The organism is Nocardioides sp. Leaf374 (genome assembly GCF_916862475.1).
GTDB lineage: Bacteria > Actinomycetota > Actinomycetes > Propionibacteriales > Nocardioidaceae > Nocardioides > Nocardioides kribbensis.
This window is the reverse complement of the sequence record NZ_CAKASO010000027.1, coordinates 1-55,743: the sequence shown is the minus strand read 5'-3', so window position 1 is coordinate 55,743 and position 55,743 is coordinate 1. Positions and strand designations below refer to the sequence as shown.

Here is a 55,743-nt window from a genome sequence, read left to right as displayed (position 1 = left end):
CCCAGGAGACCGGCTTCCTGCGCTGCCCCGAGGCCGGCAAGGTGGAGCTGCTGCTCACGCACAACACCGGCTTCGTGGAGATCTGGTACGGCGAGGCCGCCGACGGCAAGCTCGAGCTCGCCACCGACGCGGTCGCGCGCACCGAGACCGCCAAGGAGGTCACCGCCGGCCACCGTCTCTACGGCAACGTCGAGGGCGACCTGCTCTACGCCTACGACATGGCCGCGGTCGGCCAGGCGCTCCAGCCGCACCTGTGGGCGCGCCTGCAGAGGGTCTGACCCGCCGATGGCCGACCACGAGCACGACCACGCGGCCGCCTCCGGCGGGGCCCGGCCCCCGGGCGACCTGCGCAGCCGGCTGCGCGGCAGCGGCTACCGGCTGACCCCGCAGCGCGAGCTCATCCTCGCAGCGGTCGAGCGGCTCGGCCACGCCACGCCCGACGAGGTGCTGGCCGAGGTGCGGCGCCACTCCACCGCGGTCAACGTCTCGACGGTCTACCGCACGCTCGAGGTGCTCGAGGAGCTCGGCCTGGTCCGTCACGCCCACCTGGCCGACAGGGCCCCGACGTACCACTCCGTGACCGACCACGAGCACTTCCACCTGGTCTGCCGGAATTGCGAGCGGGTGACCTCCGTTGATGCTGACGTGGCCGCCGATCTGGTCGGACGCCTGGCCGCCGAGCAGCAGTTCGTGGTCGACATCGGGCACCTGACGGTCTTCGGCCACTGCCAGGACTGCTCGGCCAACCGTGAGGACACCCCGTGAGCGACTCCCGCCCGACGCCCAGCCCGCTGCTCTCCCTGCCCGGCGCGGTCGCCGGTGACGGTGTGGACGCCCCGGTGGCGGCGCACTACGGCTCCTTCAACACCGAGCAGCGCGCGCTCGAGGCCGGCAACGGCTTCGTCGACCTCTCCCACCGCGACGTCGTGCGCCTGGAGGGCCCCGACCGGCTCACCTGGCTGCACAGCCTCACCAGCCAGTACTTCACCGGCCTCGCCCCCGGTGTCTGGACCTCCGCCCTGATCCTCAGCCCGCAGGGCCACGTCGAGCACGCCTTCACCGGCGTCGACGACGGTGAGGCCTTCGTCGCCCACACCGAGCCGGGCGCCGCCGGGGCGCTGCTGGGCTTCCTGGAGCGGATGAAGTTCATGACCCGCGTCGAGCTCACCGAGGTCACCGCCGACCTCGCGGTGACCTGGCGGGCCAGCACCCAGGGTTACGACCTCGTGCCCCGCGACCAGCTCCACGCGTACGCCGCCGCCGCCGGCCCGGCCGCGGGCCTGTGGGCCTTCGAGGCGCTGCGCATCGCCCGCGGCGAGCCGCGCCACGGTCTCGACACCGACGCGCGCACCATCCCCAACGAGGCCGGCTGGGTCGGCCCCGCGGTGCACCTCGACAAGGGCTGCTACCGCGGCCAGGAGACCGTCGCCCGCGTGCACACCCTGGGCCGTCCGCCGCGGCGTCTCACCCTGCTCCACCTCGACGGCACCGAGAACCGGCTGCCCACCCGCGGCGCCGAGCTGCGCCACGGCGAGAAGGTCGTCGGCTTCGTCGGCACCTCCGCACGCCACCACGAGCTCGGCCCCATCGCCCTGGCCATGGTCAAGCGCAACGTGCCCCTCGACGCGACCCTCGACGTCGAGGGCATGCCCGCCGCCCAGGAGGTCGTCGTCGACCCCGAGGTCGGCCTGCACGTGCGGCCGCTGCGCTGAGGCGGAGCCGAGGCGCTCCCGGGCTCGTCAGTCCCGGCGGTACTGCACGTGGGTGTCCGGCGCAGCGTGCCCGAACCCCAGCCGCGAGTACGTCGCGACCGCGGCCTCGTTGTCGGACTCGACGTAGAGCAGCACCTCGCCGACCCCGAGCCCGGCCAGGTGGTGCAGCCCCGCCAGCGTGACCACCCGGCCCAGGCCCTGGCCCTGGGCCACCGGGTCGACGCCGACGACGTAGACCTCACCGAGGTCGGGGGAGTGCTGCTTGGTCCAGTGGAAGCCGACCAGCGAGCCGTTGCGCTCCGCCACGACGAGGCCCGCGGGGTCGAACCACGCCTCCGCCATCCGCTCGGCCAGCTCGGCCCGGTCCATCGCCCCCTGCTCGGGGTGGTGGGCGAAGGCCGCGGCGTTGACGCGCACGACCTCGTCGGCGTCGGCGTCGACGTAGGAGCGCACCGTGACGCCGTCGGGCACGACGAGACCGGGCAGCGGCTCAGCCATGGCCCGCCGCATCACCCACAGGTCACGCACCCGCTCGAACCCGTGCGCCGCGGCCAGCGCCGCCGCCGCGGGGTGGTTGCCGTGCGACCACGCCAGCAGCTCGCCCTCGCCGGCCTCGGCCAGCTCCGCCGACACCAGCCCCGACGCGACGCCGGCGCCCCGCGCGGGCGGGTCCACCACGACGGTGAGCTCGCGCCCGACCACCAGCGCGAAGCCACCGTCGACCACCCGGTACCGGGCGCGCTCGGGGTGGCGCCGCAGCGTGCGCCAGGTGGCCTCGTCGAGCGGTGCCGCCCCGTCGTGCGCCTCGGCCGCCGCAGCGATCCGCTCGATCTCCTCCATCACGTCCACGCCGGCCACCCTAGGTGGCGTCGGGCGTCCACCCCGCAGGGTGGCGCGGGCCCGGGGCGCGGGCGAGGACGGTGGAGGGATGAGCCCCCATCCCGAGACGAGCGCCGAGCCCGCAGCCCTGACGCGTGCGCGCGAGCACCGCGACCCCGACGACGACGGCAAGCCCGACTCGCCGACCGACCTCACCAGGCGCTCCTGGCTCTACGTCGCGCGCAAGACGATGCGCGAGTTCTCCAAGGACCAGTGCACCGACGTCGCGGCGTCGCTGACCTACTACGCCGTCCTCGCCCTCTTCCCGGCGATGATCGCGCTGCTGTCGCTGGTCAGCCTGGTGGGGCGCGGCCCGGAGACGGTCGACACGCTGCTGCAGATCCTGCGCGACGTCGGCGCCGGGTCGGCCGCCGACACGGTCGAGCCCACGTTGCTGGAGCTGGCCGCGGCGCCCGGGGCCGGCCTCGCGCTGGTCATCGGTCTCGCCACCGCCCTGTGGTCCGCGAGCGGCTACGTCGGCTCCTTCGGTCGTGCGATGAACCGCATCCACGAGACCGGCGAGGGTCGCCCGTTCTACGTCTTGCGCCCCGTGATGCTGGCGCTGACCGCCGTGCTGGTGGTGCTCGTGGCCCTGGTGGCCGTGGGGCTCGTGGTCACGGGTCCCGCCGCGCAGGCCGTCGGCGACGCGATCGGTCTCGGTGACACCGCGGTGCTGGTGTGGAGCATCGCCAAGTGGCCGGTCATGCTCGCCGTGGTCGTGCTGATCGTGGCGCTGCTCTACTACGTGACGCCCAACATCAAGCAGCCGAAGTTCCGCTGGGTCTCGATGGGTGCCGTCCTGGCCATCCTCACCTGGGTGCTCGTCTCGGCGGCGTTCGGCTTCTACGTCGCCCACTTCTCCAGCTACAACAAGACCTACGGCTCGCTGGCCGGCGTCATCGTGTTCCTGCTGTGGCTGTGGCTGACCAACCTCGCGCTCCTCTTCGGCGCCGAGCTCGACTCCGAGCTCGAGCGGGGCCGCGAGCTGCAGGCGGGACTGCCCGCCGAGGAGGAGCTCCAGCTGCCTCCGCGCATGACCAAGGGCCTGGAGAAGGCCGAGGAGAAGCGCCGCGAGGACGTCGAGAGGGGCCGCCGGCTGCGCACGTCGCGGGGCGAGGACGGCTGACACGAGCGAGGGCCCGGGCGGACGCGCCCGGGCCCTCCTCCCACTCACCCCTGCGGGGTGCTCACGCCTCGAGCGCGGCGGTCTCCTGCGGAGCAGCGGAGCCGACCTCGATCTTGCGCGGCTTGGCCTTCTCGGCCACCGGCACGACCAGGCGCAGCACGCCGTCGTCGTAGGTCGCCTCGATGCGCTCGAGGTCGAGGTTGTCGCCCAGCACGAGCTGGCGGCTGAAGCTGCCGGTCGTGCGCTCCGAGGCGAGGCGCTCCCAGTCGCCGTTACGTCGCACGCGCTCGGCGCGCACGGTCAGGACGTTGCGCTCGACGTCGAGGTCGATGCTGTCGCGCGCCACGCCCGGCAGGTCGAACTCGATGACGAAGCGGTCACCCTCGCGCCAGGCGTCCATCGGCATGGCGGCCGGGCGGTTGGTGGTGCCCAGCAGCTGCTGGGTCAGGCGGTCGAAGTCGCGGAACGGGTCGGTAGTGCGCAGCAGCATGGCGTGTCCTCCTGGTCGTCTCTGGTGGTTGATCCGGTGGTGACGGTCTGCGTGAGCCCGTCATGTGTATCAGCGGTTATAGGTTTGTTGTACCGCAGAGATGACGTACGTTCAAGCACGGAGGTGGACCGTGTCGACACAGCAGCGCACCACGCAGCACAGCACGACCCAGGAGGGCGTCTTCGCCATCTCGGTGGCCGCCCGGATGGTGCGCATGGAGGTGCAGAACCTGCGCGTCTACGAGCGCCGCGGACTGCTGACGCCCGAGCGCACCGACGGCGGCAACCGCCTCTACTCCGAGGGCGACATCGCCACCCTGCACCGCATCCGAGAGCTGCTGGCCCAGGGGCTCAACCTCGCCGGCATCGCCCGGGTCCTCGCCCTCGAGCACGAGGTCGCCGCCCTGCGCCGCCGGCTCCGCACGGCGGAGGGCGGCTGACGGAGCGAGCGGCCCCGGTCAGGCGTCGACCGACCGCCCGGTGCGCGCGTCGGCGTCGACGGCGCCCTTCTCCTTGGTCGGCAGCACGAAGCGGTAGCCGACGTTGCGCACGGTGCCGATGAGGGTCTCGTTCTCGGGGCCGAGCTTGGCGCGCAGCCGTCGCACGTGCACGTCGACGGTGCGGGTGCCGCCGAAGTAGTCGTAGCCCCAGACCTCCTGCAGCAGCTGCTGGCGGCTGAAGACCCGGCCCGGGTGCTGGGCGAGGAACTTGAGCAGCTCGAACTCCTTGAACGTGAGGTCGAGCGACCGGCCGCCGATCTTGGCGGTGTAGGTGGCGTCGTCCACGACGACCTCGCCGGAGCGGATGACGTGGGCGTCGGGGTCGGCGGCCTCGCGACGGGCGTTGAGCCGGCCGATGGCCAGCTTGATCCGCGCCTCCAGTTCGGCGGGCCCACAGGTGTGCAGCACGACGTCGTCCATGCCCCAGTCGTGGTTGACCACGGCCAGGCCGCCCTCGGTCACCACGAGCAGCACGGGCACGTCGGTGCCGGTGGTGCGGATGAGCCGGCACAGGTCGCGGGCGTGGGCGAGGTCCTGTCGTCCGTCGACCAGGAGGAGGTCGGAGTCGGGGGCCTCGAGCAGTGCGCTCCCCTCGGAGGGCAGGATCTTGACCTGGTGTCCCAGCAGCGAGAGCCCGGGCAGCACCTCGGCGGACGGCTGCAGGGCACTGGTCAGCAGTAGAAGGGTGCTCACGGTGGTCTCCTCCCAGAGGATGGGGCAGGCGACCGAAACGCAACGCTGGGCTCCGGCGAGGTGCTACGCAGGTCACACTAGGAAACTCCGGGGACACATTGGAAGGTTCCAAAGTGAATGAGACCGAAATCATCCACGTTCGTTACTGGGCCGGCGCCAAGGCGGCGGCCGGCGTCGGCGGCGACCGGATCGACGTGAGCGGCCCGATCTCGCTCGCCGAGGTCGTACGCCGGGCGACCGCGCTCCACCCGGGCACCAACCTGCCCGCGGTGCTGGCGGTGTGCTCCACGCTGGTCGGCGAGCAGCCGGTCGGCAGTCGCGACCCCGACACCGTCCTCGTGGAGCCGGGCGGCTCGGTGGAGTTCCTGCCGCCCTTCGCGGGCGGCTAGGCGCGGCGACCGGGACGGCGGCCGGGACGGCGGCCGGGACAGCGACCGGGACAGTGACCGGAACAACGGCCGGCACCGTGCGGTTGACCACCCGTGTCTTCCGGAATCGTCATCGCCCTGGCCGCGGTCGTCGTCGCCCTCGCCCTCGGTCTCCACCGTCTGCGCACCGACGGTCGCTTCTCCTCGTCGCGCGCCGAGACGGCGGCCGCGCAGCCGTCCGCTGCCGACGCACCGCCGACGGACGGGCAGCGCGCGGCGGCGCAGGTCGCCGGCGCTCCGGCGACCTGGGAGGCGGTCCTCGAGGCCGTCCCCTCCGCCCGGCTCGGCCGGCAGGCGACCCTGCTGCAGTTCTCCAGCGCCTTCTGTGCGCCCTGCCGGGCCACGAAGCGCACCCTGAGCGAGGTCGCCGACGTCGTGCCCGGCGTGGTGCACCTCGAGGTCGACGCCGAGCACCACCTCGACCTGGTCCGGCGCCTTGAAGTCCTCCGCACCCCGACCACCCTCGTCCTCGACGCCGCCGGCGTGGAGATCGCCCGTGCCGCGGGCGCCCCACGCAAGGAGCAGGTGCTGCAGGCGCTCGGCCGGGCGTGAGCGTCCGAGCCGATGTCCGCCATGCGGACCGTCGTCTCACGAGGCGAGATGTCGTGTCGTCGGTGAGCGACGGGTCGCCGTACCCTGGACGCATGTCCTCGACCTGGCTGACGAAGCGGCGCGCAGTGGACCACTGCCGCGTGCGCTCCTCGCTGTGTCGCATGCCCTGACCGAGCTGCCGCGTCTCGACTCGTAAGTCGACTGATCCAGTGCAGTAATCTCGGTGCGGTCGTCCCTCGACCCGCCAGCGGGGCGCTCCAGCGCCGCCGCCCTCGTCCGAGCAGGAGAGACATGTCCACCACCAGCACCCGCCCGTCCGCCCCGACCGGCGCCGGCATCGACCCCCGCGGGCCGCAGTTCACCGCCGCGCTCACCGCGGTCGTCCTCCTGGTCGTGCTGGTGCTGCCGCCGACCCCGGCAGCCGTGCTCACGGCGGTGCAGGCCGCGCTCTTCGCCCTCGGAGCGGCGCTCGGCGTGCAGCACACGCCCCACGCCTGGCTGTTCCGCACCGTCGTGCGCCCGCGGCTCTCGCCGCCCGACGACCTCGAGGACCCGGCCCCGCCGCGCTTCGCGCAGACGGTGGGTCTCGCCTTCACCCTGGTCGCCCTGGTCGGCTACCTGACCGGCGTCGTGCTGCTCGCGCAGGTCGCGATCGGCCTCGCGCTCGTCGCCGCCCTGCTCAACGCCGTCTTCCGGTTCTGCCTGGGCTGCGAGATGTACCTCCTGATCAAGCGCGCCACCGCCTGAGCGCCGTCCCTCCGACGAAGCACACACCAGACCCCCGCGCCGCAGGGCGCAACAGAAAGGTAATGACATGAGCCGCGAGAACTCCCTCGTCTCGACCCAGTGGGTCGAGGACCACCTCGACGACCCGAAGGTCGTCGTCATCGAGGTCGACGAGGACACCACGTCCTACGACAAGGGCCACATCAAGGGCGCCATCAAGCTCGACTGGACCACCGACCTCCAGGACCAGGTGCGCCGCGACTTCGTCGCCAAGGACCAGTTCTCGGCGCTGCTCTCCGAGCGCGGCGTCTCCAACGACGACACGGTGATCCTCTACGGCGGCAACAACAACTGGTTCGCGGCCTACGCCTACTGGTACTTCAAGCTCTACGGCCACGACGACGTCAAGCTCATGGACGGCGGTCGCAAGAAGTGGGAGCTCGACTCCCGTGAGCTCACCGACGAGCTGCCCACCCGCGACAAGGCCAGCTACACCGCCTCGGAGCAGGACCGCTCCATCCGCGCCTTCCGCGACGACACCGTGGCCGCCATCGGCGCGCAGAACCTCGTCGACGTGCGCAGCCCCGACGAGTACGCCGGGCGCCTCCTCGCCCCGGCCCACCTCCCGCAGGAGCAGGCCCAGCGCGCCGGCCACGTGCCGACCTCGATCAACGTGCCGTGGAGCAAGAACTGCAACGACGACGGCACCTTCAAGTCCGACGAGGACCTCAAGGCCCTCTACGCCGAGGCCGGCATCGACGACTCCAAGGACACCATCGCCCTGTGCCGCATCGGTGAGCGCTCCTCGCTGACCTGGTTCGTGCTCAAGGAGCTCCTCGGCCACCAGAACGTCAAGAACTACGACGGCTCCTGGACCGAGTACGGCTCGCTCGTCGGCGTGCCCGTCGCCCTCGGCGACGAGCCCGGCCAGGCCGACGGGCAGGGCGCCTGATGTGCGGCGCGACCGAGGGCGGTCTGTCCCTCGACGGCGTCAACGTCGCCAAGGAGGCCATCGTGCAGGGCCAGGTCGTGCGTGACGGCGAGCCCGTCGGCAACGCCTACGTGCGCCTGCTCGACCGCACCGGCGAGTTCACCGCCGAGGTCCCGACCTCGGCCACCGGTCACTTCCGGTTCTTCGCCGGCGAGGGGGAGTGGACCCTGCGCACCCTCGCCCCCAAGGCCGAGCCCGTCGACAAGAGGGTGCACGCCGCCGTCGGCAGCGTCGCCGAGGTCGTCGTCGCGATCTGAGCACGACCCGCGGGCACGACCCGCCGGCACGCACGAAGGCCCCCGACCTCGTGGTCGGGGGCCTTCGTCGTGCCGGGCGTGGATCAGCCGGCGTTGTTGATCATGCCGGCGCCGACGGTGATGCCGGTGGCCTCGTCGATGAGGATGAACGAGCCGGTGGTGCGGTTCTTCGAGTACGGGTCGCACAGCAGCGGCACCGTGGTGCGCAGGGTGACGCGACCGATCTCGTTGACCCCGAGCTCCTTGGTCTCCTGGTCGCGGTGCAGCGAGTTGACGTCCAGGCGGTACTGGATGTCCTTGACCAGGGCACGGGCGTTGCGGGTGGTGTGCTTGATGGCCAGCTTCTGGCGCGGCTTGAGCGGCGCCGTGGTCATCCAGCAGACCATCGCGTCGATGTCCTGGCTGGGCTGCGGGGCGTTCTTGACCCGGGCGATCATGTCGCCGCGCGAGACGTCGACGTCGTCCTCGAGGCGCACGGTCACCGACATGGGCGGGAACGCCTCGGTGACCTCCTGGTCGAAGAGGTCGATGCCGGCGATCTTCGAGGTCATGCCGCTGGGCAGCACGACCACCTCGTCGCCCGGCTTGAGGACGCCGCCGGCGACCTGGCCGCCGTAGCCGCGGTAGTCGTGGTGCTCGTCTGACTTCGGACGCACGACGTACTGCACGGGGAAGCGCGCGTCGATGAGGTCGCGGTCGGAGGCGACGTGCACGTGCTCGAGGTGGTGCATGAGGGTCGGCCCGGAGTACCAGCCCATGTTCTCGGAGCGGTTGACGACGTTGTCCCCGGCCAGGGCCGAGATCGGGATGACCTCGAGGTCGGGGATGTTGAGCTTCGTCGCGAACTGGGTGAACTCGGCGTGGATCTTCTCGTAGACCTCCTGGGAGTAGTCGACGAGGTCCATCTTGTTCACGGCGAGCACGAGGTGGGGCACCCGCAGCAGCGACAGGATCACCGCGTGGCGGCGCGACTGCTCGGTGAGGCCCTGACGGGCGTCGACGAGCACCAGACCGAGGTCGGCGGTGGAGGCGCCGGTGACCATGTTGCGGGTGTACTGCACGTGGCCCGGGGTGTCGGCGATGATGAACTTGCGGTTGGGCGTCGCGAAGTAGCGGTAGGCCACGTCGATGGTGATGCCCTGCTCGCGCTCGGAGCGCAGACCGTCGGTCAGCAGGGCCAGGTCGGTGTAGTCGTAGCCCTTGGACTGGCTGGTGGCCTCGACGGCCTCCATCTGGTCCTCGAAGATCGACTTGGAGTCGAGCAGCAGGCGGCCGATGAGGGTCGACTTGCCGTCGTCGACCGATCCGGCGGTCGCGAACCGCAGGAGGTCCATGTTGGTGGTGATGGTCTCGGTGGTCTCGGTGTCGCTGGCGGCCATCAGAAGTAGCCCTCCTTCTTGCGGTCTTCCATGGCGGCCTCGGAGAAGCGGTCGTCGCCGCGGGTGGCGCCGCGCTCGGTGACCCGGGCGACCGCCACCTCCTCGATGATCTTCTCGATGGTGTCGGCGTCCGACTCCACGCAGCCGGTCTGGCTGAGGTCGCCCACGGTGCGGAAGCGGACGGTGCGCTCGGTGACGGTCTCGCCCGCGCGCAGCGGGTTGAGGTCGTTCTCGCTGAGCAGCATGCCGTCGCGCTCGAAGACGCGGCGCTGGTGGGAGTAGTAGATCGAGGGGATCTCGATGCCCTCGCGACCGATGTAGTCCCAGATGTCCAGCTCGGTCCAGTTGGAGATCGGGAAGATGCGCATGTGCTCGCCCTCGTGCAGGCGCCCGTTGTAGAGGCTCCACAGCTCGGGGCGCTGCATCTTCGGGTCCCACTGGCCGAACTCGTCGCGGTGGGAGTAGACGCGCTCCTTGGCGCGGGCCTTCTCCTCGTCGCGGCGACCGCCACCGAAGGCGGCCGTGAACTGGCCCTCCTCCAGCGCGTTCAGCAGCGTGCCGATCTGCAGGCGGTTGCGGCTGGTCTTGCCGTCGTCGACGACGATGCCGTCGGCGATGGCCTGGTCGACCGAGGCCACGATCAGGCGCAGGCCCAGGCGCTCGGCCCAGGAGTCGCGGGTGGCGAGCACCTCGGGGAAGTCGAGACCGGTGTCGACCTGCAGCACCGGGAAGGGGATCTTCGCGGGGTAGAAGGCCTTCTCGGCGAGGCGGAGCATCACGATGGAGTCCTTGCCGCCCGAGAACATCAGGACGGGCTTCTCGAACTCCGCAGCGACCTCACGGAAGATGTGGATCGACTCCGCTTCCAGCTGGTCGAGCTGGCTCAGCCGGTAGTCGGCGTGCGTTTCGGGCATGCGAAAGGGGACCTCTCCTCGGGACAGCAGCCCTCATCGTAGACCCGGCGCGGCCCGGGGCATGAAACGTCCACGTTGTCGCGCGTCATAGGGCACAAAGCGGGCCGGACGGACGGCCCGGTGCGCACCGGCGTGCCGGGCGGTCGCGGGGGCGGCGGGGGCGGTCGGCGGTCCGGGCCCCCGCTAGCGTTGCGTCACCATCGTCGGACGCAGGGGTTCCATGAAGCGCGCTCTCATCACCGGTATCACCGGACAGGACGGCTCGTACCTGGCCGAGCTGCTGCTCGGCAAGGGTTACGAGGTGCACGGCCTCCTCCGGCGGTCCTCGACCTTCAACACCTCGCGGATCGACCACCTCTACCAGGACGTCCACGACCCCGATGCGCGACTGCTGCTCCACCACGGCGACATCACCGACGCCGGACGGCTGATCCAGCTCGTCGAGCGCGTGCAGCCCGACGAGGTCTACAACCTGGCGGCGCAGTCGCACGTCAGGGTCAGCTTCGACGAGCCGGCCCACACCACCGACGTCACCGGTGTGGGGGCCGTGCGGCTGCTCGAGGCGGTGCGGGCCAGCGGCGTGCCGGCGCGGTTCTACCAGGCGTCGAGCTCGGAGATGTTCGGCGCGGTGAACCCGCCGCAGAGCGAGGACACCGCGCTGCACCCGCGCTCGCCCTACGGCGTCTCGAAGGTCTTCGCGCACTGGATGACCCGCAACTACCGCGACGGCTACGGGATGTTCGCGGTCAGCGGCATCCTCTTCAACCACGAGTCCCCCCGGCGCGGGGAGACCTTCCTGACCCGCAAGGTGACGCGCGCGGTGGCGGCGATCAAGACCGGCCGGGCCGACCACGTCTACCTCGGCAACCTCGACGCGGTCCGCGACTGGGGCTACGCCCCGGAGTACGTCGAGGGCATGTGGCGGATGATGCAGGCCGACGAGCCGCAGGACTACGTCCTCGCGACCGGCCGTGACTTCAGCGTGCGCGACTTCGTCGCGGCGGCCTTCGACCACGTCGGTCTGGACTGGGAGCGCCACGTCCGCTTCGACGAGCGCTACCTGCGGCCCACCGAGGTGGACGCGCTGCTGGGCGATCCTGGCAGGGCCGAGGCCGAGTTGGGCTGGAAGGCCACCGTGCACGTGCCGGAGCTGGCCCGGCTCATGGTCGACGCCGACCTCGAGGCCCTCGAGCACGAGGGCCCGACCTGGATCGACCGCCCGGTGCTATCCGACTGGCCGGTCGTCGGTCGGGCCTGACCCCTCCCCGACGCCCGCCCGTGCGGCCGCGCGGTCGGTGCGCGAGCCGCCGTAGGACCACGAGTCGAGCTCGGAGACGGTCGGGGCGCCGAACATCGGCAGCCCCTGGCCCTTGCGCAGGAAGCCCCAGACGACGGGCACCAGCACGGCCATGACCAGACCGATGACGCCGATGAGGATCGGGTGGGTCTCCTCGCGGCCCAGGGGCGCCCAGCCGGCCTTGTCGAGCAGCGCGACGCCCGACATGGTCAGCACGACGACGATGCCGCGGCGGATGAACGACTGCGGCACCTTGGGGGCGATCTTGCTGCCCAGGATGGTGCCGGGCACCGAGCCGATGATGAGCGGGATCGCGATGCCCCAGTCGAGGCCGTTGATGGCGATGTTGGAGATGGCTGCGGCGAGCACGAGCGGCACGGCCTGGACCAGGTCGGTGCCGACCAGCTTCACCGCGGACAGACCGGGGTAGAGCATGAGCAGCGCGATCATGATGACCGAGCCGGAGCCGACGCTGGTGATGCCGACCAGGATGCCGCCCAGGGCGCCCACGAGCAGCGTGGGGATCGGACGGACCTTGGGGTCGGGGTCGCCGGTGGGGCCGCCGGCGCGCACGCGGCGCAGGTTGACGTAGAGCCGCAGCGCGTAGGTGAAGGCCGCCAGCAGCAGCGCGAAGCCGATGCTGAGCTTCAGGACGCGGTCGAGCTGCTCCTCGTCGGTGGTGAAGAAGTGCACGAGGTAGGGCCCGGCGAAGGCCATCGGCACCGAGCCGAGGATCAGCCAGCCCGCCATCCTGAAGTTCGGAGAGCCCTCCTTGGCGTGCACGGCGGCACCGCCGGTCTTGTAGACGGCCGCCGCGGTGAGGTCGGCGGTCACGATCGTGGCCGCCTCACCGCCGCCGACACCGAGGAAGATCAGGGCCGGCGTCATCAAGGCGCCGCCGCCCATGCCGGTCAGCCCCACGACGATCCCGACGAGGAAGCCCGCCGCGAGGATCGAGAGCGCGGTCAGGGTGAGGATCTCGGTCATGCGGGGATCCTCCTGGATCCGACGAGGGCGGGGACGACGACGCGCAGGAGATCATCGATCCGGGTGGCGGGCGACGCGGGCGCGCTCACGGCGTGGGCTCCGTCGACAGGGTCGCGGGGGTCGCCGGGGTGGAGGAGTCGTCGCGTGCCGCGGGACGGTGGGCGCCCGACAGGAGGTCGAGGTAGCCGGCGTCGCGCAGGGCGACGAGCACGTCGTGCAGGGCGTCGTCGATGGAGCGGCCCGTGGTGTCGACGCGGACGTCGGCGTCTGCGGGCTCCTCGTAGGGCGAGGAGATGCCGGTGAACTCGGGGATCTCGCCGCGGCGGGCCTTGGCGTAGAGCCCCTTGCGGTCACGCCGCTCGCACTCCTCGAGCGGGGTGGCGACGTGGACCAGGAAGAAGGCGCCGCCGGCGGCGTCGACCATCTCGCGCACCTGCTGGCGGGTCTCGTCGAAGGGGGCGATCGGGCTGCACACGGCCAGGCCGCCGTGGCGGGACACCTCGGCGGCGACCCAGCCGATGCGGCGGATGTTGGTCTCGCGGTCGGCCTTGGAGAAGGTCAGGCCGGCCGAGAGGTTGCGGCGCACGACGTCGCCGTCGAGGGAGGTCAGGCTGCGCCGGCCCTGCTCGAGCACGCGGTCCATCAGCGCCTGGGCCAAGGTCGACTTGCCGCTGCCCGAGAGGCCGGTGAAGAAGAGCACCAGGCCCTGGTCCTCGGGGGCCGGGCGGTCGCGGTCGACGATGGCCGCGACGTCGTCAGGGAGGTCGGCGTCGTCGCCGGCGTCAGGGAGGGCCAGCACCGGGTCGCCGGCGGCGAAGGTCTCGACGACCTGCACGCCGAGGGCGTGGTCGGCCTCGGCGTCGTCGTGGGAGGCCAGCGGCACGGCCACGACGACGGCGTCGGGCAGCGAGGCGGCGGCGGCCAGCGTGGCCCGGACCAGGGCGACCGGCGACAGGTCCGCCGTGCCGGTGCCGACGAGGGCGAGCAGCGCGACGGGGCCGACCTCGCGCAGCCGGTCGAGCTGGTCGAGGCTCAGCGGGCCGGCGACGGGCACGAAGGTGCGGCCCGCGTGGCGGCGTCGGACGCTGCTGGGGGAGAGGTAGCGGTCGCGGAAGGGGCCGAACTGCGCGTGGGTCAGCGCCTCGACCGGTCCGGTCGGCCAGGGGGCGCGCGCCAGCGGCAGGCCCTCGGGGTCGACCAGCTCGACGGCACCGGCGGCCCGGGCCGCCTCGTCGACGTCGGTCGGGAGGGTCAGCGTCACGACGCTGCCGTCCTGGTTGAAGCCCGTCAGCGGCGCGAGGGCCCCGGTGGTGAGCAGCTCGAGGTCGTCGAGCTCTCGTGGGGTCGGGCAGTGCTGGGGCACGGAGGAGGCAGACACGGCCGCCATCCTAAGCGGAGTAATCGAGGGGACTTGAGCGGTCGACTCGGCGTCGGTCGGGAGGGGGCACGCGGCTAACCTCGCGGGCATGTCCTCAGCCCAGCCAGCAGCCGAGATGCCCGTCGTCGTCGCCGAGATCCAGCGCTCCGGATTCGTCGAGGGCCACCACTACGGATCGGTCGTGGCGCTGGGCGCCGACGGAGCCGTGGAGTGGTCGGTCGGCGCTGTCGAGACGCCGATCCTGCCGCGCTCGTGCAACAAGCCGGTGCAGGCCCTCGGCATGGTCGAGGCCGGCCTCGACCTGCCGCCCGACCTGCTCGCGCTGGCCTGCGCGTCGCACTCCGGGGAGCCCTTCCACATCGACGGCGTCCGGCGCATCCTCGCCAGCGCCGGGCTCGAGGAGAGCATGCTGCTGACGCCGGCCGACTACCCGCTCGACGACCAGGCCCGTGAGGACGTCATCCGCGCCGGCGGCGCCAAGGCGCCCGTGCTGATGAACTGCTCGGGCAAGCACGCCGCCATGCTCGTCACCTGCGCGGTCAACGGCTGGGACCTCGCCACCTACCGCGACGCCGACCACCCGCTCCAGGTCGCACTCCGTGCCACCTTCGAGCGGCTCACCGGCGAGGGCGTCGACACCGTGGCCGTCGACGGGTGCGGCGCGCCGCTGCTGTCGACCTCGCTGGTCGGTCTCGCGCGGGCCTTCCGCGCCCTCGCGGTGGCCGAGGACGGCCCCGAGCGCCGGATCGCCGAGGCGATCCGCGCCTTCCCGCAGAACGTGTCGGGCAGCCGACGCGACGAGCTCACCCTGCTCACCGCCCTGCCGGGTGCGATCGGGAAGGCGGGTGCGGAGTCCTGCTACGCCGTCGCCCTGCCCGACGGGCGGGCCTTCGCGCTGAAGACCGACGACGGCGCCCCGCGGGTGCGCCCGGTGCTGATGGCCGAGGCGCTGCGGCGCAGCGGGGTCGACGCCGAGGAGTGGGTGGACGGGGAGGCCGTGCGGCGCACGGGTGAGCTGGTGCTGCTGGGCGGGGGAGTGCCGGTCGGGCGGATCGTGGCCTGCTTCTGAGCTCATCCAGAAGGGTGTGCTAGCGGTGCTAGCGGGAATAGGCCCCGCCGTGTGAGGCGGTGCACAGTGCTAGCGCTTGCAAGCGCTAGCAATTGCTAGCACTATGGAACGCATGGCACAGGGAAAGGTCGGCAAGACCGTCGTCTCGCTCGGCGACTACCTCAAGGAGCAGCGCACCACCGCGCAGCTCTCCTTGCGGCAGCTCGCCCAGCAGGCCGGCGTCTCCAACCCCTACCTCAGCCAGATCGAGCGCGGGCTGCGCAAGCCCTCCGCCGAGGTGCTCCAGCAGATCGCCAAGGCGCTGCGCATCTCGGCCGAGCAGCTCTACATCCACGCGGGCATCGTCAGCCCCGACGACGGCGTCGGCGGCAGCGTGGAGATCGCCGTGCTCAACGACACGGCGCTCACCGAGCGGCAGAAGCAGTCCCTGCTCGACGTCTACCAGAGCTTCCTCGCGCTGAACGCCACCGGGCAGGGCAGCACCTCCCCGGCCGCGACCGGCGACGAGGCCTGAGCGACCACCACCCAGGTCCGGCACGGAGCCGGACCGACCCCACAGGAGGAAACAGACATGGCGAAGGCCAAGTTCGACATCAAGACCGAGGCGACCAAGGGCCTCTACGCGGGTGCCGGCGTGGCCGACCTCGCCGTCGAGGCGGTCCGCGACTACGTCGCCGACGTGCAGAAGAAGGTCTCCGACGTGCAGAAGGACGTGCACGCCAAGGTCAACGGCCTCAAGCCGGCCGCCCTGCGCGACAAGGCCACCACCGCGGTCAGCAACCGTGTCGAGACCATCACCGACGAGGCCAAGGCCCGCCGCGAGGCCATCGAGGCCCGCGTCGCCGAGCTCCAGGCGCTCCCCACGCGCGTGCAGTCGGCCGTCAACGAGAACGTCGACACCGCCACCTCGGCCTACGCCGACCTGGCCAAGCGCGGCGAGGTCCTCGTCGGGCGCATCCGCAAGCAGGAGGCGACCCAGGCCACCGTGAAGCAGGCCAAGTCGACCAAGGCCCGCGCCAAGACGACCGCGACCCAGGCCAAGAAGTCGGCCGAGGCCACCACGAAGCAGGCCGAGACCTCGGCCAAGAGCACGGCCGAGACCGCGAAGAAGGCCGCCGCCTCGACCCGCAGCACCGCCAAGACCGCAGCCAAGAAGACCACCTCCACGGCCAAGACCGCCGCGAAGAAGACCACCACCACGGCCAAGAAGACCTCGGCGCCCGCCCAGAGCAGCGCGAAGGCCACCACCACCACGGCCAAGAAGACGGCCTCCGCCGCCACCGAGGCCGTCACCGAGGCCGCCAAGAAGGTCGGCGACTGAAGAGACCCCGACGACGACCAGCTGATGCTGTTCTGACTCACGCACGACGACGAGACCCCCGGGCCCGCTGGCCCGGGGGTCTCGTCGTTCGGTGGGCAGGGCGCCGTCGGAGGGCGTCGCGCCCCCGAGCGGGGCGTCGTTGGCTAGGCTCGGGGCGTGCCCAACGTGACCGAGCTCGAGCTCAACTTCTACCTCGTCGTGGCCTTCGTGATCCTCGTGGTGAAGATCTTCACCTTCGTCAACGCGCTGATGTTCTCCGGCGAGGCCTACGAGGCGGCCGGCAAGCTGACCAAGCCGGCCTGGTGCCTGATCCTCGGCATCGGTGTGGCGGTCAACGTGCTCCTGCTGGGCTCGCCCATCTCGTTCCTCAACCTGATCTTCCTCATCGCGGCGCTGGTCTACCTCGCCGACGTGAGGCCCGCGCTGCTCTCGTTGACCAGGCGGTGAGACGCTCCGGCCTCTACGCTGTGTCGGTGCGGCGTCTTCTGGCGGTCGGGTTCTTCCTCGCCCTGACCGTCCTGGCGCTTCTGCTGCTCGCAGGTCACGGCCCGTGGGCGGGGGAGTCGTTCTGGGCGTTCGACGAGTCCCACGGGTTGAACACCGGTGACGTCCCCGTCCTGGCGATCTGGGGCTTGGGCGTGGTGGGGTGCGTCCTGCTGTGGACCCACGACAGCTGAACCGGCGCTCGCCCTAGTCACAAATGACTAGGGCGGTCGCGCCGATCGCATCGTGCACGTGGTCCGTGGATGCCGCGATGATCTCAGTGTGAACCTCGTCCTCTCCCTCTTCGTCGGATGGATGCTGCTGTCGGTGCCGCTCGGCCTCGCCGTGGCCGCCGTGCTCCGGGGCCCGAGACGACGCCTGCGGGTCGGCTCCCTCACGCCGGTGCCCGTAGTCGGAGACAACGCCCTCATGGACGTCGCCTGATCGGACGCTGCGACCGTCCGGGCTCCTGAGTCCGGCCCCGAACGACGGGCCGATGAAGTTTCGATGTCGGCGTCATTCCGAGCGCGCTGCTGCGCTTACCCTTTACTGTGAGCGGTCACCACGGCCGCCGCCGTCGGTGCTTGCTCCGACGGCAAGCACGGGGGGACGAGAGACATGGCATCTGAGTTCGAGCAGCGGCCCTGGGGCGCCTGGTACGTCCTGGACGAGGACGAGGGCTTCAAGGTCAAGCGGATCGACGTCAAGCCGCATTCGCGGCTGAGCTACCAGACGCACGAGCACCGCGCGGAGCACTGGTTCGTCGTGACCGGCAAGGCGACCTGCGTCATCGACGGGGAGACCATCATCGCCGGGCCGGGTCAGACCGTCGACGTGGAGATCGGTCAGGCCCACCGGATCATGAACGAGGAGGACACCCTCCTGCAGATCGTGGAGATCCAGATGGGCCGCTACACCGGCGAGGACGACATCGTGCGCCTCGAGGACGACTACGGGCGCCACGACGCGGTCTGAGGTCCCCGCGAGGATTCCGTGGCCGAGGGCCGTCACCTCGCGAAAGCATGAACGGTGGCCGGTGGGCCTAGTCATCATTGACTAGGCCCACCGCCACGTTCGTGCGAAGCGGCGTGCCTCGGCCGCAGTCGATGATGGGCGGGTGAACGCCGTCCTGATCCTGCTCGTGACCTGGATCCCGCTCTCGCTCCCGCTCGGCATGGTCGTCGCTGCGATCCTGCGGGGCGCGCTCTCGGCTGCGCCGCAGAGACGGGCCCACCAGCCGCTCAGCCTCGTGTCCCGGCCGTCAGACACCGAGGCCCCGCTGGCTGACGTCGCCTGACGAGGTCTGCCGCGGCGACCCCAGGCCGGTAGCCCAGGCGGGCCAGCCTGTTCGGGTGGAGGTGACGCAGAGGAGCAGCGGGTAAAGTAGGGAAGGTCCCGAGGCACCCCGTGGTCCCGCCGTCCAAGGCGAGCCCGCCCCGGGTCGCTCCGCCACCCTGGCGCTCCGGCGCCGGTCAGGTGCTCCACGTGATCCTCACCCACCTGCTGACGCAGCCCGGCCTCTGCTCGCTGCGATACGCCGGTGACCTCGACGCGTTCACCGCTGCGTCCATCCGACGAGCCGTCGGCGACGCCCTGGCGTCGGGTTGTCGTCAGGTCGTTCTCGATCTCACCGACGTGGCCTTCGTCGACGCCTCAGCCCTCGGAGTGCTCGCGCGCACCTGGGCCGATGTCACCAGGTCGGGCGCCGGCATCGTGATCGAGAGCGCGAGCGCCACGTTCGAGCGGACGTCGCGGCGCGCCGGCACCACCGCGGTCTTCGCGTCGGCCTGAGGGCCGGCCCGTCGCGCGCCGACCGGCCCTCGGCCAGGGGGCGTCAGCCGACGAGCTCGTCCACCGGGACCGCCACCGGCCGCCGGCCGGACCGCCGGCGCAGCACGACCAGGACGCCGGAGGCCCGCTGGGGGTAGACCACCCGGCTCATGAAGGCGTACCGCCCCGCGAAGGCCAGGACGATCAGGCCCGCCTGCGAAGCGAGCTCGCCTGCGCCGAGGACGCCGACGGCGAGCACGAGGAGGGGCAGGCGCACCAGCTGCTCCAGGTTGTTGAACAGCACTGCCTGCCACGCCCTGCGTCGACGAGATGAGAGCCCGCGTCGGTCGCCGAAGACGAACCGCTCCTGCAGGACGAAGTTGCTGACGATGGCGACCTCGGTCGCGAGCACGCTGGCCGGCAGGTAGTGCACGCCCACGACCAGCAGCAGCGCCATGCACGCCAGGTTGACCGCGAGACCGGTCAGCCCGACCAGGCCGAAACGCGCCATGCGACCGGCCCTGAGGTTGAGCAGCTGACGCACGAAGAGGATGCCCTGGCGCAGGTCGGCCTTCGACTCACCCGCGTGGCGCTCGCCGAACTCGAAGGGGACCTCGGTGACCCGCAGAGGGTGGCGCGCGAGGATCTCCAGCAGGATCTTGAAGCCCATGGGCTCGAGCCGGTCCACGTCCAGCGCGCTGCGCCGCACGGCGAAGAATCCCGTCATGGGGTCGGTGCAGTCGCGCAGTCGCCGGGGGAACAGCGCCTTGGCGGACCACGTCGACGCCCGGCTGACCGCGTGGCGCAGTCCGCCGGCGAGGCCGTCGGCTCCTCCGTCCTCGCAGTAGCGCGACGCGACGGCGACGTCGTGGCCCCGGAGGGCCGCCACGAGCAGCGGCACCGTGGCGGGTGGGTGCTGCAGGTCGCCGTCCATGACGACCACGGTCTCGGCGCTGCTGGCCCGGATACCCGCGATCACCGCGCCCCCGAGCCCGCCCTGGCGCTGGCCTGCCGCGCGGTGGACCAGCCTGACCGGCAGGTCGACCTCGCGGGCGACGGCCCGGACGACGTCGGGCGTGGCGTCGTCGGAGTCGTCCACGAAGACCACCTCGTGCCGGCCGTCGCGGCCGAGCACCTCCTGCAGGGCCAGCACGAGCGGCACGACGTTGTCCTGCTCGTTGTAGGTCGGCACGACCACGGAGGTCGTCGGACGGACCGCCGGACCCTGGTCGCGTCGGTGCGCGACGGACGCCGCAATGCTGGGGTCGTCCTTGAGGTCGATCGTGGTCACTGGGCCCTCCGCCACACGTCGTAGAGCTTGGTCTGAGCGGGTCCGTCGACGACCCTGCGGATCTGCACCAGGGTCGAGCGCTCGCCCCACTCCGCCACGGGCTCGCTGTGACGGATGGCTCGCGAGAGCTGGGGCTTGGACTCCAGCGTGAGTCGGGAGTCGAGGATGGTGCGGTCGAGCACCAGGTAGTCGACCGAGCGCCACCCGTCGGGCAGGTTGGCCCTGCGGGCGATGGGGTCACCGTCGAGCTTGTAGGCCCAGATGGGCCCGGACCAGCCGTCGGAGGACCACCCGAGGTTGACGAGAGTGCTCCAGTAGGAGTCGCTGGCGGCGATCCTGGTGTCGCGCTCGAGGTTGGCGTCCATCCACGCGACGGCCGAGTCGTACGGTTCGGTGCCCTCGTCGGTCAGGGCGAGCTCGATGCGGTCGGCGTGGGTCGGGCCGGTCCAGGCCACGACGGCGAGGAGTGCGGCCGCCAGGCCAGCGCGCCCGACCAGGCGCAGGCGCGGGCCCCGGGAGGACACCGCCGTGGTCGCGCGGTCGGCGACCCCGGCGATCGCGACGGCGGCGAACGGCAGCACACCGATGACGTACATGACGGGCATGTAGCCCCCCGGTCGCAGCGCCACGACCGCCATCGTGGTGACGAGGACGCCGACGCAGCGCAGCCGCGGGACGGCCAGGCACACCAGGCCGGCGACGACGCCGCCGATCGGGAGGAGCTCGTCGTAGAACAGCCAGCTGTCGAGGACGGTATAGGCGTCGCTCCCCACCTGCCAGAAGTTGCCGGAGCCACCGCGGTCGACGAGCTGGAACAGGACGGCGTCCTGGACCGACACGTGGTCGGGACCGGCGAACAGCTCGAGCTTGAGGAGGGCGTAGAGCGGGTAGAGGCCGACGACCAGACCGCTCGCCATCAGCGCGCCGACCACGCCGAAGGCTCGGGTGGGACGGTAGGCGTAGGCCCACAGGCCGGCCAGGAGCGCCGGTGCGGCGAGCACGGCCGTCTCCTTGGTGAGCACGGCGACGCCGAAGCAGACGCCGGCGCCGACGTACTGCCACAGGTTGCGACGCGGGCTGGTGACCAGGGCCATCGCCCCGACGACCCACGGGAGCGTCAGGTTGTCGAGCATGACCTGGCGTCCCTCGAACACCACGAGCGGCGAGAGGCCCCACAGCAGCATCGCGCCCAGGGAGAAGCCGCGCCGAAGGCCGAGGTTGCGGCTCAGACGGTAGACCAGCAGCGCGGTCACCGCGGTGTAGAGCACCATGACGTAGCGCGCCACGGTGATGCTGGGCTCCACACCGACGAGGGTCGGAAGGCCGAGGAACGAGGCCAGCTGCAGCCAGCCGGCCGGCGGGTGGTCGTACCAGTAGGTGTAATGGGCCAGGTCGCCCTGGTAGACGGCCCAGGCCTGGGCGACGTAGGTGCCCTCGTCGTCAAAGTAGGCCGGCCACCCGTTGAGGTTGGCCACGTGGACCAGGACGACGAGGGCGACGGCGAGACCGACCCAGACGGCCGGGCTGGGACGGCGACGGAGCCCGCCGCGACGGTGGGGTGAGCCCGGCGTCTCCGGCGCGTCGGACGGGCGGTCCACGGGGCCGGTGGGCACCGGGGCGAGGTGGCGGCCTTCCAGGAGACTCATGCCGCCACCTCCTCGAGGTGCGCACCCACGTGGCTGGTCTTCTCCCACGAGAAGTTGCCGCTCCAGTACTTGCCGACAGCGCGCAGCGAGGCCGCGGCCAGCAGCAGCTGGTAGAACGGCGTCGAGACCACGAGCCACACGTAGTCCAGGGCGCGGATGCGCACCTGGAGGTCGCGACCGAACTCGTGGAGCACGATGATCTCGAAGGCGATCGTCATCAGGGCCGGCGCGAGCGGGGCGAAGGCGATCAGCACGGCGAGGATCGGGAGGCCCCCGATGATGGCCGACGCCACCGCGAGGGGCAGCACCAGCCCGGCGAAGGCCACCGTGTACTGCTGACTCAGCAGCCAGAGCGCCCGGACGCGCTGCCGGCGCGTGGGGAGCTTGCGCCACTCGCCCTTGGCCATGACCTGCATGAAGCCGAGCGCCCACCGCGTGCGCTGCTTGACGAACGCGGCGACGGTGTCGGGGGTCTCCTCCTGGGTGACCAGGGCGGGCTCGTAGACGCAGACGGTCTTCTTGCCCAGAACGGAGAGCCTGACGCCGATCTCGCAGTCCTCGGCGAGGCAGTCACCGTCCCAGCCCCCGACCTCCTCGAGCAGCGCTCGACGGATGAAGACGGTGTTGCCGCCCAGAGGCACGAAGCCGTTGTCGGCGTGACCGTGCAGGCGCGAGCGGAACCAGATCCGGTACTCCAGGCAGTTGCGCAGGCTGAACCATCGGCTGCGCAGGTTCATGAGGTGCACCGCGCCCTGCACGACATCGGCGCCTTCGCGCCGGAAGGTGTGGTCGACGTGGCGCAAGAGGCCGGGAGCGGTGAGCGACTCCGCGTCGATGATGCCGACGACGTCTCCGGAGCACTCCTGCAGGGTGCTGTTGAGCTGGCGCGGCTTGTTCTTGTGCTCGTCGTGGTTGATCGCGATGTGCACGCGAGGGTCACGGGCCGCGATGCGCCGAGCCGCCTCGATCGTCGCCTCGTCGTCGTGGCCGAGACTGATGAAGACCTCGAAGTCAGGGTGGTCCTGCGCCAGGAGGCGACGGACCGTCTCGGCCATCACGCGCTCGCTCTCGTCGCGGCACGGCATGATCAGGCTGAACGACAGTCCCGGTCGGTCGGTGCGCGGAGCGTTGATCGACTCGTAGGCCTCAGGCGAGCCCCAGGCGTGCATCATCCACCACAAGGTGGCCGCCGAGATCGTCGTGAGCGCGACAGCCACGACCACGACCAGGACGACGAGCGCCGTCACGGGTGTCGCTCGCGGCGTGTGGTGGACGTGCCGTGCGTGGGCACAGCAGTAGTGAGTGACATCGTCTTTCCCCCCGGTTGCGACGATCAGTGGACCGGGGGGCGGCGACGGTGCCGCACCAGAACCCCAGGTCGGGATGGACTGTACAAATGTCCGATCGACTATGGCAATCGTCGGTTAAATCACGTAGTGGGCTTTTGGGTTAACGCCAGGTTTCCCGCGCCCGCCTGTCACGCCCCGTTCACCGGCGCGTCGAGCGGGTCGACGTGGCGGTGAACGGGGGTGAGTGAGGCCGCGCCGCACTCGGTGCGCCGGCCCCCGTCCGACCTCCGTCGCAGGTCAGAGACCTGAGACGGGTGCCGAACGCCCCGGTCGACGCCACCCGTGAGCGGGGTCGGAGCACCCGAGGGCTGCGACACGTCGTGCGTTCGATCATGCATCTCACGTGTCGGACTAGAAAATTCTCGACCGATCGGAGGATGCGCGGAGGGCTCGGTCCGGACTGGCTTTGCTTTGCGAGTCGTGTTCTCCTGTGGACGGATCCGAGGCGGCCGGGCAGCGACCGGGCATCACCGCGCGGGTCCTTCAGATCGATCTGGGGGGATCACATGAGCATCACCGCTGGGCGAGTGCGCCCTGACGAGGGGCGGTCCGGGCGCGGTCCGGGACTGCGCTCCTCCTCCGTGGCCGACCTCGAGGTCGTCATCCCGGTGCTCAACGAGGAGCTGCGCCTGGGCGCCACCCTCGACGAGATCGCCGTGGCTCTGGCCGACGCGCCCTTCTCCGTGTCCGTGGTCGTCGTCGACAACGGATGCACCGACGGGACCGCCGACGTGCTGGAGCGCTTCCGCGACCGGCTCGACCTCCGTCTGGTCAGCTGCTCGGAGCGGGGCAAGGGCGCGGCTGTCAGGCGCGGTGTGCTGGAGACCCGGGCCGCCGTCGTCGCCTACTGCGACGCCGACCTGTCGACGCCGCCGAGTGCATTGCTGGACGGGATGCAGATGGTGCGCGGTGGTCACGACGCGGTCATCGGGAGCCGGCGGGCCATCGGCGCGAGCATCGAGGTGCCCCAGAGCCTGTTGCGCCAGGTCGGTAGCCGGGCCTTCAACCGCGTGGCCACGACCATCGTCGGCCCGATGCCCGACACCCAGTGCGGGTTCAAGATGCTCGACGGCGCGTTGGCCCGGCGGGTCTTCGGCACCATGCGCCTGCAGGGCTACGCCTTCGACGTCGAGCTGATCGCCCGCATCCAGCGGACCGATGCCGTGGTGGCCGAGCTGCCGGTGAGCTGGTCGAACGACGCTGGTAGCCGGTTCAACGTCGTCAGCGACGGCTGGCGCTCCTTCCGCGACCTGATGACCGTGCGCCGGGTGCTCAACGAGACCGAGGCGGTGGCCCGTGCGTGACGACACGAGCGGATACGTCGTCGTGGCCAACTGGCGCGACCTCGACCACCCGCAGGCGGGTGGGGCGGAGTTGGTGTGCGACGAGGTCGCTGCGGACCTCGCCCGGAGGGGACACCGCGTGGTGCTGCTGACTTCCTCCGTGGCAGGCCGGCCGCGCGAGGAGGAGGTCCACGGCTACACCGTGCGTCGGCGGGGTGGTCGCTTCACCGTCTACGCCTGGGCGCTGCTGTGGCTCCTCCTGCACCGTCGCAGCGTGCGGGCCGTGATCGACTCCCAGAACGGCATCCCGTTCTTCAGCCCGCTCGCGGTGCGGCGCTCGACCCCGTGCCTCCTCCTGCTGCACCACGTGCACCAGGACCAGTTCGCCCTCTACTTCCCGCGGCCGGTGGCCGCGGTCGGACGCTTCCTGGAGTCCACGGTCTCGCGCGCCGTCTACGGCACCAGGACGGTCATCGCCGTGTCCCCGTCCACCCGCCAGGGCGCGCGGGAGATCCTCCAGCTGCGCGGCGAGGTGAAGATCGTCCCGCCAGGCTGGCGGGTGAGTCTCGACCTCGCGACCTCCTCGCCGGTCAAGACGGACCATCCCTCCGTCGTGAGCGTCGGTCGCCTCGTGCCGCACAAGCGCACGGGCATGACCATCGAGGCGGTGGCCGCGCTTCGGGCGACGGTCCCCGACATCACCCTCGACGTGGTGGGAGGGGGCACCGAGTTGGAGGGTCTGAAGCGCCTGGCCGCAGACCTCGGCGTCGACGACATCGTCACCTTCCGGCCCCACTGCAGCAACGAGGAGCGCGACCAGGTGGTGGCAGCGTCGTGGCTGTGCGTCAACGCCTCCGAGGGGGAGGGGTGGGGCATCTCCGTCATCGAGGCCAACGCACTCGGCACCCCGGTGGTGGCCTACGCCCGCCCGGGACTGCGTGACTCCATCCAGCACGGCACCAACGGTTGGCTGATCGACGACGCCCAGCCGCTGGCGGAAGCGGCAGCGCCGCTGCTCGCCGAGCTCGCCGCCCCCGCACACCGGGCGGCCCTGGCCGCGGCCTGCCACGGCTGGGCTCTGAACTTCACCTGGAGCGCGATGACCGGGCGCATCTGGTCGGCCGTCGAGCAGGAGACCCGTCGCCTGTCGCTGCCCCACCCCGAGCGTCGTACGGGGTCAGACGTCTCGACGGTCGTGCGGGTGCCCGCCGAGCTGGTGCCGGTCGACTGGCAGCCCCGTCTGCGACACGGCGACGTGGTCAGCACCGGCCCGGGATGGGTCGAGGTCTTCCTCGCCAACGCCGACACCAGCGCGAGCGCCGCCGTGATGCGGCGCGTCGGCATCGTCGACGACGGGCGCATCGAGTACCGCGTCGCTCGCCGGCGGGACCACCTGGCTCCCCTGGCCGGCTGATCCGTGACCCAGACCGAGGACCGGGCCACGTCCGCGCGCCCTGAGCAGCCGGTCCACCGGGCCGACTCGCCGGTGAGGACGCACGCCTGGTCGACGCGCGCTGCTGCGACGCTGAGGAGGAGGCCGACGCTGCGACTCGTCGACCTGCTGCTCCCCGCGGGGCTGCTGGTGCTCGCGCTCGCGCTGCGGTGGTTCCGTGTGGAGAGTGCCTACGACGTCTTCATCGACGAGGTCACCTACCGCGAGCTCGCGCACAACGTGGCCACCGGTGCAGGGGTCGTGCTGTACGGCGAGCCCTTCACCCTGCACCCGCCGGTCTCCTTCCTCGTCCTCGGTGGTGCGCTCCGACTCCTCGGTCCCGACCTCGCCCCCCTCGACTCGATCCTGGCGCTGCGGCACGTGAGCGCGGCCGCCGGAGCCCTGGTCGTCGTCGCGGTCTGGGCCCTGGCCCGCCGTGTGGGTCTGGGCCGAGTCCCGGCCCTCGTCGCGGGTGGCCTGGTCGCCGTCGACCCCTTCCAGATCTCCTTCGACAGCAGAGTGCTGATCGAGCCCTTCGCCCAGCTGTTCCTCCTCGGGTGCCTGCTGCTCCTGGTCACCGCTGCTCGCACCACCGAGCGGACCCGCGAGCGGTGGGCCACCGCCGGCGCGGCCGTCCTCGGCGGGCTGACGCTCTCGACCAAGGAGACCTTCGGCATGGTGCTGGTCGGAGCCCTCGCCGTGTTGGCCCTGTGGTTCGGTGCGGCGGTGCGCCGGCGGACCACGGTGATCGTGCTGGTCGGCAGCATCGCCGGCTACGCGTTGTGCAGCCTGGCCGTGGCCTCGTCGTACGGCTTCTCCACGTGGTGGGACTCGCGGACCGAGGGGCTCGCGCGTCTCGTCGGCACCGAGCAGCCGACCGGCTTCAACTCCCCGACGACCCAGGTGACGCTCACCTCCCGCATCGCCGCCAACGCCCAGGACTTCGCGGTGACCTACGGCCTCCTCCTGCTCGGCGGCATCGCCACGCTCGTGCTGCTGCGGCGGCTCGTCGCCGCCAGCGAGCGTGCCGCTCTGAGGCCGGACCCGATCGCCGTGGTGCTGCCGGCCTGGAGCCTGGCTGCCTGCGGCTACCTCGTCTACGCCACGTTCATCGGCTCGATCGAGGAGCAGATGTACTACATCACCCTGGCGCCCTGCGTCCTGACCCTCGTCCTGTGGGCCCGGTCGTGGGCCGCCGGCATCGGTCACCGACTCGCCCCCGTCGTGGTCGCCGTCCTCGTGGTCGTGCCGGTGCTCTTCGACGTGTCGGTGTGGCACCGCACCCACACGACCGACGTCGATGCCTACGCGGCCTTCGTGCACTGGGAGGCCGACGCCATCACCGCCGGCAGCCGCATGGCGGTCACCGAGGGCACCGCGCAGTTCCTGGTCGAGAACGCCGAGCTGGGCGAGTGGTCGACCGTGCGCGAGTTCCGTCGCGAGGACGTCGACTACGTCCTCGTGCAGACCAAGCTCGTGCGTGAGGGGTACGGGCTCGCCAGGCCGGCCGTCCTGGCGCGTCTGGAGAAGCAGGCGGACGTCGTCTTCGAGGCGCCGGCGGGCGACGGAGACCGGCTCGTGCTCTTCGACGTGCGCCCCTTGACGGGCGGGTCGTCATGACCGGCTCGACCGTCGAGGACACCGCCGGACCCTCCTCGCCCTCCGCGTCGAGCGGCTGGGCCCGCGGGGCTCTCTGGCTCTCCCTGGCCGTCGTGGCCATCAGCGGCGGCAACTACCTCTTCAGCCTCTCCATGGCGAGGCTGCTGCCGCAGGCCGCATTCGTCGAGTTCGTCGGTGTGCAGTCGGTGCTCCTGGTGATCGGGACCGGGGTCATGGCGGCGGTGCCGTGGGTCGTGGCCCGCGAGGTGGCCCACGCCTCGACCCTGGGCGAGGGGGCGGGGCACGCCCGACGACAGGCACTCCACTTCGGGGTGGTCGCAGCCTCCGTCCAGGGTGTCGTGCTGGCGGCGCTGACGTTCGTGATCTGCCTGGGCATCGGAGGTCCCGGCCTCGCCCTCGTCGCAGCCGGCGCAGCACTGGCCACCTCGTTGCTCGCAGCCCCGGTCGGGTTCCTCCAGGGTCAGCAACGCATGTCGACCATCGCGCTGCTGCGCATCGGCGAGGCCGTGGGCCGGATCGTCATCGGCCTGGTCGCGGTGGTCGCGCTCGGCGGATCGGCGATCGGCGCGGTAGCCGGGATGCCCATAGCCAGCGCACTGCTGCTGGGGGCGGCTGTCGTCCTGTGCCGCGCCGGACTGCCGCTGCGGCGACCCCGTCGGGGCGTCACCCGCGAGCTGTTGTCGACGGCCCTGGTGCTCGGCGTGGTGCAGGTGCTGCTGACGATGCTGTCGAGCGTCGACACCGTGGTGGCGGCAGCCGCTGGCTGGTCGGACCTGGACGGGTACGCCTACCAGGCCGCCGCGCTGCTCGGGCGCGCGCCGCTCTTCCTCAGCATCGCCCTCGGCCAAGCCATCTATCCCGCCCTCGTCGCCGCTCGGTCCGACGAGGCTCATGCCGAGCAGCTGCGGCTCGGGGTAGCCCTCTTCGCCCGACTGGGAGTCCTCGCGCTCCTCGCCTTCCTCACCGTGCCGACCGACCTGGTCGCGGTGGTGGGCGGTGAAGCCGCCGCCGAGGTGTCCGCGCTGGTGCGCATCACCGGGGTCACGGGAGTGGCTGCCGGTGTGGTCAACCTCCTCGTGGTGGGCCTCCTCGCCCGCGCGCGCTCCCGCACTGCGCTCCTGGTCCTGCTCGCGGCCGCCGTGCTGCAGACCGTCGCCCTCCTGCTGGCGTCCACGCGCGGTGCATACGCCGTGGCGCTCACCGCGGCCGTCGTCATGGTGGGACTGCTGTGCCACCTCGCGGTGCGCACCCGGTCGTGGCGCCCCTGGGCAGGTGTCGGGCGGTCGGATCTCGCGGGCGCCCTGCTCGCCACGGCGTTCCTCGCAGGCGCCGACGCCTCCGGCTCCACCTGGGTCTGGCTCCTGGCCGTGCCGCTGGCCACCGCGGCGCTCCTCGGCACCTCCCTGCACACCATCCTCGTAACGAGAGGCGACTCATGACGGACCAGCGCGTCAGCCATCACCGCCCTGGGATGCAGCGACCTGAGAAGACCCGAATGGTCGCATCTGCGACGATTCCACGCTGCCACGGCATCACCATGGGCGTCCAACACCCCCCGGACTGGGGTCACGAATGCCCCGAGCGTTCTGCTCCTGCGACCACTTCTCACCTCGCGACTGTGCTGCGCGAGGCAGCCGCGAAGTACGGAGCCGAGTTCGTGGATCCCACCCCGGAGCTCGATGTCTGGGGCGACTACCTCGCCGACCACATGCACTGGAGTGCCTCGGGCCATGAACGCTTCGCCGGCGTCGTGACCGCACGGATCGACGTGAGCCCGTCGACGGTCGGGCGGCAGCAGTGAAGGCCGACAGCCCGCACCGCAGGCTCCGCATCCTCCACCTCGGGTTCGAGGACCACCGACGCCCCGGGAGCGGTGGCGGCTCGGCACGCAACCGGGCTGTCAACGCGCGGCTCGCCCGGCACCACGACATCACGATGGTCACCGCCCGGTACCCGGGCGCGGAGGACCGTGTCGAGGACGGCGTACGTCACGTCCACCTCGGCATCGGTCGTGGCTACATGGTCTCGCTTCTCAGCTACTTCGCCTGCCTGCCGTGGTTCCTCCTGCGCCACTCCCGGCACCACGACCTCGTCGTGGAGGAGTTCGCGGCGCCACTCGGGTCGGTCTCGGCGCCGCGGTGGACCCGACGTCCGACGCTCGCGGTGGTCCAGTGGCTGGACGCAGCGGGCAAGTCGCGGCAGTACCACCTGCCGTTCCTCGCCTTCGAGTCCCTGGGGCTGCGCTCGCACCGCCGAGCGGTGGCCGTCTCGCACGACCTCGCCGACCAGATCGGGTCCCGCGCACCTGCGCTACGCGTGGACGTCGTGCCGAACGGGGTCGAGCCGGAGGCCTTCGAGGTGAGCGAGCCCGACAGCGGCGACGTGGTCTACCTCGGCCGCCTCGAGATCGCGCAGAAGGGCCTGGACCTGCTGTGCGAGGCGTGGGCTCGCGCGGCCGACCGGATCGGAGGGCGCCTGCTCATCGCAGGCGACGGTCCCGACCGGGCCAGGCTGGAGCGGCTCTGCGAGCGTCTCGGCATCGCTGACAGCGTGGTGATGCTCGGCCGTGTGGAGGGGGAGGAGAAGCTGCGGCTGCTCGCTGGCGCGCGGGTCGTCGCGATGCCCTCGCGCTATGAGACCTTCGGCATGGTGGCGGTGGAGGCGCTGGCCTGCGGCAGCCCCGTGGTGGCCTACGCCATCCCCTGCCTGCGCGAGGTCGTGCCCGAGGGGAGCGGCGTCCTCGTGACGGACCTGCTCGACGCGGGGGCCTACGCCGAGGCGCTCGCGGCCGCGTGGCACGACCCCGGTCTCAAGGCCCGGGCCGCCGGGAGCGGGCGCGACTTCGCCCGTCGCTTCGAGTGGGACGCCATCGCGCGCGAGCAGGAGGCGGTCTACCTCGACGTGGCCCGAGCGGGCGCGGCGTCCAGGCCCGCTCCGGGGGAGCGCAGGTGAGCCCGGGCGTGCCAGCCCCGGAAGGGAGCCAGCACCGGCGCGACATCCAGGGTCTCCGCGCCCTCGCGGTCGTGGCTGTCGTCGGCGACCACCTCCTCGGCTGGCCCGCGGGCGGGTTCGTCGGGGTCGACGTCTTCTTCGTCCTCTCGGGCTTCCTCATCACCGACCTGCTGCTGCGGGAGCGGGCTGCCACCGGCCGCATCTCCCTGAGGGGCTTCTACGAGCGACGTGCTCGCAGGCTGCTGCCAGCGGCCTGGCTCGTGCTCGCCGTCACCCTCCTCGGGTCCTGGCTGATCTACTCCGGCCCCCGGCTCGCGGCCACCGTCGCCGACGCCGGGTGGGCTGTGGCCTTCGCCGCCAACTGGCGCTTCGGGCTCGAGGGCACCGACTACTTCCGGGCCGACGCGCCACCGTCGCCGCTGCAGCACTACTGGTCGTTGGCCGTCGAGGAGCAGTACTACGTCGTCTGGCCGGTGCTCCTGGTCGCCCTCGTGGCCCTGGCCTCGCGCGCAGGCGTCCGTGGCGCTCAGCGTGTGGTCGTGGGGGCGACGGCCGCCCTGGTCGCGCTCGCGTCGTTCGTGTGGGCGGTGCACGAGTCTGCCGTCGCCCCCACGGTGGCCTACTTCTCCACCTTCTCCCGGGCCTGGGAGCTGGCCGTCGGGGCGGGTCTCGCGGCCGGTGTGCCGGTGCTGCGCCGGATACGCCCCGTCCCGGCTCGGGTGCTGTCGTGGGTCGGGCTGACGGGCATCGTGGCCTCGATGCTGCTGGTCGGCTCCGACCTGGCGTTCCCCGGCCCCTGGGCGGCCGCCCCCGTCGCGGCCACCGCCCTGGTGGTGCTCGCCGGGGTGCCCGAGCACGCCGACGGTCCGTGGCTGCTGCGCAACCGCGTCGCCACCTGGCTGGGCGACCGCTCCTACTCCCTGTACCTGTGGCACTTCCCGGTCATCGTCCTCGGGTTCGCGGTCGTCGCGGAGACGACGGTGACCCGCGCCGGTGCGGCGCTCGCGATGCTGGTCGCCGCCTACTACTCCTACGAGCTGGTGGAGACCCCGCTGCGCCGCTCGCGACGGCGGACCTCCGGGCGACCGGCCACCTCGGGCGTGCTCACGCCCCGGTATCGGCTGCTGGTCGCCAGTCTCGGCGCCGTCGTGGTGACCGCCCTGCTCGCCGGCCTCGCCCTGCGGCCCACCGTCGCGAGCCCGGAGGTCGACCTGACCGGAGCGGCTCCTGCGGCGACGACGATCGTGCCGCCGACCGGGGCGGAGGCGCGCTGGCAGGAGAAGGTGCTGGCAGCGCTGGAGACGGCGGACTGGCCAGTGCTCGATCCGAGCATGGAGCAGGCGATCGGGAGCGCCCAGGCGCCGTCCGACGTGGTGGCGTGCGGGGTGAGCACGGAGACGGTCGACCTCGAGGCGTGCACGTGGGGGCCGCCGGACGCCCGCAGGACCGCCGTGGTCGTGGGCGACTCCGTCTCGCTGACCTACGTCGCCCCCCTGCGCGGGGTGCTCGAGGCCCGCGGGTCGTGGGACCTGGTCAGCCTGGGCACGTTCGGCTGTCCCTTCGTGCCCCTGCCGGTCGGCAGCAGCAGTGAGGCCGTCGACGACTGCGCGACGCGCCGGGCCGAGGCCCTCGCCACCATCGCCGACCTCGACCCCGACGTGGTGGTCGTGGCCAACTCGTCGGAGACACCCGACGTGCTCGGCACCGGCGACTCGGTGAGCGACACCGGGTGGGCGCGGGGTGTGGAGCAGCTGCTCGCGCCCGCGGTCGCCACGGGGGCCGCAGTGGTGATCCTCGCCCCGCCGCCCGGCGGGACCGACATCGAGGAGTGCTACACCCGGCTTTCCTCGCCTGTCGACTGTGTCGGGCAGGTGAGCGACTCGTGGGTCAGCCGGGCCCGCTCCGAGCAGACGATGGCCACCGAGCTCGGCGGCACGTGGATCAGCTCGGCGCCGTGGTTCTGCTTCCGGGACCAGTGCCCGAGCTTCGTGGACGGTGTGCCCGTGCGGTCGGACGCCGTCCACATGACGACGGCCTTCGCCGAGCGGGTGGAGCCCCTGCTGGCCTCCGCCCTGCGCTCCACCGCCGCGCTGACCGGCGGTGCGAGCGAGGCAGGCGGTCCGCTGGTCAGGGGGCCAGAAGGCGCCGGTAGTCGTCCAGGGTCGCCCACCGACCGTCCTGGAGTTGGGCTGCGTTCATCCACACCAGGCCGGTGAGGCCCAGCTCGTGCACCCGGTCGACCGAGCGCTGCATCTCCTCGGGGGAGTTGGTGCCGGTGTTCTCGCCGGCGACCGGCAGGCCCAGGGGCTGCGCGAGTCGCACCAGGTGCCGCACCGGGCTCTCGTAGACCGGGTCGGCGCCCTGGTCAGCAGCGTCGACCCAGGTGGTGTACGCCTCGTTGTGCCCGCGCACGGTGGCCGCGCGAGGCAGCAGACCGGCCCAGTCGAGGCCCTCGTTGAGGGCGCCGGTCAGCTCGCCACGGGTGGCGCCGCGCAGGCCGCCCGCCACGGCCTTGTCGACGTCGCCGGGACGCACCCCCCACCCCGGGAGCAGCAGCTGGAGGGTGGGCCTCCACCCGAAGGCCCTGCGGTAGTGCCGCAGCTGCCACATCCCGTAGTCGTTGATCTCCTCGAGGTACCACGCCAGGAAGGCGGCCGTCTCCTCGCTCGTGCCCTGCCCGGGTCGGTAGCCGGGCACGGGAGACTGGGCCTGGGCCGTGGGACTGAAGGCCCACAGGCTGTTGCGGTGGTCGCCGACGGTCGCAGGGGGGTAGTGGAGCTCGTTGTACCAGAGCCCGCCGACGCGGATCGCGGCGATGGGGCCGTCGTCGAGCACCGCCGACAGCCGGTGGAGGTAACGGTTCTGGGCCCGTCGCACCCTCGGGTTGAAGACGGCGTCGGGCACCCGAGCACCGACCTGGCCCTGCCAGACGTCGCCGTACTGGTTGACGAAGCGGGTGTCGCCGCCGACGTCGAACACCCAGGACGGCGGGTACTGCAGGCCGGCGTCGAGGATGACGTCGAGGCCTGCCGCGCGGATCTGCTCGGCGCGACCGGCGACCTGGGCGGCGTAGGTCGGGTCGATACGGCCCCGCTGCGGCTCCAGCCGGTCCCAGCCGACCTCGAGCGAGACCGCGGTCACTCCGGTCCCGGTCAGCGTGGTCAGGTCGAGTGCGTTGGCGCCCAGGATCCCGTAGTAGGTGTGCGCGGGGTCGGCTGCACCTTCGTGGGCGGCGGCCGGCGGCAGCGTGCCGGTGGACCCCACGGCCACGAGGCAGAGCGCCAGGACGGACGCCAGGCGGGCGCGCGTCGTCGGGTCGCTCGGGCGACGGCGGGGGCGGGGGGGCATGGCGCCAGCCTCGCAGAGGCGGGCGGCTCGCGCGGCGTCGTGAGAGGTAGCGCACCGGTCGGGCGACGAGATGGTCATTCATGACCATGCGGTTCGCGCCGACCGGTCGGTCAGTCGGTCGCCGTCCGGTGGGTGGGTGCGCCGGGTCGCTGGCTAGGCTCGCCTGGTGAGCGACGAGCCCGGCACCTCCCACTGGGCCGACTGGTCGCTCGACGACCTGCTGGCCGCCAAGGCCGCGAGCGGGCTGCGGGTCAGCCTCGTCGTGCCGGCCCGCAACGAGGCCGCCACCGTCGGCGACGTCGTCACCCGGGTGCGCGAGGCGCTCGTGGAGACCGTCGCGCTGCTGGACGAGATCGTCGTCATCGACTCCGACTCCACCGACGCGACCTACGAGGTCGCCACCGACGCCGGCGCCGTGGTGCACCGCTCCGCGGAGGTGCGCCCCGAGCTGGGCAGCCACCCCGGCAAGGGCGAGGCGATGTGGAAGTCGCTCTTCGTGACCACCGGCGACGTGTTGGTCTTCATGGACGCCGACCTCGTCGACTGGGACACCCACTTCGTGCCCGGTCTGCTCGGCCCGCTGCTGACCCGGCCCGAGGTCGGGCTGGTCAAGGGCTTCTACGAGCGGCCCGGCACCGGCGAGGGCCCCGAGGGGCTCGGCGCGCTCGACGGTGGTCGGGTCACCGAGCTCGTCGCCCGCCCGGTCATCGCCCTCGAGCACCCCGCGCTCGCCGGGCTCGTGCAGCCCCTGGCGGGGGAGTGGGCGATCCGTCGCGAGCTCTTCGCGTCGCTGTCGGTGCCGACTGGCTACGCCGTGGAGCTGGCCGCCCTCATCGACACCTGCCGGCTGCGGGGAGCCGGCGCGATCGCCCAGGTCGACCTCGGGCGGCGCGCGCACCGCCACCAGGCGCTGCTCGACCTCGGGGCCATGGCCGTGCAGATCCTCGCGGCCGTCGAGCGACGGCGCGGTGGTGTCGAGACGCTCGCTGGCGCTCGCTCCTCAACCACCGTGGGAGGTGCTGGCGCTGGCTCCTCACCCACCGGGGGAGGTGCTGGCGCTGGCTCCTCGACCGGCGGGGGAGGCGCCGCCGAGTCGGGCCGGAGGGGGGAGGGAGCGGTGCGGCTGCGGCAGTACCGTCCCGACGGCGGGCGCATCTGCCCCGTCGAGCGCGACGTACCGATCATCGAACGACCACCCGCGAAGGACCTCCTGTGACGCTCAAGCTCGGCCGTCGTGAGTTCGACGACGACGCCATGCTGATGATGGCCATCGTCAACCGCACCCCCGACTCCTTCTTCGACAAGGGCGCCACCTGGGCCGAGGACAAGGCGCTCGCGCGCGTGGCGCAGGTCGTGGCCGACGGCGCCGAGATCGTCGACATCGGCGGCATCAAGGCCGCCCCCGGCGTCGAGATCGACGCCGCCGAGGAGAAGGCGCGCGTCGTCGACTTCGTCGCGCAGGTGCGCGCCGAGCACCCCGACCTCGTCATCTCCGTCGACACCTGGCGCGCCGAGGTCGGCCGGGCGGTCTGCGAGGCCGGCGCCGACGTGCTCAACGACGCCTGGGGCGGGGCCGACCCCGAGCTCGTCGACGCCGCCGCCGAGGCCGGCGCCGCGGTGATCTGCACCCACACCGGCGGCGCGACGCCGCGCACCCGCCCCTTCCGGGTGGAGTACGACGACGTCGTCGCCTCCGCGATCGCCGACACCATGGCCTACGCCGACCGGGCCGTCGCCGCCGGCGTCGACCCCCGCAGCGTGGTCATCGACCCCGCCCACGATTTCGGCAAGAACACCTTCCACTCCCTCGAGGTCACCCGTCGCATCGGGGAGATGGTCGACACGGGTCGCCCGGTGCTGGTGTCGCTGTCGAACAAGGACTTCGTGGGGGAGTCGCTCGACCTGCCGGTCGGCGAGCGACTCGTCGGCACCCTGGCCGCCACCGCGCTGTGTGCCGCCGCCGGTGCGCGCATCTACCGCGTGCACCAGGTCGTGGAGACCCGCCAGACCGTCGACATGGTCAACACCGTCCTCGGGCGTCGCCGCCCGGCCCGAGCGATCAGGGGGCTGCAGTGAGTGCCGTGCGTGGTGCGAGGACCGTCGTGCTGGTGCCGGGGGTGCTCGCGCTGCTCCCCGAGTACGCCGGGATCGCCGACCCGGTCGCGGAGCTCCGCGCGGCGTGCGTCGCGGCGCTCGGGTCGCTCGCCGGCGCGGGGCCGGTCGCGCTCGTGGCCGACGCGCAGGGCGAGCGGGTCGCCCGCTCGCTGCTCGAGGCGGCGGGAGTCGCCGCCGACGTCGTCCCCGCGAGCACCGCGGCCGACCCCGCGAGCGAGCCTGCGGCCGACCCCGAAGGGTCGGCGTACGTGGTGGTGGCCAACGGGTCGGCGCGGCGCGGGGAGAAGGCGCCGGGCCACCTCGACGAGCGGGCCCCGAGCTTCGACGAGGCGTTGGGGAGGGCCCTCCGTCAGGTCGACGCGGAGCACCTGACACGCTTGGACCGCGAGCTCGCGGATCAGCTGCTGGTCGGCAACCCTGACGGGTTCGTGACGCTGGGCCGGCTCCTCGGGGGCGGACAGGGGGCCTGGCGGGCAGAGGTGGACTTCGCCGCCGACCCGTTCGGCGTGCAGTACTGGGTGATGAGGTGGACATGCGAGTCCTGATCGGTCCCGACACCGTCGGACCTGACGTGAGCGACGACGACCTGCGCGAGCTCTACTCGGCGCCGTCGACGCCGTGGCTGCGCGCCAACATGGTGAGCACGGTGGACGGCAGCGCCACCGGCGACACCGGGGTGAGCGGCTCGATCAACAACGCCGCCGACAAGCGGGTCTTCGACACGCTGCGCTCGCTGGCCGACGTGATCATCGTCGGCGCCGGCACGGCCAAGGCCGAGGGCTACCGCCCCACCGACACCCCGATCGTGCTGGTCAGCCGCAAGGCGCAGGTGCCGCCCTCGTTGGTGGGTGCGCCGGCCGGCTCGGTCTACCTCGCCACCTGCTCGCGCTCCGACGGCATCGAGAAGGCCCGGGCGACCCTCGGCGAGGAGCACGTGCTGACCCTCGGGTCCCACCGGGTCGACCTGCCGCTGCTCAAGGCCACCCTGGCCGAGCGCGGCTGGGGCAACCAGCTGTGCGAGGGCGGGCCGCACCTGCTGCGCGACATGGTCTTCCAGGGCTGTGTCGACGAGCTCACCGGCACCACCGTGCCGCGCCTGGTCGCCGGCAGCAACGGCCGGATCACCGAGGGCGCGCCGATCGACAAGCCGCTCGACCTGACCCTGCTGCTCGAGGACCACGGCACGCTGCTCGGACGCTGGCGCGTCGGCCAGTAGCTCTGCTGCGCCACCCGCGCGGGTGCGCGCCCGTCGCACGCGGGCGCCGGCGACCGGTCCCGCTGCGAGGCGGGTTCGGTGGAGGTCGTGCGCCACGCGGGGGAGACCCCACGTCTCGCACGACCTCCACCCGGGCGGGTGCCGCGCCCGTCTCGGGCGACCCCGGCCAGGTCGTCGGCCGCCCCGTCCCCCCGGAGCGGAGCGACTCGACGCGCACGTGGCGGGGGTCCCCCGTGGGTGCGGGCCGGGTGCCCGCACCGGTCGATCATGGCGGTCGGGGCGCCGCGGTCTGAATGGTCGGATCGGACCATTGTCTTTACTTTCCCAGGGCCTTACGTTGTAAGGCCCTGGGCGCCGGTGCTCGCCGTCAGTCGCCGGGAGCCGCGGGCCCGACGTACCGGACGGGGGCCTCGCTGGTGGCGGCCCAGTGGCCGCCGTAGGCGTCGGTGAAGACGAGGGTGAGCGGCAGGGAGAGCTCGGCGTGCTCGCCGACCTGGATCAGCACGCTGAACTCGCGGCTGCTGCGGCCGGGCATCTCCTTCGCGAGCATGCCGCAGACGAGGCCGTCCTCGCTCTCGTGGGTGACGGCGAGGTCGACGATCGGGGTGACGTCGTCGTTGCTCACCCGCAGCGTGCAGCGCACGGCGCCGACCCGGGTCAGCAGCGTCGTCTCGACGTCGGTCAGGCGGACGGCGGGCACGCCGGGGTCGCGACGGGGGGCGTCGTCGGATCGCTCGGGGGCGTTCACGGCTGTCCTCTTCCTGTCGCGGGCCGGTTGGTGCCAGACGGCCGACCGACCGTAGATGCTGCCCCAGCCTGCGCGCCAATCGTTTCACCTTGCGGGGTGGAGGCCGTGAAGAACGTGTGACGGCCGTGTGTCGAGGGCCACTCCCACGACTTCGTGAATGAATTCACAAACCCTCGGAGGCGGTCTCCCCCCGACGTAGCGTCGAGTGCGTGGAGCCCCTCCTCGCCCTCACGTCCCTAGTCACCGACGATCCCGCCGGGCTGCTCCCGGCGCGGCAGCAGATGGCGCTGTCGCTGGGCTGGCACATCGTGCTGGCCTGCTTCGGCGTCGCCTTCCCCACCATCATCTTCGCGATGCACTGGCGCGGCATCTACCGCGACGACCGCGACGCGCTGGTCCTGGCCAAGCGCTGGTCGAAGGTCTCCGCGGTGCTCTTCGCGATCGGCGCGGTCTCCGGCACGGTGCTGTCCTTCGAGTTCGGCCTGCTGTGGCCGGGTCTGATGAGCCGCTTCGGCGACGTGCTCGGACTGCCCTTCGCCTTCGAGGGCCTCGCCTTCTTCCTCGAGGCCATCTTCCTGGGCATCTACCTCTACGGCTGGGGACGCATCCCGCCCAAGCAGCACCTGCTGATGCTCGTGCCGATGGGCATCACCGGCGTCGTCGGCACCTTCTGCGTGCTCGCGGTCAACGGGTGGATGAACAACCCCACCGGCTTCCGCATCGAGGACGGCGAGGTCGTCGACGTCCAGCCCTGGGTGGCCTTCCTCAACGACGGCGTGTGGATGCAGTTCCTCCACATGTGGGTGGCGGCCTTCATGGTCGCGGGCTTCGCGATCAGCGCGGTCTACGCCGCCGGGATGCTCCGCGGTCGCCGCGACCGCCACCACCGGCTCGGCTTCACCGTGCCCTTCGTCTTCGCCACCGTGGCCGCGCTGCTCCAGCCGGTCATCGGCCACCTGCTCGGCTCCCGGCTCGCCTCGACGCAGCCGGCCAAGCTGGCCGCCTTCGAGCTGGCCCTGGAGACCGAGAGCCCCTCGCCGCTGCGCCTGGGCGGCCTGCTGGTCGACGGCGAGGTCCGCTACGCCCTCGACATCCCCTACCTCGGCTCGCTCATCGCGCGGAACTCCTTCACCGAGCCGGTGCAGGGCCTCGACACCATCCCCGTCGACGAGCAGCCGCCGGTCAACATCACCCACCTGGCCTTCCAGTCGATGGTCGGCATCGGCACCCTGCTGGCCCTCGCGGTCGTGGTCTTCTGGCTGGCCCGCTGGCGCGGGCACGACCTGCTCGGCAACCGCTGGTTCCTGCGCGGCGCCGTGCTCGCCGGACCCCTGGCCGTCGTCGCCCTCGAGGCCGGCTGGATCGCCACCGAGGTCGGCCGGCAGCCCTGGGTCGTCTACGGCGTCATGCGGACCACCGAGGCTGCCGGTGACAACCCCGGCCTGTGGTGGCTGCTCGGCATCTCCACCGTCGTCTACACCGCGATGACCGTCGGCGCCGTGGTCGTGCTCCGCTCGATGGCCCGGCGCTGGCGCGAGGGCGAGGAGGACCTGCCCAGCCCCTACGGCCCGGAGCGCGAGTCGCTCGAGGGGGCCGACGCGTGAGCCTCGAGCTGGCCGTCGCCGCGGCGCTGTTCACCGGTGTGATCGTCTACGCCCTCCTCGGCGGGGCCGACTTCGGGTCGGGCTTCTACGACCTCACCGCCGGCGGCAGCCGACGCGGCGCGGAGCTGCGCACCCAGGTCGACCACAGTCTCGGGCCGGTGTGGGAGGCCAACCACGTGTGGCTCATCTACGTGCTCGTGGTGTGGTGGACCGGGTTCCCGGCCTCCTTCGCCTCCACCATGAGCACGCTGATCTTCCCCATGCTCTTCGCGCTGCTGGGCATCGTGCTGCGCGGGGCCGCCTTCGCGTTCCGCAAGTACTCCGGCTCGCTGCGCCAGGCCCAGCTCTTCGGCGCGGTCTTCGCCGCCTCCTCACTGATCACGCCCTTCTTCCTCGGCGCGGCCGCCGGCGCGATCGCCTCGGGCCGGGTGCCGGCCGAGGGACGCGGCGACGTGTGGGGGTCGTGGCTGACCGCCACGTCGTTCTTCGGCGGGGCCATCGCCGTCGGAACCTGCGCCTTCCTCGCCGGGGTCTTCCTGGTCGCCGACGCCGCGCGGGCCGGCCGCACACACCTGGTCGCGCAGCTGCGCGCCCGGACCCTCGGCGTCGGCGCGGTCACCGGGCTGGTCGTCTTCGCCGCCCTGGTGCCGCTCCACGAGGACGCCCCGACCCTGTGGGCCGGCCTCAGCGGTCGCGCCCTGCCGCTGGTACTGCTCTCCGCCGCGGCCGGCGCCGCCACCCTGTGGCTGCTCTGGGTCGGACGCCACTCCGTGGCCCGGCTGACCGCCCTCGTCGCCGTGGCCGCCGTGGTGTCGGGCTGGGGGATCGGGCAGTACCCCTGGCTGCTCGTCGACGAGGTCACCCTCACCGACGCCGCCGGCGCTCCCGCCACGCTGGCCGCCCTCCTCGTCGCCGTGGGCATCGCCGGCGCCGTCGTCCTGCCCGCCCTGGCGTACCTCTTCTCGCTGACGCAGTCGGAGAAGTGGGCCGACGCGGGGCACTGAGGGCGTCGGGTGGTGTGAGGGGGGCGGCGGGCGTCCGCGGGTTTCGCCAGCCGGCTGGTGAAACCCGCACCTGTCGGCCCACGCGTCGGCCGACAGGTGCGGGTCCGGGCCGACCGGTGTGACGCGAGTGACGGGTGGAGCCGGGGGACGTCAGGCGACGGGGTCGGCCTCGACCGGCTCGACCAGGCTGAGCTCGGCCGGGGCGGGGAGCGCCACGCGGAAGGCGTTGGCGGCGGCGTCGTAGGAGACCCGTCCGCCGTGGGCCTCGACCAGCTCCCGCACCACCGACAGGCCCAAGCCCGACCCACGGCGGCCGGTGCCCTCGGCGCGGGTGTAGGGGTCGAAGAGCTGCGGCACGAAGTCGGCCGGCACCCCGGCCCCCGCGTCGGAGACGGCCAGCTCGACCGGGGCGGGACCCGGGGCGGCGGGCGGCCCGGGGAGCGGACGGGCGGCCAGGACGACCGGCTCGGCGCCGTAGGCCTGGGCGTTGCCGACCAGGTTGACCAGCACCTGCTGCAGGCGCAGCGGGTCGGCCTGCACCCGGAGCCCGGGCTCGCACTCCAGGCGCAGGTCGAGGTCGGGGAAGACCTCGGCGCAGGCCTGAAGCTCCGCGGCGAGCAGGAGCGGGGCCGGCTCCAGGGCGACCACGGCGCGGTCGGTGGTGGCCACCGCGAGCATGTCCTCGGTCATGAGCGTCAGCCGGCGGGTGAGCATGCGGCTGCGGTCGATCATGGTGGCCTGTCGCTCCTCGCCGAGGTCGCCCCCGGCCTCGGAGAGCAGCTCGAGGTAGCCCTGCAGCCCGGTCAGCGGGGTGCGCATGTCGTGGGTGACCACGGCGACCATGTGCTCGCGCAGGTTCTGGGCGTCGAGGAGCTGGCGGTTGGTGGTCTCCAGGCGCACCGAGTCGCGCAGCACCCGGCGGTGCAGCGCGGTGACCTCGCGCAGCATGGCGAGCAGCACGACGGTCGCGGCGGTGAGGGCCAGGGCGCGTGCGCCGTACCACCCCACGGTGAAGCGCGACTCGGAGAAGAGGGTGAGGGTGGCGTCGCCGGTGGTGGCGACGACGGCGACGATCGCCCACGCCTCGATGCCCTGGGCGTCGCGGCGCCCCAGGACGCCGACCAGGGCCGCGCCGAGCGAGAGCAGGCAGAGCGCCACGATCCACGGGCCGAAGCGCTCGGTGAGCACGGTGTAGTCGCCGTCGACGATGATCGTGGGGATCCGGTCGGCGCCCGCGGTCACCAGCGCCGTGGTCCCGACGGCCGCGGCCAGGACGGTGCCGTGGGTCAGCAGCAGCCGGCGGCCGCGGTGCTCGAGGCTGCCCAGGCGCGCCTCCAGCCCGGCCGGCCAGGGCGCCAGGGCCAGCCCGATCAGCACCGGCAGCCCCGTGTGCCAGGCCGCCCACAGCCACGGCGCGCTGCTGGGGGAGGAGCCGAGGAGCCCGGTGGGGGTGAAGAGCCCGCCGAAGACCAGGGCGTGGGGCACGACGATCGCGGCCGACCAGACGTACGCGGCGCTGAGCGCCAGCACGCGGGGCCCGCCGCCGGCGCGGTACTGCTCGACCAGCAGCACCGCCGTCAGCAGGTCGCAGGCCAGCACCAGGGTGAGGAAGGCCGGCAGGAAGGCGGGGTGAGGACCCAGCAGCAGGTCGGCGTTGAGGAACAGCAGCCCCACCACGGCCGGCACCACCGCCGCGACCACCAGGGGCGCACGACGGGACGCGGCGGGCAGTGCGGCGGGCAGTGCGGAGGGCGGCGCGGCGGGCGGCGAGGAAGGAGCCTCGACGGCGCTCCCCGAGGCCGTCAGGACGGTCACGCTCGCAGTCTGACGCATCGCACCCCCTCCCGCGGCGCTTCGCCGCGATCCGGGCCGAGCGCCCGACCCGGCCCGTGCAGGGCCTGGCTACCGTGGTCGGCGTGAGCCTGACGACCGCGCCCACCCGCCCCCGGCGCACCTGGCCCGCCGCCCTGGGGATCTCCCTCGGCTTCGTCGCGCTGCTGTGGGTGCTCGAGCTCGTCGACGCCCTCCCCGGGGTGCAGTGGGACGACGACGGGATCCGCCCGCGCACCGGCGACGGCCTCGTCGGGGTGCTGCTCGCCCCGCTGCTGCACGGCGGCTTCGACCACCTCGCCTCTAACTCCCTGCTGGCCGCGCTCCTGCTCTTCCTCGTGCTGCTCGGGGGCATCGGGCGCGGGCTGGCGGCCACGGCGGTCATCTGGCTGCTCGGTGGGCTCGGCACCTGGCTGGTCTCCCCGGCCGGCACGGTGCACCTCGGGGCCTCCGGTCTCGTCTTCGGCTGGCTGGTCTACCTGGTGCTGCGCGGCTTCGTGGCCCGCCGGGTCGGCCAGATGGTGCTCGGCGTCGTGCTGCTGGTCGTCTACGGCGGGCTGCTGTGGGGCGTGCTGCCCGGGCAGCCGGGCATCTCGTGGCAGGGCCACCTCTTCGGGGCGCTGGCCGGCGCGGTCGCGGCGTACGTCGTGGCCCGGCCGGGCGCGGACACCTCGCGGGGCTGAGGCCGCCGGACCGTAGGGTCGGGCGGCGTGAGCGAGACCAGCACCGGCGAGGGCCCGGGCGAGGACCTGATCGTGACCCGCGGCGACGGGGTGGTGGAGGTCGTCTTCAACCGGCCCCACCGCCGCAACGCCTTCACCCGGGCGATGTACGCCGCGCTGAAGGACCTCTGCGCCGAGCTGCGCGAGGACAGCAGCGTGCGGGTGCTGGTGCTGCGCGGCGCCGGCGGGCGGGCCTTCGCCGCGGGCAACGAGATCAGCGACTTCGTCGACGCCGACGCGGTCGCCTACGAGGACTGGATCCGCGACCTGCTCGAGCAGATCTTCGCGCTCCCGCAGGTCACCGTGGCGGCCGTCGACGGGGTCTGCGTCGGCGGGGGACTGGCCGTCGCCACCCACTGCGACCTGCGCCTGGCCACGGCCGGCTCGCGCTTCGGCTACCCCATCGCCCGCACGCTGGGCAACGCGCTGGCCGCCTCGATCGTCTACCGCTGCGCCACCGTCTTCGGCGAGCCGGTGACCCGCGAGATGCTGCTGGCCTCGCGGCTCGTCGACGCCGAGCGCGCCCACGCCGTCGGTGCGCTCATGGCCGTCTCGCCCGACGCCGAGGCCCTCGACGCCGAGCTCGCCGCCCTGCTCGACGGGCTGCGCGCCGCCTCCTCGGTCACCCTGCGCGCGACCAAGGGCCAGCTGCTCGACCGCGCCCGCCGGCTCGAGGCCTCGCCCGCCGGTGACCACGAGCTGCTGCGCGAGGTCTACACCGGGCCCGACTTCGCCGAGGGGGTCCGGGCGTTCCTGGGCAAGGAGAAGCCGGCCTTCGGGTGAGGCGGCGGGTTTCGCCAGCCGGCTGGCGAAACCCGCACCGGTCGGCCCACGCACGGGCCGACAGGTGCGGGTCCGGGCCGACAGGTCCCCCCTGCGGGCCCGGTGGAGGGCGCGCCGGCCGTGCTGGGCGGCCGGGCGCGGAATGCGCCCGGGTCGGTCGTTGTTGGCGACAACCATGCCCCTCGACGACTCGCGCCGTGTCTCCGTGCTCCTCGGGCTCCTCTTCGGCCTGGCCGGCATGGGGTCGGCCTCGGCGGCCATCGCGCTCCCGGCGATCGGCGCGGAGTTCGGCACCAGCGTGGGCGGCGCGACCTGGGTGATCAGCCTCTACGCGCTGATGCTCGCGGTCACCACCGCGGTCTACGGCCGCGTCTCCGACCTCGTCGGGGTCAAGCTGCCGCTCGTCATCGGCATCGGCCTGATGACCAGCGGCGCGCTGGTCGCGGCCTTCGCGCCCTCCTTCGGCGTGCTGCTGGCCGCCCGGCTCTTCCAAGGCGCGGGCGCGGCGGCGGTGCCGACCCTGGGCGTGGCCATCCTCAGCGCGCGGTACGACGGGGCCGTGCGCGGTCTGGCCCTGGGTCGCCTCGCCGGCGTGGCGGCGGCGGTCAGCTGTCTCGGGCCGCTCCTCGGGGGCCTCGTGGAGCACGCCTTCGGGTGGCGCGCGGTGATGGCGATCCCGATCCTGGGCGTCGCGGTGATCCCCTTCCTGTGGCGCGCCCTGGTGGGGGAGGGCACCGGCGCGAGCCTGGACGTCCTCGGCGCCGTGCTGGTCGCGGTGACCGCGGCCGGGCTGGTGCTGCTCGTGCAGTCGCCGTCGACCGGCGTGGTGGTGGCCCTGGTGGGCCTGCTGCTGCTCGTGCTCGGCGCTCCGCTGGCGACGCTGCGGGTGCGGCGGCGGCCCCACGGGTTCCTGCCGCTGGCCGTGGTGCGCAACCCCGCCGTGGTGCGCAGCGCGGTGGCCGCGGCCGCGGTGCCGGCGGCGTGGTTCGGCCAGCTCATCGCGGTGCCGGCCGTGCTGGTGGCCGAGGGCTGGGAGCCCTGGCAGGTCGGACTGCTCCTCGTGCCGAGCGCCGTGCTGGCGCTCGCCGTGCCGCGGGTGGCCGGCCCGCTCATCAGCGGCATCGGCCCGACCGCCTGCCTGGCCATCTCCGGGGCCGTCGCCTCGGTGGCGCTGCTCGTCGCGGGCGTCGGGGCGATCCTCGACGTGCCGGCCGTGCTGGGCGGGGCCGTGGTGCTGGTGACCTTCGCCTTCGGCCTCGGTCAGCCCTCGCTCAGCGCCGCGGTCGGTGACGCCGTCGACGCCGACGTGCGCGGCGTCGCCCTCGGTGTGGCCACCCTGGTCTTCATGACCGGCGGCTCGGTCGGCTCCGCCGTGGTCGGCGGGCTCGGCGACGTGATCGGCATCGGCGCCAGCCTCGCCGTGCTCGCGCTGCTGCCGCTGGCCGGCCTGCTGGTGCTCGCCCCCGCGCTGCGCGGCTCCCGGCCGGCCCGGTCGTCGCGGCGCGCGGAGCCGGCGTACGCCGAGGTGGAGTGAGGGCGGGGCCCCTCAGGCCGGCTCGACGAGAGCCTCGCTGAGCGCGCTCAGCTCGGAGCCGTCGAGTCCGTGGCCGAGCAGGTAGGCCCGCGCGCCGCCGTGGCGCTCCTCCAGCGTGGACAGGAAGGCCCACATGGTCTCGGGGGTCGACCCGAGCGCCTCCTGCGGCACCGCGGCGATCCGGTCGCCGTACGCCGGCAGCCGGGTCAGCTGCTCGCGCAGCCCCGCGATGGCCTGCGCCGTGCGGGCGTAGTCGGCCACCAGGTCGTCGGCGACCACACCGACCGCCCGCAGCAGGACGGCCACGGTCACCCCCGTGCGGTCCTTGCCCGCGGAGCAGTGCGCGAGCAGCGGACGGTTGGCCGGGTCGGCGAGCAGCCGGGCCACGGTGACGATGCGGTCGCCGGAGGCCTCGAGGTAGCGGGCGTAGTGGGCGGCGACCCAGTCGCTGCGGTGGGAGGCGGTGAAGTCCCAGGCCACGTCGGCGGCGTGGACCTCGACGTGCTCGGCGCGCCGCTCCCGCTCGCGCAGCGCGGCGCTGGTCTCCTCGGCCACCTCGCGCGGCCCGCGCAGGTCCACGCGGCAGCGCACGCCGAGGCCGTCGCTTCCGACGAGGACCTCGGCCTGGGCGGCGTCGAGGAAGGCCACCGTGCCGCTGCGGTAGAGCACGCCGTGGCGCGTGCGACCGCCGTCGTCGGTGCGCAGGCCGCCCACGTCACGCAAGTTGTGCAGGTCGGGGAGGTGGTGCAGGTCGGGGAGGTCGGCGGGCGGACCGGCGGGGGCGGCCAGGGGGTCGTGGGTCACGGAGCAAGCCTGCCTCGCCGCCGGGTGGTTCACGCGGCCGGCACCGCAGGGCAGGCACCCAGCGTGGTCGTGGCGAGCATCAGGGGACCGAGCGCGGCCCAGGCGTCGCCGTAGTACGTCGGTGCCGCCGCGGCGGCCGTGTCCGCGGCCGCCAGCGCCGCGCGCGCGGCGGCGGGGTCGCCCGACGCGGCGTCGGCCCCGGCACGGGCCACCAGCATCACCGGGCTGGTGAAGCGCGACAGCGGCTCGCCCGACAGCGCCAGCACGTCGACGTCCAGCTCGGGGCCCAGCCGGTCGGCGGCCCGTGCGGCGATGGCGCGGTCGTCCGGGTCGCACGACTCGGCGTGACGGGCCAGGACCCGCGCTGCGTCGTAGCCGAACTGCGGCCCTCCTCCGCTCGGGGAGCCGGTCGCCCGGACCGACCCGTCGGAGGACACCTCGGCCCAGTCCGGCGGCAGGCGACCACCGAACGTCAGGCCCTCCAGCGCCGCTCGCGAACCGGCGGTCAGCTCCTCCCACCGGGGGTCGTCGGAGGCCGCGTCGAGCAGACCGGTGGCGACGGGCGAGACGTAGCTGGGGTTGAAGACGTACGGCGAGCCCCGGGTGGCCCACGGTCCGGCGACCAGCACGAGGCCCGCCGGGGTGCGGACGGTCTCGTGGTCGAGCACCGCTGTGCCCAGCCTCAGCCCCGCCTCGGTGTAGTCGGCCTCGTCGAAGGTCCGGCCCGCGGTCACGAGGGCTCGTGCGGCGTCGAGGTCGGCGTCGGCGGCCGGGGACGCGTCGACCACCGCTCCGTCGGCCCACCGCCAGCTGAGCAGGCCCTCGGCGGTCATCAGCTCCTCGCGCGTCCAGTCCCACACCCGGTCGAACGTGTCGCGATCGCCGGTGGCGACCGCGAGCAGCATGGCGTAGGCCTGGCCCTCACTGACGGTGTCGCCGCCCTGGTCGGTGCGCGCGACCCGGCCGTCCGGCTCGACGTAGGTCTCCAGGAAGGCCCGGGCGTCGACGTCGGCGCGTGGTCCCTCCGGCCCCCTCTCGTTGCCGGTGGGGCGCAGGAGGAGGACGAGCGTCGTGGCGACGAGGGCGACGACGAGCGCCGTGGCGCAGCAGAGACCGAGCAGGCGCAGGGTCCGTCGCCGCCCGGTGCGCGGGGGCTCCGCTGGTGCGACCCCGCCGTCCATCAGGCGCGCTCGGTGGCGAAGACGATGAGGTTGTCCTGGTAGCCGCCCGCGTCGGCGACGTAGGCGCCGTCGCAGGTGATCAGCCGCAGCTGCGCGTCGGGGGTCTGGCCGTAGACGGCGCGGGTGGGGAAGGCGTCCTTGGGGGCGGTGGCGAGCCGGTCGACGGTGAAGCTGGTGGTGGTGCCGTCGTCGCCCAGCACCTCGACCAGGTCGCCGGGACGCAGCGCCTCGAGCCCGGTGAACACCGCGGGCCCGGTGGGGGAGTCGACGTGCCCCGCGATCACCGCGGGGCCGGTCTCGCCGGGTCTCGGGCCGGCGGCGTACCAGCCCGCCACCTGCCAGCGCGGCGGGCGCTCCAGGGTGCCGTCGGCGACCACGGCGAGGTCGTCGAGCCGCGAGACGATCCCCAGGCGCGGCACCCGCACCTCCACCGGTCGCGCCGCCGTGGCCCCCTGCACCGGGATCGTCGAGGCACCCGACGACGGCGCGGAGGATCCCGACGGGGTGGTCGGGGCGGCGGCAGCCGAGGGCACGGCCGCGGTCGGTGAGGACGCCGCCTGCGGGCCGTCCCCGGCCCGTACGGCGACCAGCGCCGCGACGCCCGCGACGACGAGCAGCGTCACCGCGGCGGCGCGGCGTGCGACGGGGCGGGTGCTCACAGGTCGGCCTCGGGGTCGGCGGTGCGGGGGGCGGGCGCCGGTCGGGGGACCGGCGGGGTCGGTCAGGCGGTGGCGCGTCCGCGGCGCAGCAGCACCAGGCCGCCCAGCGCGGCTAGGGCGGCCAGGACGCCCGCGGCGGGCGCGGTCAGGTCGGTCGGGGCGCCTGCGGTGGGGGCGAGGCCACCGGCGCCGGTGTCGACGCCGCCGGAGGGCATGGTGGCCGCGCTGCCGCTGTCCTGGAGGGCTTTGATCTCGACGCCGCCGTCGGCCCCGTCGACGACCAGGAGGGTGTAGACGCCGCCGGCCTTGACCGCGACCTTGCCGGTGGTGGGCATGTCGGAGCCGGAGGCGACGTCGACCTGCCAGGTCTGCGCCGCGACGTTGGCGTAGGGGGTGGAGCCGCCGGTGGCGACGTCCTCGGCGATGACCGGGCCGCCGACGACGGCCGCGGAGACCGGGCCGTTGTCGCCGACGCCGGAGACCAGCCTGACCTTGGCCTGCCCGGCGGGCGGCGGGGTGAGGTCGTCGTCGATGACCTCGGTGCGCAGCGACTCGCCGCGGCCGGTGGCGACGACGGTGGCCGCCGAGCCGGGGTCGACCTCGACGAGCCGGGCCACCATCGGCTTGGCCGAGAGCGGCTGGCCGGCCTCGCGGAAGGCGATGCGGTAGCGGCCGGCCGGCAGGCGCTGGAAGTCGGAGACCTCGCCGTAGGGGACGTCGGTGAGGTTGAGCCGGCTGCCGTCGTCGAGGGGCAGCACCCGCACGTCGGCGTCGCCGGTGCCGGGGCTGAGGTGGCCCAGGCGGAGCCAGCCGGTGGTGGCGGGGGCCTGGGCGGCGGGGCCGTTGCCCGCCGTCGAGGGTGCGGCGGTGGCGCTCGGCGCCAGCGTGGTGGCCGCGACCGCGCCGAGGGCCAGCGTGGCCAGGACGGTCCGCGCCGGTGCGGTGCGGGAGGTGCGGGCGGTGCGGGGACGGCGGTGCGGGCTCACGGGTGCTCCTCGAGCGTTGGCTGACGGTCGTGCGGCGTCGAGACGTCGAGGAGTCGGTGCAGCTGGTCCCCCCGGCCCGGCCTGGCGGAGACCGCGCGCACCCGGGTGAGGGGTCGCGGGGTGGTCGCCAGGCACCACGGTACGTGACATACCCCGTACTCGCGCTCTTCATGCCTGCCGGGACGGCCGAGGGCCCGCCCCGTCGTGAGACGGAGGCGGGCCCTCGGGGGTGGAGCGGGGGTGTGCGGGTGCTACTTGCTGGCCTTGCGGGCGCGGCTGGCGATCTTCGCGCGCTCGCCGGCGTCGAGGATCACCTTGCGGATGCGGACCATCTCGGGGGTCACCTCGACGCACTCGTCGTCGCGGCAGAACTCCAGGCTCTGCTCCAGTGACAGCTTCTTGGCCGGGATCAGCTTCTCGAAGTTGTCGGAGGTGGCGGAGCGGATGTTGGTCTGCTGCTTCTCCTTGGTGATGTTGACGTCCATGTCGTCGGCGCGGGAGTTCTCGCCGACGATCATGCCCTCGTAGACCTCGGTGGTCGGCTCGAGGAACATCACGCCGCGCTCCTGCAGCGAGGTCATGGCGTAGGCCGTCGCGGCGCCCTTGCGGTCGGCGACGAGCGAGCCGTTGTTGCGCGAGCGGATCTCGCCGGCCCACGGCTCGTAGCCCTCGGAGATGTGGTGGGCGATGCCGGTGCCGCGGGTGTCGGTGAGGAACTCGGTGCGGAAGCCGATCAGGCCGCGGGCCGGCACGAGGAACTCCATGCGGACCCAGCCGGTGCCGTGGTTGGTCATCTGCTCCATGCGGCCCTTGCGGGAGGCGAGCAGCTCGGTGATCGTGCCGAGGTACTCCTCCGGGGCGTCGATGGTCAGGCGCTCGACGGGCTCGTGGACCTTGCCGTCGACCTCCTTGGTGACCACCTGCGGCTTGCCGACGGTGAGCTCGAAGCCCTCGCGGCGCATCTGCTCGACCAGGATGGCCAGCGCCAGCTCGCCGCGGCCCTGCACCTCCCACGCGTCGGGGCGCTCGGTGGGCAGGACGCGCAGCGACACGTTGCCGATGAGCTCGGAGTCGAGGCGGTCCTTGACCAGGCGGGCGGTGACCTTGGCGCCCTTGACCCGCCCGACCAGCGGCGAGGTGTTGGTGCCGATGGTCATCGAGATGGCCGGCTCGTCGACGTGAATGAGCGGCAGCGCGACCGGGTTCTCGGGGTCGGCGAGGGTCTCGCCGATGGTGATGTCGGGGATGCCCGCGATGGCGACGATGTCGCCCGGCCCCGCGGACTCGCCCGGCTTGCGCTCGAGGCCCTCGGTGACCAGCAGCTCGGTGATGCGGACGTTCTTGGTCTCGCCGTCGCGCTTCATCCAGGCGACGGTCTGGCCCTTCTTCAGGGTGCCCTCGTGCACGCGCACCAGGGCCAGGCGGCCCAGGAACGGCGAGGAGTCGAGGTTGGTGACGTGGGCCTGGAGCGGCGCGCCCTCGGTGTAGGTCGGGGCGGGGATGGTCTCGAGGATCGTCTTGAAGAGCGGCTCGAGGTCGGGGGAGTCGGGCAGCTCGCCGTTGGCGGGCTGGTCGAGACCGGCGACGCCGGCGCGGCCCGAGGCGTAGACGACCGGGAAGTCGAGCGCGTCCTGGCTGTGGCTGTCGTCGAGGAGGTCCATGAAGAGCTCGTAGGTCTCGTCGACGACCTCGGCGATGCGGGCGTCGCCGCGGTCGGTCTTGTTGACGACCAGGATCACCGGCATGTCGGCGTTGAGCGCCTTGCGCAGCACGAAGCGGGTCTGCGGCAGCGGGCCCTCCGAGGCGTCGACCAGCAGCACGATGCCGTCGACCATGGACAGGCCGCGCTCGACCTCGCCGCCGAAGTCGGCGTGGCCCGGGGTGTCGATGATGTTGATCGTCATCGGCTTGCCGTCGGCCGCGGGGCCGGCGTAGTGGACCGCGGTGTTCTTCGCGAGGATCGTGATGCCCTTCTCGCGCTCCAGGTCACCGGAGTCCATGACGCGCTCGGCGACGCTCTCGGCCTGGTGGGCGGTGAAGGCGCCGGCCTGGCGCAGCATGGCGTCGACGAGGGTCGTCTTGCCGTGGTCGACGTGCGCGACGATGGCGACGTTGCGCAGGTCGTTGCGGGTGGTGTTTCCAGACATTCGGTGCGTCGTCACTTCCGGTGGGAGTCGAGGGGCCCCGATGGAGCCTCCTCGATTCTAGGGCCGCGAGGGGTCCCCGCCCCCATCGGCGGCGGGGGCTGTGAGGTGCGCGACGACGTCGGCGGGCTCCAGCCGGGCGTACGCCGCCGTCGCGGCGGCCATCGCCCCGTCGGCGGCGAAGCGGCCCTCGTGGCGCCCCGCGGCGTCGCTCCACGACCAGCCCCAGACCCCGCCGCCGCGGGCCACCTCGACCCGGGTGTCGCGCGTCGGCGCAGGCGGCGGGGCCGGCTCCAGGCCCTGCTGCTCGCGCCACGTCGTGCCCAGCAGGGCCGCGAGCGTCGCGGCCAGGGCACGTCGCGCGGTCGGCCCCCCGGCCCCGGCCCGGGTGTCCGAGCCGGTGCCCGCCCGGCTGCTCGGCCGGGTGGCGACCGCGGCGACCGGGCGCTCGAGGCCGTCGGCGTCGAGGCGGGAGACCGCACCGCCCTGGCGGTCGCAGCGCACGACGTACGACGACCCGGCGGCGTCCTCGACCCGCGCGTGGCCCGGGCCGTGGGCGAGCACCGTCGCCCCGACGGCGGCCAGGGCCCCGACGACGTCGTCGTCGAGCAGCCGGGCGGTGCCGCCGCCCGCACCGAGCGCCCGCTCCTCGGCCTCCCAGCGACGCCGCCACCCGTCGCCGGCGAGGTCGGCGAGGGCGGCACGGTCGGGCAGTCGGCCCAGGGCGAGCTCCTCCAGCAGCAGCGACGCGTCGACGCCGGGCCACGGCTCGAGGCGGACCCGCGGCGGGTCGAGCTCGGCCACGGTGCGCTCGGGGTCGCGGAGCACCCGCGTGCCCGTGGTCGCGCTGTGCATCCCCAGCCAGTCGCCGCCGTGGCGCAGCAGCAGGACCACGTCGGCGCCGCCCGCGGCGACCGGCGGCACGACCGCGGGCACGAGCTGGGGGAGCAGCGCCGCCAGCGTCGTCGCCGCCGGCACCTCCACGGTGTGCTCAGCAGCGGGCTCGCCCACTGCGGCGCCGTCCACCGGGTCGCCGACCACCGTCACCCGCACCGGGGCGCCCTCGCGACCCGCTGCGCCGCGACGTCCCCCGGTCCTGGGCCCGGTCCCGCCCGCCCTGCTCCTCGCTGCCACCGCCCCATCGTCGCCCACGACACCCACGATCCCCACCACACCCGTGACGCTCCCGGTCGCGTGATCGCCCCGCCTAGGCTGGCGCCATGCCGAACATCGCCACCACCGACCGGGTCGACCGCGAGCAGCTGCTCGACTTCGTGCGCACCCGCCACCACCTGACGCTGATGACGACCAAGTCCGACGGCCGGCCGCAGATCTCGCCGGTCACCGGGGGCGTCGACGCCGAGGGCCGCATCGTCATCTCGACCTACCCCTCGCGCGCCAAGGCCACCAACCTGCGCCGCAACCCCGCCGCGACGGTGCTGGTCCACTCCGACGACTGGGACGGGCCGTGGGTGCAGGTCGACGGCACCGCCGAGGTGCTCGACATGCCCAGCCAGGAGGCCGAGGACGGCCTGGTGGAGTACTTCCGCTGCATCGCCGGCGAGCACTCCGACTGGGAGGAGTACAGGGAGGCGATGCGCCGTCAGGGCAAGTCGCTGCTGCGCATCACCGTGACGGGCTGGGGACCGGTCGCCACGGGCGGCTTCCCGCCCGACCGCGTGCCCTCCTGACCCGCTCCGCGGAGCCGGCGCGGGCCCGCGCTCATGACGCCGGCGCGGGCTCGGGCCCGAAGTCCTGCTGCTCGCACTCCGCGACGCCACGGCACCAGCGCAGCGCGCGGTAGCGCCGCTCCAGCTCCTCACGCACCGCGGCGTACGCCGGGTCGCGCACCTGGCCGTCGGGCCCGACGAGGTTGCTCTCCTGGAAGGGGTCGAGCTCGCGGTCGTAGAGCTCCTCCGCGCCGTCCCACCACCGCACCCACGTGAAGCGGGGCGTGCGGACCCCGCGGAAGGACCAGCCGAAGGCCCGCAGCTCGCGGCGCCCGGAGGTGCCGGCCTGGATGAGGCTGGTGGCGCCCAGTGAGCCGCCCCGCAGCGCGGGCAGCAGCGACTCGCCGTCGGTGTGCCCGGCGGAGCGCACGTCGCCGAGCACCCCGGCCAGGTCGAGGAAGGTGGGGGCCAGGTCGATGACGGTGGCCGTCTCCGTGCTCGTCGTGCCGCCCGGCACGCCCGGACCGCGCAGCACGAAGGGGACCTGGAGGTCCTCCTCGTAGGGGTAGTTCTTGCCGTAGATGCGGTGCTGGCCGGTGAGGAAGCCGTTGTCGGAGACGTAGACGACCACGGTGTCGTCGAGCTCCCCGGCGCGGTCGAGGGCCTCGATGACGGCCGCGTTGGCCTCGTCGACGGCCTGCAGGCTGCGCAGCCGGTCGCGGTACCACTCGGTGCGCACCGGCACGCCGTCGCGGCCGCGGCGCACGGCGGGGGGCTTGTCGGAGGTGTCGGGCTCGTCGAAGGACGGGTCGTCGGCGCTGGGCAGCCCGACGTCGGAGAAGAGGCCGCGGTGGCGCTCGGCCGGCACGGGCGGGCCCCACGTGCCGTCGCTCTCGGTGGCGTCGTGGGGGCCCACGTGGGAGGCCCAGACGAAGAACGGCCGGTCGCCGGCCGACCAGCGCTCGACCAGGTCGACGGCCTGGTCGCGCACCACGTCGGCGACGTAGCCGTCGTAGGTGCGCGGGCGCCCGTCGTCGTAGAAGCGCGTGCCGTAGTAGCGGTAGGTGTCGGCGATCGTCGGGCTCCAGTAGTCCCAGCCGCGCATCCGGCGCGAGCCCGTGGTGTAGGAGTTCAGCGTCTTGCCGACGAACCCGGTGCGGTAGCCGGCGTCGTGCAGCCAGGCCGCGAGGTTCTGCTCGGTGTTGTGGCGGGCGAAGGCCTGGTAGCCGCCGTAGGCCCCGCGGTTGTGGCGCACGCCGTTGTTCTGGGCGTACTCCCCGGTGAGGATCTCCGCGCGCGCCGGGCAGCACAGCGGGTGGGGGCTGATCGCGTCGGTGAACTCCGTGCCCGCCTCGGCGAGCAGGCTCCGCGTCAGCGGCATGTGCTCCAGCTCGGTGTCGGTCTGGTCGTCGGAGCTGAGCAGGACGATGTTGGGGCGGGTGCCCCGGGCGTCGGCGACGTCGGTGACCGCGGTGCCCGTGGCCGGGTCGCCGTCGGCGCGCTCCGGGGCCGCACGGCACGACACCAGCCCGCCCACCACGAGCAGCCCGGCGAGCGCCCCGGCGAGCGGTCGGGCGAGCGCCTGGCGGCGGCTCGGGGCACCGGGAGGTGTGCTCATGTCGGACTCCGTGGGGGCGGGGGCGGGCAGGTGCGGGACGAAGGGACCAGCTGGCCGGCAAGTAAACCCGGACCCACCCCCGCTGCGGGAATCCTCCTGCCCGCGCTGGGCGACGGGTGCCTGCCGACGTGGGCCGGGTGACGTAGGCCTTGTCACTGTCGGTGGCCTGGGCTTCGCTGGGGCCATGACTCTCGGGACCTCCTCCGCCCCCCGGCCGCTCGCCGCTCGTCGCTGCGGCTTCGTGCCGCCCTACCTGCTGCGCCGGCTCGGCTGGGAGCAGACGTTGTCGCTCGATGCCGGCTTCCGCGCGGCGCGCCCGGGCCCGGCGTCGGCGCCGCCGCCGCTCGCCGCGCGCGCCACCGCGGCCTGGACCGTGCATGACGCCGGGGCCACGACCACGCTTCCGGGCCGTCCCGTGCGGCGCGCGGGCGAGGGCGCGACCGGCGACCCCGCGGTCGACGAGGCGGCCACGGGCATCGCGGCCTCGCTGGCGCTCTTCGCCGACGTCTACGACCGCGACTCCTACGACGACGCCGGCGCGCCGGTGAGCCTCACCGTCCACTACGGCCGCGACTACGCCAACGCCTTCTGGGACGGCACGCAGCTGGTCTTCGGCGACGGCGACGGCGAGGTCTTCGGTCGCTTCACCGCCGCGGTCGACGTGCTCGCCCACGAGCTGGCCCACGCGGTCACCGAGCGCAGCGCGGGGCTGGTCTACCAGGGCCAATCGGGCGCCCTCAACGAGTCGGTCTCCGACGTCTTCGCCGCCTGCCTCGCGCAGCGCCTGCTCGGTCAGTCGCCGCAGGAGGCCGACTGGCTGATCGGGGCCGACATCTTCCTGCCCGGGGTGGCCGCGCGCGGCCTGCGCGACATGCGCGCGCCCGGCACGGCCTACGACGACCCGCGCCTGGGCACCGACCCCCAACCCGGCCACCTCGACGACTACGTCGAGACCAGCGAGGACAACGGCGGGGTCCACCTCAACTCCGGCATCCCCAACCGCGCCTTCCAGCTCGCCGCGGTCGCGGTCGGCGGGTCGAGCGCCGAGGGCGCCGGCGCGATCTGGTACGCCGCGCTCACCGGCGGCCGGGTCGGTCCGCGCACCGACTTCGCCGGCTTCGCGGCCGCGACGGTCGCGGCGGCCGGGGTGCACGCCGACGCCGTCGGCGCGGCGTGGGAGGAGGTCGGGGTGACGCCGCGGGCCGGTGGCAGCCGCGCGGGGGAGGACGGCGCGGTCGGTCGCGGCGCCGACC

General features: G+C 73.2%; 58 protein-coding genes (1 of these 58 only partly in view). 38 read left to right on the top strand and 20 right to left on the bottom strand.

The window, feature by feature from the left end; translation table 11 throughout:
* The 3 genes in view from LPA27_RS12910 to LPA27_RS12900 are tightly spaced (at most 7 nt apart) and all read left to right on the top strand, a layout consistent with a single transcriptional unit that may run on beyond the window.
* Positions 1-278: the 3' portion of an FABP family protein gene (locus LPA27_RS12910; protein ID WP_228942694.1), read on the top strand. Its footprint begins 217 nt before the window's first position; 278 of the gene's 495 nt are visible here — the last part of the coding sequence; the start codon falls outside the window, past its left edge; it ends in the stop codon at positions 276-278.
* A gap of 7 nt (positions 279-285) precedes the next feature.
* Complete coding sequence (locus LPA27_RS12905) at positions 286-765, top strand: Fur family transcriptional regulator (RefSeq protein WP_228942693.1); 480 nt, start codon at positions 286-288, stop codon at positions 763-765.
* Positions 762-1,712 (top strand): YgfZ/GcvT domain-containing protein, encoded by a 951-nt coding sequence (locus LPA27_RS12900; RefSeq protein WP_228942692.1) that lies wholly within the window; start codon positions 762-764, stop codon positions 1,710-1,712. The genes LPA27_RS12905 and LPA27_RS12900 overlap by 4 nt, the downstream gene beginning before the upstream one ends.
* Positions 1,713-1,739: 27 nt before the next feature.
* On the opposite strand, the gene mshD is transcribed toward LPA27_RS12900, so the two are convergent.
* Entirely contained in the window at positions 1,740-2,552 is an 813-nt protein-coding gene (mshD, locus tag LPA27_RS12895) for a mycothiol synthase (RefSeq protein WP_228942699.1), read from the bottom strand.
* Between the two features lie 88 nt (positions 2,553-2,640).
* On the opposite strand from mshD, the gene LPA27_RS12890 reads away from it, so the two are divergent.
* Positions 2,641-3,717, top strand: a complete 1,077-nt coding sequence (locus tag LPA27_RS12890; RefSeq protein ID WP_228942691.1) for a YihY/virulence factor BrkB family protein — start codon at positions 2,641-2,643, stop codon at positions 3,715-3,717.
* 61 nt (positions 3,718-3,778) lie between these two features.
* On the opposite strand, the gene LPA27_RS12885 is transcribed toward LPA27_RS12890, so the two are convergent.
* Positions 3,779-4,207 carry an Hsp20/alpha crystallin family protein gene (locus LPA27_RS12885; protein ID WP_056863424.1) on the bottom strand — a complete coding sequence of 143 codons (429 nt, stop codon included), beginning with the start codon at positions 4,205-4,207 and terminating at the stop codon, positions 3,779-3,781.
* A gap of 130 nt (positions 4,208-4,337) precedes the next feature.
* Between LPA27_RS12885 and LPA27_RS12880 the strand changes: the two genes are divergently transcribed.
* Positions 4,338-4,646 carry a MerR family transcriptional regulator gene (locus LPA27_RS12880; protein ID WP_228942690.1) on the top strand — a complete coding sequence of 103 codons (309 nt, stop codon included), beginning with the start codon at positions 4,338-4,340 and terminating at the stop codon, positions 4,644-4,646.
* Between the two features lie 18 nt (positions 4,647-4,664).
* Here the strand turns inward: LPA27_RS12880 and LPA27_RS12875 are convergent, their stop codons facing one another.
* Complete coding sequence (locus tag LPA27_RS12875) at positions 4,665-5,399, bottom strand: response regulator transcription factor (protein WP_056863425.1); 735 nt, start codon at positions 5,397-5,399, stop codon at positions 4,665-4,667.
* A gap of 113 nt (positions 5,400-5,512) precedes the next feature.
* On the opposite strand from LPA27_RS12875, the gene LPA27_RS12870 reads away from it, so the two are divergent.
* The 5 genes from LPA27_RS12870 to LPA27_RS12850 all read left to right on the top strand — a co-directional run bounded on the left by LPA27_RS12870 (position 5,513) and on the right by LPA27_RS12850 (position 8,353).
* Positions 5,513-5,788: a MoaD/ThiS family protein gene (locus tag LPA27_RS12870; protein ID WP_193666281.1), complete on the top strand. Its 276-nt coding sequence runs from the start codon at positions 5,513-5,515 to the stop codon at positions 5,786-5,788.
* 93 nt (positions 5,789-5,881) lie between these two features.
* The gene (locus LPA27_RS12865) at positions 5,882-6,379 is read left to right on the top strand and encodes a thioredoxin family protein (RefSeq protein WP_228942689.1); all 498 of its coding nucleotides are present in this window, start codon (positions 5,882-5,884) and stop codon (positions 6,377-6,379) included.
* A 291-nt stretch (positions 6,380-6,670) separates the two neighbouring features.
* Positions 6,671-7,126, top strand: a complete 456-nt coding sequence (locus tag LPA27_RS12860; protein WP_228942688.1) for a DUF4395 domain-containing protein — start codon at positions 6,671-6,673, stop codon at positions 7,124-7,126.
* 67 nt (positions 7,127-7,193) lie between these two features.
* Entirely contained in the window at positions 7,194-8,057 is an 864-nt protein-coding gene (locus LPA27_RS12855) for a sulfurtransferase (protein WP_193666278.1), read from the top strand.
* Complete coding sequence (locus LPA27_RS12850; RefSeq protein ID WP_056863429.1) at positions 8,057-8,353, top strand: DUF1416 domain-containing protein; 297 nt, start codon at positions 8,057-8,059, stop codon at positions 8,351-8,353. The genes LPA27_RS12855 and LPA27_RS12850 overlap by 1 nt, the downstream gene beginning before the upstream one ends.
* 83 nt (positions 8,354-8,436) lie before the next feature.
* Here the strand turns inward: LPA27_RS12850 and LPA27_RS12845 are convergent, their stop codons facing one another.
* Together LPA27_RS12845 and cysD are read right to left on the bottom strand one after the other, a co-directional pair.
* Positions 8,437-9,732 carry a sulfate adenylyltransferase subunit 1 gene (locus LPA27_RS12845; RefSeq protein WP_056863430.1) on the bottom strand — a complete coding sequence of 432 codons (1,296 nt, stop codon included), beginning with the start codon at positions 9,730-9,732 and terminating at the stop codon, positions 8,437-8,439.
* The gene (gene cysD / locus LPA27_RS12840) at positions 9,732-10,646 is read right to left on the bottom strand and encodes a sulfate adenylyltransferase subunit CysD (RefSeq protein WP_056863431.1); all 915 of its coding nucleotides are present in this window, start codon (positions 10,644-10,646) and stop codon (positions 9,732-9,734) included. Before cysD ends, LPA27_RS12845 begins: the two co-directional genes overlap by 1 nt.
* A 220-nt stretch (positions 10,647-10,866) precedes the next feature.
* On the opposite strand from cysD, the gene gmd reads away from it, so the two are divergent.
* Positions 10,867-11,904 carry a GDP-mannose 4,6-dehydratase gene (gmd, locus tag LPA27_RS12835; RefSeq protein WP_056903385.1) on the top strand — a complete coding sequence of 346 codons (1,038 nt, stop codon included), beginning with the start codon at positions 10,867-10,869 and terminating at the stop codon, positions 11,902-11,904.
* Here gmd and LPA27_RS12830 read toward each other — a convergent pair.
* Together LPA27_RS12830 and cysC are read right to left on the bottom strand one after the other, a co-directional pair.
* Positions 11,872-12,930 carry a sulfite exporter TauE/SafE family protein gene (locus LPA27_RS12830; RefSeq protein ID WP_082500106.1) on the bottom strand — a complete coding sequence of 353 codons (1,059 nt, stop codon included), beginning with the start codon at positions 12,928-12,930 and terminating at the stop codon, positions 11,872-11,874. The genes gmd and LPA27_RS12830 overlap by 33 nt on opposite strands.
* Before the next feature lie 85 nt (positions 12,931-13,015).
* The gene (cysC, locus tag LPA27_RS19275; RefSeq protein ID WP_267477213.1) at positions 13,016-14,308 is read right to left on the bottom strand and encodes an adenylyl-sulfate kinase; all 1,293 of its coding nucleotides are present in this window, start codon (positions 14,306-14,308) and stop codon (positions 13,016-13,018) included.
* A gap of 88 nt (positions 14,309-14,396) precedes the next feature.
* Between cysC and LPA27_RS12820 the strand changes: the two genes are divergently transcribed.
* The 9 genes from LPA27_RS12820 (at position 14,397) to LPA27_RS12780 (ending at position 18,972) form a co-directional block, all read left to right on the top strand.
* Positions 14,397-15,377 (top strand): asparaginase, encoded by a 981-nt coding sequence (locus LPA27_RS12820; protein ID WP_228942687.1) that lies wholly within the window; start codon positions 14,397-14,399, stop codon positions 15,375-15,377.
* Positions 15,378-15,489: 112 nt separating this feature from the next.
* Positions 15,490-15,891, top strand: a complete 402-nt coding sequence (locus tag LPA27_RS12815; protein WP_056903387.1) for a helix-turn-helix domain-containing protein — start codon at positions 15,490-15,492, stop codon at positions 15,889-15,891.
* Between the two features lie 57 nt (positions 15,892-15,948).
* Positions 15,949-16,698 carry a hypothetical protein gene (locus LPA27_RS12810; protein WP_228942686.1) on the top strand — a complete coding sequence of 250 codons (750 nt, stop codon included), beginning with the start codon at positions 15,949-15,951 and terminating at the stop codon, positions 16,696-16,698.
* Between the two features lie 156 nt (positions 16,699-16,854).
* Positions 16,855-17,145, top strand: a complete 291-nt coding sequence (locus tag LPA27_RS12805; protein WP_056903389.1) for a DUF2516 family protein — start codon at positions 16,855-16,857, stop codon at positions 17,143-17,145.
* Between the two features lie 26 nt (positions 17,146-17,171).
* Positions 17,172-17,375 (top strand): hypothetical protein, encoded by a 204-nt coding sequence (locus LPA27_RS12800; protein ID WP_228942685.1) that lies wholly within the window; start codon positions 17,172-17,174, stop codon positions 17,373-17,375.
* Positions 17,376-17,463: 88 nt separating this feature from the next.
* Positions 17,464-17,625: a hypothetical protein gene (locus tag LPA27_RS12795; protein WP_228942684.1), complete on the top strand. Its 162-nt coding sequence runs from the start codon at positions 17,464-17,466 to the stop codon at positions 17,623-17,625.
* A gap of 174 nt (positions 17,626-17,799) precedes the next feature.
* Positions 17,800-18,156, top strand: coding sequence for a phosphomannose isomerase type II C-terminal cupin domain (locus LPA27_RS12790; protein WP_056863437.1), 357 nt, complete (start codon positions 17,800-17,802; stop codon positions 18,154-18,156).
* A gap of 142 nt (positions 18,157-18,298) precedes the next feature.
* Positions 18,299-18,478, top strand: a complete 180-nt coding sequence (locus LPA27_RS12785; protein ID WP_228942683.1) for a hypothetical protein — start codon at positions 18,299-18,301, stop codon at positions 18,476-18,478.
* Between the two features lie 188 nt (positions 18,479-18,666).
* On the top strand, positions 18,667-18,972 hold the full coding sequence (locus LPA27_RS12780; RefSeq protein ID WP_056863439.1) for an STAS domain-containing protein: 306 nt from the start codon (positions 18,667-18,669) through the stop codon (positions 18,970-18,972).
* Positions 18,973-19,015: 43 nt separating this feature from the next.
* Here LPA27_RS12780 and LPA27_RS12775 read toward each other — a convergent pair whose 3' ends face one another.
* Genes LPA27_RS12775 through LPA27_RS12765 form a run of 3 tightly spaced genes read right to left on the bottom strand, consistent with a single transcriptional unit; the run spans position 19,016 to position 23,135 of the window.
* Positions 19,016-20,242 carry a glycosyltransferase gene (locus LPA27_RS12775; RefSeq protein WP_228942682.1) on the bottom strand — a complete coding sequence of 409 codons (1,227 nt, stop codon included), beginning with the start codon at positions 20,240-20,242 and terminating at the stop codon, positions 19,016-19,018.
* Entirely contained in the window at positions 20,239-21,888 is a 1,650-nt protein-coding gene (locus tag LPA27_RS12770; RefSeq protein ID WP_228942681.1) for an ArnT family glycosyltransferase, read from the bottom strand. The genes LPA27_RS12775 and LPA27_RS12770 overlap by 4 nt, the downstream gene beginning before the upstream one ends.
* A complete protein-coding gene (locus tag LPA27_RS12765) occupies positions 21,885-23,135 on the bottom strand; it encodes a glycosyltransferase (protein WP_056863441.1) in 1,251 nt (416 codons plus the stop codon). The genes LPA27_RS12770 and LPA27_RS12765 overlap by 4 nt, the downstream gene beginning before the upstream one ends.
* A gap of 608 nt (positions 23,136-23,743) precedes the next feature.
* Between LPA27_RS12765 and LPA27_RS12760 the strand changes: the two genes are divergently transcribed.
* The 7 genes from LPA27_RS12760 (at position 23,744) to LPA27_RS12730 (ending at position 32,740) form a co-directional block, all read left to right on the top strand.
* A complete protein-coding gene (locus LPA27_RS12760; protein WP_193666267.1) occupies positions 23,744-24,541 on the top strand; it encodes a glycosyltransferase in 798 nt (265 codons plus the stop codon).
* Positions 24,534-25,934 (top strand): glycosyltransferase family 4 protein, encoded by a 1,401-nt coding sequence (locus LPA27_RS12755; protein WP_228942680.1) that lies wholly within the window; start codon positions 24,534-24,536, stop codon positions 25,932-25,934. Before LPA27_RS12760 ends, LPA27_RS12755 begins: the two co-directional genes overlap by 8 nt.
* 72 nt (positions 25,935-26,006) lie before the next feature.
* Positions 26,007-27,572: a glycosyltransferase family 39 protein gene (locus LPA27_RS12750; RefSeq protein ID WP_228942679.1), complete on the top strand. Its 1,566-nt coding sequence runs from the start codon at positions 26,007-26,009 to the stop codon at positions 27,570-27,572.
* Positions 27,569-29,011 carry an oligosaccharide flippase family protein gene (locus LPA27_RS12745; RefSeq protein ID WP_228942678.1) on the top strand — a complete coding sequence of 481 codons (1,443 nt, stop codon included), beginning with the start codon at positions 27,569-27,571 and terminating at the stop codon, positions 29,009-29,011. The genes LPA27_RS12750 and LPA27_RS12745 overlap by 4 nt, the downstream gene beginning before the upstream one ends.
* A gap of 179 nt (positions 29,012-29,190) precedes the next feature.
* Positions 29,191-29,373, top strand: a complete 183-nt coding sequence (locus tag LPA27_RS12740) for a hypothetical protein (RefSeq protein WP_228942677.1) — start codon at positions 29,191-29,193, stop codon at positions 29,371-29,373.
* Complete coding sequence (locus LPA27_RS12735) at positions 29,370-30,524, top strand: glycosyltransferase family 4 protein (protein WP_228942676.1); 1,155 nt, start codon at positions 29,370-29,372, stop codon at positions 30,522-30,524. Before LPA27_RS12740 ends, LPA27_RS12735 begins: the two co-directional genes overlap by 4 nt.
* Positions 30,525-30,532: 8 nt before the next feature.
* Positions 30,533-32,740 carry an acyltransferase family protein gene (locus tag LPA27_RS12730; protein WP_228942675.1) on the top strand — a complete coding sequence of 736 codons (2,208 nt, stop codon included), beginning with the start codon at positions 30,533-30,535 and terminating at the stop codon, positions 32,738-32,740.
* Here LPA27_RS12730 and LPA27_RS12725 read toward each other — a convergent pair.
* On the bottom strand, positions 32,652-33,872 hold the full coding sequence (locus tag LPA27_RS12725; RefSeq protein ID WP_228942674.1) for a beta-galactosidase: 1,221 nt from the start codon (positions 33,870-33,872) through the stop codon (positions 32,652-32,654). The two genes, LPA27_RS12730 and LPA27_RS12725, sit on opposite strands and share 89 nt — an antisense overlap.
* Before the next feature lie 166 nt (positions 33,873-34,038).
* Between LPA27_RS12725 and LPA27_RS12720 the strand changes: the two genes are divergently transcribed.
* From LPA27_RS12720 to LPA27_RS12705, 4 genes are read left to right on the top strand one after another with little or no spacing between them, the layout of a single operon-like run.
* Positions 34,039-35,088 (top strand): glucosyl-3-phosphoglycerate synthase, encoded by a 1,050-nt coding sequence (locus tag LPA27_RS12720; protein ID WP_228942673.1) that lies wholly within the window; start codon positions 34,039-34,041, stop codon positions 35,086-35,088.
* A complete protein-coding gene (gene folP / locus LPA27_RS12715) occupies positions 35,085-35,948 on the top strand; it encodes a dihydropteroate synthase (RefSeq protein WP_228942672.1) in 864 nt (287 codons plus the stop codon). The genes LPA27_RS12720 and folP overlap by 4 nt, the downstream gene beginning before the upstream one ends.
* A gap of 5 nt (positions 35,949-35,953) precedes the next feature.
* Complete coding sequence (locus tag LPA27_RS12710; protein WP_228942671.1) at positions 35,954-36,532, top strand: hypothetical protein; 579 nt, start codon at positions 35,954-35,956, stop codon at positions 36,530-36,532.
* Positions 36,520-37,203, top strand: a complete 684-nt coding sequence (locus tag LPA27_RS12705; RefSeq protein ID WP_193666257.1) for a dihydrofolate reductase family protein — start codon at positions 36,520-36,522, stop codon at positions 37,201-37,203. The genes LPA27_RS12710 and LPA27_RS12705 overlap by 13 nt, the downstream gene beginning before the upstream one ends.
* A gap of 367 nt (positions 37,204-37,570) precedes the next feature.
* Here the strand turns inward: LPA27_RS12705 and LPA27_RS12700 are convergent, their stop codons facing one another.
* Positions 37,571-37,951: a hypothetical protein gene (locus LPA27_RS12700; RefSeq protein ID WP_056863453.1), complete on the bottom strand. Its 381-nt coding sequence runs from the start codon at positions 37,949-37,951 to the stop codon at positions 37,571-37,573.
* A gap of 209 nt (positions 37,952-38,160) precedes the next feature.
* Here LPA27_RS12700 and LPA27_RS12695 point away from each other — a divergent pair, with 209 nt between their 5' ends.
* Both LPA27_RS12695 and LPA27_RS12690 read left to right on the top strand, forming a co-directional pair.
* Positions 38,161-39,555, top strand: coding sequence for a cytochrome ubiquinol oxidase subunit I (locus tag LPA27_RS12695; RefSeq protein WP_056863454.1), 1,395 nt, complete (start codon positions 38,161-38,163; stop codon positions 39,553-39,555).
* Positions 39,552-40,559, top strand: coding sequence for a cytochrome d ubiquinol oxidase subunit II (locus LPA27_RS12690; protein ID WP_228942670.1), 1,008 nt, complete (start codon positions 39,552-39,554; stop codon positions 40,557-40,559). Before LPA27_RS12695 ends, LPA27_RS12690 begins: the two co-directional genes overlap by 4 nt.
* Positions 40,560-40,709: 150 nt before the next feature.
* Here LPA27_RS12690 and LPA27_RS12685 read toward each other — a convergent pair whose 3' ends face one another.
* Complete coding sequence (locus LPA27_RS12685; protein ID WP_228942669.1) at positions 40,710-42,374, bottom strand: sensor histidine kinase; 1,665 nt, start codon at positions 42,372-42,374, stop codon at positions 40,710-40,712.
* 101 nt (positions 42,375-42,475) lie between these two features.
* Here LPA27_RS12685 and LPA27_RS12680 point away from each other — a divergent pair, with 101 nt between their 5' ends.
* From LPA27_RS12680 to LPA27_RS12670, 3 genes are all read left to right on the top strand, one after another.
* A complete protein-coding gene (locus LPA27_RS12680) occupies positions 42,476-43,072 on the top strand; it encodes a rhomboid family intramembrane serine protease (RefSeq protein WP_228942668.1) in 597 nt (198 codons plus the stop codon).
* A gap of 27 nt (positions 43,073-43,099) precedes the next feature.
* A complete protein-coding gene (locus LPA27_RS12675) occupies positions 43,100-43,894 on the top strand; it encodes an enoyl-CoA hydratase-related protein (protein WP_228942667.1) in 795 nt (264 codons plus the stop codon).
* Positions 43,895-44,069: 175 nt separating this feature from the next.
* Positions 44,070-45,428: an MFS transporter gene (locus tag LPA27_RS12670; RefSeq protein WP_228942666.1), complete on the top strand. Its 1,359-nt coding sequence runs from the start codon at positions 44,070-44,072 to the stop codon at positions 45,426-45,428.
* Between the two features lie 12 nt (positions 45,429-45,440).
* Here the strand turns inward: LPA27_RS12670 and LPA27_RS12665 are convergent, their stop codons facing one another.
* The 6 genes from LPA27_RS12665 to LPA27_RS12640 form a co-directional block, all read right to left on the bottom strand.
* Positions 45,441-46,232 (bottom strand): tyrosine-protein phosphatase, encoded by a 792-nt coding sequence (locus LPA27_RS12665; protein WP_228942665.1) that lies wholly within the window; start codon positions 46,230-46,232, stop codon positions 45,441-45,443.
* Positions 46,233-46,261: 29 nt separating this feature from the next.
* Complete coding sequence (locus LPA27_RS12660; protein ID WP_228942664.1) at positions 46,262-47,413, bottom strand: glycosyl hydrolase family 8; 1,152 nt, start codon at positions 47,411-47,413, stop codon at positions 46,262-46,264.
* Positions 47,413-48,072 carry a class F sortase gene (locus tag LPA27_RS12655; protein WP_228942663.1) on the bottom strand — a complete coding sequence of 220 codons (660 nt, stop codon included), beginning with the start codon at positions 48,070-48,072 and terminating at the stop codon, positions 47,413-47,415. The genes LPA27_RS12660 and LPA27_RS12655 overlap by 1 nt, the downstream gene beginning before the upstream one ends.
* Positions 48,073-48,134: 62 nt before the next feature.
* Entirely contained in the window at positions 48,135-49,058 is a 924-nt protein-coding gene (locus LPA27_RS12650; RefSeq protein WP_228942662.1) for a DUF4397 domain-containing protein, read from the bottom strand.
* A gap of 251 nt (positions 49,059-49,309) precedes the next feature.
* The gene (typA, locus tag LPA27_RS12645; RefSeq protein ID WP_056863463.1) at positions 49,310-51,205 is read right to left on the bottom strand and encodes a translational GTPase TypA; all 1,896 of its coding nucleotides are present in this window, start codon (positions 51,203-51,205) and stop codon (positions 49,310-49,312) included.
* A gap of 57 nt (positions 51,206-51,262) precedes the next feature.
* Positions 51,263-52,255: a hypothetical protein gene (locus LPA27_RS12640; RefSeq protein WP_228942661.1), complete on the bottom strand. Its 993-nt coding sequence runs from the start codon at positions 52,253-52,255 to the stop codon at positions 51,263-51,265.
* A gap of 167 nt (positions 52,256-52,422) precedes the next feature.
* Here LPA27_RS12640 and LPA27_RS12635 point away from each other — a divergent pair, with 167 nt between their 5' ends.
* The gene (locus LPA27_RS12635) at positions 52,423-52,893 is read left to right on the top strand and encodes a PPOX class F420-dependent oxidoreductase (protein WP_056863465.1); all 471 of its coding nucleotides are present in this window, start codon (positions 52,423-52,425) and stop codon (positions 52,891-52,893) included.
* 31 nt (positions 52,894-52,924) lie between these two features.
* On the opposite strand, the gene LPA27_RS12630 is transcribed toward LPA27_RS12635, so the two are convergent.
* Positions 52,925-54,490, bottom strand: a complete 1,566-nt coding sequence (locus LPA27_RS12630; protein ID WP_228942660.1) for a sulfatase — start codon at positions 54,488-54,490, stop codon at positions 52,925-52,927.
* Between the two features lie 184 nt (positions 54,491-54,674).
* On the opposite strand from LPA27_RS12630, the gene LPA27_RS12625 reads away from it, so the two are divergent.
* Positions 54,675-55,743, top strand: a 1,069-nt coding sequence (locus tag LPA27_RS12625) for a M4 family metallopeptidase (protein WP_228942659.1), incomplete at its 3' end; no start/stop codon positions are given.

Excerpts from the sequence above, each read along its gene's own strand:
- LPA27_RS12905 (WP_228942693.1), top strand. The coding sequence starts at position 286 with ATGGCCGACCACGAGCACGACCACGCGGCCGCCTCCGGCGGGGCCCGG.
- mshD (WP_228942699.1), bottom strand. The coding sequence starts at position 2,552 with ATGGAGGAGATCGAGCGGATCGCTGCGGCGGCCGAGGCGCACGACGGG.
- LPA27_RS12890 (WP_228942691.1), top strand. The coding sequence starts at position 2,641 with ATGAGCCCCCATCCCGAGACGAGCGCCGAGCCCGCAGCCCTGACGCGT.
- LPA27_RS12885 (WP_056863424.1), bottom strand. The coding sequence starts at position 4,207 with ATGCTGCTGCGCACTACCGACCCGTTCCGCGACTTCGACCGCCTGACC.
- LPA27_RS12860 (WP_228942688.1), top strand. The coding sequence starts at position 6,671 with ATGTCCACCACCAGCACCCGCCCGTCCGCCCCGACCGGCGCCGGCATC.
- LPA27_RS12855 (WP_193666278.1), top strand. The coding sequence starts at position 7,194 with ATGAGCCGCGAGAACTCCCTCGTCTCGACCCAGTGGGTCGAGGACCAC.
- LPA27_RS12850 (WP_056863429.1), top strand. The coding sequence starts at position 8,057 with ATGTGCGGCGCGACCGAGGGCGGTCTGTCCCTCGACGGCGTCAACGTC.
- LPA27_RS12845 (WP_056863430.1), bottom strand. The coding sequence starts at position 9,732 with ATGGCCGCCAGCGACACCGAGACCACCGAGACCATCACCACCAACATG.
- cysD (WP_056863431.1), bottom strand. The coding sequence starts at position 10,646 with ATGCCCGAAACGCACGCCGACTACCGGCTGAGCCAGCTCGACCAGCTG.
- gmd (WP_056903385.1), top strand. The coding sequence starts at position 10,867 with ATGAAGCGCGCTCTCATCACCGGTATCACCGGACAGGACGGCTCGTAC.
- LPA27_RS12830 (WP_082500106.1), bottom strand. The coding sequence starts at position 12,930 with ATGACCGAGATCCTCACCCTGACCGCGCTCTCGATCCTCGCGGCGGGC.
- LPA27_RS12820 (WP_228942687.1), top strand. The coding sequence starts at position 14,397 with ATGTCCTCAGCCCAGCCAGCAGCCGAGATGCCCGTCGTCGTCGCCGAG.
- LPA27_RS12815 (WP_056903387.1), top strand. The coding sequence starts at position 15,490 with ATGGCACAGGGAAAGGTCGGCAAGACCGTCGTCTCGCTCGGCGACTAC.
- LPA27_RS12810 (WP_228942686.1), top strand. The coding sequence starts at position 15,949 with ATGGCGAAGGCCAAGTTCGACATCAAGACCGAGGCGACCAAGGGCCTC.
- LPA27_RS12790 (WP_056863437.1), top strand. The coding sequence starts at position 17,800 with ATGGCATCTGAGTTCGAGCAGCGGCCCTGGGGCGCCTGGTACGTCCTG.
- LPA27_RS12770 (WP_228942681.1), bottom strand. The coding sequence starts at position 21,888 with ATGAGTCTCCTGGAAGGCCGCCACCTCGCCCCGGTGCCCACCGGCCCC.
- LPA27_RS12760 (WP_193666267.1), top strand. The coding sequence starts at position 23,744 with ATGAGCATCACCGCTGGGCGAGTGCGCCCTGACGAGGGGCGGTCCGGG.
- LPA27_RS12745 (WP_228942678.1), top strand. The coding sequence starts at position 27,569 with ATGACCGGCTCGACCGTCGAGGACACCGCCGGACCCTCCTCGCCCTCC.
- LPA27_RS12725 (WP_228942674.1), bottom strand. The coding sequence starts at position 33,872 with ATGCCCCCCCGCCCCCGCCGTCGCCCGAGCGACCCGACGACGCGCGCC.
- LPA27_RS12705 (WP_193666257.1), top strand. The coding sequence starts at position 36,520 with ATGCGAGTCCTGATCGGTCCCGACACCGTCGGACCTGACGTGAGCGAC.
- LPA27_RS12670 (WP_228942666.1), top strand. The coding sequence starts at position 44,070 with ATGCCCCTCGACGACTCGCGCCGTGTCTCCGTGCTCCTCGGGCTCCTC.
- LPA27_RS12660 (WP_228942664.1), bottom strand. The coding sequence starts at position 47,413 with ATGGACGGCGGGGTCGCACCAGCGGAGCCCCCGCGCACCGGGCGGCGA.
- typA (WP_056863463.1), bottom strand. The coding sequence starts at position 51,205 with ATGTCTGGAAACACCACCCGCAACGACCTGCGCAACGTCGCCATCGTC.
- LPA27_RS12635 (WP_056863465.1), top strand. The coding sequence starts at position 52,423 with ATGCCGAACATCGCCACCACCGACCGGGTCGACCGCGAGCAGCTGCTC.
- LPA27_RS12630 (WP_228942660.1), bottom strand. The coding sequence starts at position 54,490 with ATGAGCACACCTCCCGGTGCCCCGAGCCGCCGCCAGGCGCTCGCCCGA.